At 41.4% G+C, this 57,671-nt stretch carries 55 protein-coding genes, 2 pseudogenes, 1 riboswitch and 1 other annotated feature (2 of these 59 cut by a window edge); of the genes and pseudogenes, 47 read left to right on the top strand and 10 right to left on the bottom strand.

Going from position 1 to position 57,671, the window contains the following annotated elements; all coding sequences use genetic code 11:
* The 11 genes from recQ to VEB00_03605 all read left to right on the top strand — a co-directional run.
* Positions 1-1,774 carry the 3' portion of a DNA helicase RecQ gene (recQ, locus tag VEB00_03655; protein HYF82109.1) on the top strand. The gene continues 392 nt to the left of window position 1, outside the view, so the window shows 1,774 of its 2,166 coding nt (coding positions 393-2,166); its start codon lies off the left edge, out of view; it ends in the stop codon at positions 1,772-1,774.
* A gap of 64 nt (positions 1,775-1,838) precedes the next feature.
* A complete protein-coding gene (locus VEB00_03650; GenBank protein ID HYF82108.1) occupies positions 1,839-2,210 on the top strand; it encodes a GGDEF domain-containing protein in 372 nt (123 codons plus the stop codon).
* A gap of 284 nt (positions 2,211-2,494) precedes the next feature.
* Positions 2,495-2,722: a DUF1858 domain-containing protein gene (locus VEB00_03645; protein HYF82107.1), complete on the top strand. Its 228-nt coding sequence runs from the start codon at positions 2,495-2,497 to the stop codon at positions 2,720-2,722.
* A gap of 13 nt (positions 2,723-2,735) precedes the next feature.
* Positions 2,736-3,962 carry a DUF438 domain-containing protein gene (locus VEB00_03640; protein HYF82106.1) on the top strand — a complete coding sequence of 409 codons (1,227 nt, stop codon included), beginning with the start codon at positions 2,736-2,738 and terminating at the stop codon, positions 3,960-3,962.
* A 271-nt stretch (positions 3,963-4,233) separates the two neighbouring features.
* The gene (locus VEB00_03635; GenBank protein HYF82105.1) at positions 4,234-6,303 is read left to right on the top strand and encodes a methyl-accepting chemotaxis protein; all 2,070 of its coding nucleotides are present in this window, start codon (positions 4,234-4,236) and stop codon (positions 6,301-6,303) included.
* A 312-nt stretch (positions 6,304-6,615) separates the two neighbouring features.
* Entirely contained in the window at positions 6,616-6,795 is a 180-nt protein-coding gene (locus VEB00_03630) for a hypothetical protein (protein HYF82104.1), read from the top strand.
* Between the two features lie 165 nt (positions 6,796-6,960).
* A complete protein-coding gene (locus VEB00_03625; GenBank protein HYF82103.1) occupies positions 6,961-7,146 on the top strand; it encodes an aspartyl-phosphate phosphatase Spo0E family protein in 186 nt (61 codons plus the stop codon).
* Between the two features lie 108 nt (positions 7,147-7,254).
* Complete coding sequence (locus VEB00_03620) at positions 7,255-8,121, top strand: amidase domain-containing protein (GenBank protein HYF82102.1); 867 nt, start codon at positions 7,255-7,257, stop codon at positions 8,119-8,121.
* A 136-nt stretch (positions 8,122-8,257) separates the two neighbouring features.
* Complete coding sequence (locus tag VEB00_03615; GenBank protein HYF82101.1) at positions 8,258-8,482, top strand: spore coat associated protein CotJA; 225 nt, start codon at positions 8,258-8,260, stop codon at positions 8,480-8,482.
* Positions 8,483-8,501: 19 nt separating this feature from the next.
* On the top strand, positions 8,502-8,774 hold the full coding sequence (locus VEB00_03610) for a spore coat protein CotJB (protein ID HYF82100.1): 273 nt from the start codon (positions 8,502-8,504) through the stop codon (positions 8,772-8,774).
* A gap of 3 nt (positions 8,775-8,777) precedes the next feature.
* Positions 8,778-9,353, top strand: coding sequence for a manganese catalase family protein (locus tag VEB00_03605; GenBank protein ID HYF82099.1), 576 nt, complete (start codon positions 8,778-8,780; stop codon positions 9,351-9,353).
* A 350-nt stretch (positions 9,354-9,703) separates the two neighbouring features.
* Here the strand turns inward: VEB00_03605 and VEB00_03600 are convergent, their stop codons facing one another.
* Complete coding sequence (locus VEB00_03600; GenBank protein HYF82098.1) at positions 9,704-10,054, bottom strand: hypothetical protein; 351 nt, start codon at positions 10,052-10,054, stop codon at positions 9,704-9,706.
* 983 nt (positions 10,055-11,037) lie between these two features.
* Here VEB00_03600 and VEB00_03595 point away from each other — a divergent pair.
* The 5 genes and pseudogenes from VEB00_03595 (at position 11,038) to VEB00_03575 (ending at position 13,419) form a co-directional block, all read left to right on the top strand.
* Positions 11,038-11,259 carry a hypothetical protein gene (locus tag VEB00_03595; protein ID HYF82097.1) on the top strand — a complete coding sequence of 74 codons (222 nt, stop codon included), beginning with the start codon at positions 11,038-11,040 and terminating at the stop codon, positions 11,257-11,259.
* A gap of 50 nt (positions 11,260-11,309) precedes the next feature.
* Positions 11,310-11,707, top strand: a pseudogene (locus VEB00_03590) (manganese catalase family protein).
* 585 nt (positions 11,708-12,292) lie between these two features.
* Positions 12,293-12,637, top strand: a complete 345-nt coding sequence (locus tag VEB00_03585; protein ID HYF82096.1) for a hypothetical protein — start codon at positions 12,293-12,295, stop codon at positions 12,635-12,637.
* 151 nt (positions 12,638-12,788) lie between these two features.
* Positions 12,789-12,941, top strand: a complete 153-nt coding sequence (locus VEB00_03580; protein ID HYF82095.1) for a hypothetical protein — start codon at positions 12,789-12,791, stop codon at positions 12,939-12,941.
* A gap of 43 nt (positions 12,942-12,984) precedes the next feature.
* Positions 12,985-13,419: a M15 family metallopeptidase gene (locus VEB00_03575; protein ID HYF82094.1), complete on the top strand. Its 435-nt coding sequence runs from the start codon at positions 12,985-12,987 to the stop codon at positions 13,417-13,419.
* Between the two features lie 33 nt (positions 13,420-13,452).
* Here VEB00_03575 and VEB00_03570 read toward each other — a convergent pair whose 3' ends face one another.
* Positions 13,453-13,752: a hypothetical protein gene (locus VEB00_03570; GenBank protein HYF82093.1), complete on the bottom strand. Its 300-nt coding sequence runs from the start codon at positions 13,750-13,752 to the stop codon at positions 13,453-13,455.
* A gap of 509 nt (positions 13,753-14,261) precedes the next feature.
* Here VEB00_03570 and VEB00_03565 point away from each other — a divergent pair.
* Positions 14,262-14,711, top strand: coding sequence for a response regulator (locus VEB00_03565; protein HYF82092.1), 450 nt, complete (start codon positions 14,262-14,264; stop codon positions 14,709-14,711).
* Between the two features lie 10 nt (positions 14,712-14,721).
* Here VEB00_03565 and VEB00_03560 read toward each other — a convergent pair whose 3' ends face one another.
* Positions 14,722-14,919, bottom strand: a complete 198-nt coding sequence (locus VEB00_03560; protein HYF82091.1) for a heavy metal-associated domain-containing protein — start codon at positions 14,917-14,919, stop codon at positions 14,722-14,724.
* A gap of 119 nt (positions 14,920-15,038) precedes the next feature.
* Positions 15,039-15,213, top strand: a riboswitch (cobalamin riboswitch).
* Between the two features lie 113 nt (positions 15,214-15,326).
* Between VEB00_03560 and cobT the strand changes: the two genes are divergently transcribed.
* The 8 genes from cobT (at position 15,327) to pckA (ending at position 23,775) form a co-directional block, all read left to right on the top strand.
* Entirely contained in the window at positions 15,327-16,400 is a 1,074-nt protein-coding gene (gene cobT, locus VEB00_03555) for a nicotinate-nucleotide--dimethylbenzimidazole phosphoribosyltransferase (protein HYF82090.1), read from the top strand.
* 1 nt (position 16,401) lies between these two features.
* Positions 16,402-16,962, top strand: a complete 561-nt coding sequence (gene cobU, locus VEB00_03550) for a bifunctional adenosylcobinamide kinase/adenosylcobinamide-phosphate guanylyltransferase (GenBank protein ID HYF82089.1) — start codon at positions 16,402-16,404, stop codon at positions 16,960-16,962.
* Positions 16,963-16,980: 18 nt separating this feature from the next.
* Positions 16,981-17,733, top strand: coding sequence for an adenosylcobinamide-GDP ribazoletransferase (cobS, locus tag VEB00_03545; GenBank protein HYF82088.1), 753 nt, complete (start codon positions 16,981-16,983; stop codon positions 17,731-17,733).
* Complete coding sequence (gene cobC, locus VEB00_03540) at positions 17,730-18,341, top strand: alpha-ribazole phosphatase (GenBank protein ID HYF82087.1); 612 nt, start codon at positions 17,730-17,732, stop codon at positions 18,339-18,341. Before cobS ends, cobC begins: the two co-directional genes overlap by 4 nt.
* Positions 18,342-18,484: 143 nt before the next feature.
* On the top strand, positions 18,485-20,008 hold the full coding sequence (locus VEB00_03535) for a cobyric acid synthase (GenBank protein ID HYF82086.1): 1,524 nt from the start codon (positions 18,485-18,487) through the stop codon (positions 20,006-20,008).
* Entirely contained in the window at positions 20,001-20,936 is a 936-nt protein-coding gene (gene cbiB, locus VEB00_03530) for an adenosylcobinamide-phosphate synthase CbiB (protein ID HYF82085.1), read from the top strand. The genes VEB00_03535 and cbiB overlap by 8 nt, the downstream gene beginning before the upstream one ends.
* Positions 20,937-20,946: 10 nt before the next feature.
* Entirely contained in the window at positions 20,947-22,008 is a 1,062-nt protein-coding gene (locus VEB00_03525; GenBank protein HYF82084.1) for a threonine-phosphate decarboxylase, read from the top strand.
* A gap of 210 nt (positions 22,009-22,218) precedes the next feature.
* Positions 22,219-23,775 carry a phosphoenolpyruvate carboxykinase (ATP) gene (gene pckA, locus VEB00_03520; protein ID HYF82083.1) on the top strand — a complete coding sequence of 519 codons (1,557 nt, stop codon included), beginning with the start codon at positions 22,219-22,221 and terminating at the stop codon, positions 23,773-23,775.
* Between the two features lie 37 nt (positions 23,776-23,812).
* Here pckA and VEB00_03515 read toward each other — a convergent pair whose 3' ends face one another.
* A complete protein-coding gene (locus VEB00_03515) occupies positions 23,813-24,976 on the bottom strand; it encodes an MFS transporter (protein ID HYF82082.1) in 1,164 nt (387 codons plus the stop codon).
* Between the two features lie 273 nt (positions 24,977-25,249).
* On the opposite strand from VEB00_03515, the gene mutT reads away from it, so the two are divergent.
* On the top strand, positions 25,250-25,648 hold the full coding sequence (gene mutT / locus VEB00_03510; GenBank protein ID HYF82081.1) for an 8-oxo-dGTP diphosphatase MutT: 399 nt from the start codon (positions 25,250-25,252) through the stop codon (positions 25,646-25,648).
* Between the two features lie 55 nt (positions 25,649-25,703).
* On the opposite strand, the gene VEB00_03505 is transcribed toward mutT, so the two are convergent.
* On the bottom strand, positions 25,704-26,813 hold the full coding sequence (locus VEB00_03505; protein HYF82080.1) for a M20/M25/M40 family metallo-hydrolase: 1,110 nt from the start codon (positions 26,811-26,813) through the stop codon (positions 25,704-25,706).
* 102 nt (positions 26,814-26,915) lie between these two features.
* Positions 26,916-28,178: a hypothetical protein gene (locus tag VEB00_03500; protein HYF82079.1), complete on the bottom strand. Its 1,263-nt coding sequence runs from the start codon at positions 28,176-28,178 to the stop codon at positions 26,916-26,918.
* Positions 28,179-28,442: 264 nt separating this feature from the next.
* Between VEB00_03500 and panB the strand changes: the two genes are divergently transcribed.
* Together panB and VEB00_03490 are read left to right on the top strand one after the other, a co-directional pair.
* The gene (gene panB / locus VEB00_03495) at positions 28,443-29,291 is read left to right on the top strand and encodes a 3-methyl-2-oxobutanoate hydroxymethyltransferase (protein ID HYF82078.1); all 849 of its coding nucleotides are present in this window, start codon (positions 28,443-28,445) and stop codon (positions 29,289-29,291) included.
* Positions 29,292-29,470: 179 nt separating this feature from the next.
* Positions 29,471-30,313: a bifunctional 5,10-methylenetetrahydrofolate dehydrogenase/5,10-methenyltetrahydrofolate cyclohydrolase gene (locus VEB00_03490; GenBank protein HYF82077.1), complete on the top strand. Its 843-nt coding sequence runs from the start codon at positions 29,471-29,473 to the stop codon at positions 30,311-30,313.
* Here VEB00_03490 and VEB00_03485 read toward each other — a convergent pair.
* Entirely contained in the window at positions 30,278-31,219 is a 942-nt protein-coding gene (locus tag VEB00_03485) for a carbohydrate kinase family protein (protein HYF82076.1), read from the bottom strand. The two genes, VEB00_03490 and VEB00_03485, sit on opposite strands and share 36 nt — an antisense overlap.
* A gap of 152 nt (positions 31,220-31,371) precedes the next feature.
* Between VEB00_03485 and mtnA the strand changes: the two genes are divergently transcribed.
* Positions 31,372-32,427: an S-methyl-5-thioribose-1-phosphate isomerase gene (gene mtnA / locus VEB00_03480; GenBank protein HYF82075.1), complete on the top strand. Its 1,056-nt coding sequence runs from the start codon at positions 31,372-31,374 to the stop codon at positions 32,425-32,427.
* Between the two features lie 148 nt (positions 32,428-32,575).
* Here the strand turns inward: mtnA and VEB00_03475 are convergent, their stop codons facing one another.
* Positions 32,576-33,505 carry a pseudouridine-5'-phosphate glycosidase gene (locus VEB00_03475; protein HYF82074.1) on the bottom strand — a complete coding sequence of 310 codons (930 nt, stop codon included), beginning with the start codon at positions 33,503-33,505 and terminating at the stop codon, positions 32,576-32,578.
* Positions 33,506-34,089: 584 nt separating this feature from the next.
* Positions 34,090-34,286: a binding site (T-box leader), on the top strand.
* Between the two features lie 56 nt (positions 34,287-34,342).
* On the opposite strand from VEB00_03475, the gene ilvC reads away from it, so the two are divergent.
* The 17 genes and pseudogenes from ilvC (at position 34,343) to VEB00_03390 (ending at position 55,080) form a co-directional block, all read left to right on the top strand.
* Positions 34,343-35,344 carry a ketol-acid reductoisomerase gene (gene ilvC, locus VEB00_03470; protein HYF82073.1) on the top strand — a complete coding sequence of 334 codons (1,002 nt, stop codon included), beginning with the start codon at positions 34,343-34,345 and terminating at the stop codon, positions 35,342-35,344.
* A 24-nt stretch (positions 35,345-35,368) separates the two neighbouring features.
* Positions 35,369-36,889: pseudogene (locus VEB00_03465) on the top strand (2-isopropylmalate synthase).
* 58 nt (positions 36,890-36,947) lie between these two features.
* A complete protein-coding gene (cimA, locus tag VEB00_03460; protein HYF82072.1) occupies positions 36,948-38,606 on the top strand; it encodes a citramalate synthase in 1,659 nt (552 codons plus the stop codon).
* A complete protein-coding gene (gene leuC, locus VEB00_03455; GenBank protein HYF82071.1) occupies positions 38,554-39,819 on the top strand; it encodes a 3-isopropylmalate dehydratase large subunit in 1,266 nt (421 codons plus the stop codon). The genes cimA and leuC overlap by 53 nt, the downstream gene beginning before the upstream one ends.
* A complete protein-coding gene (gene leuD / locus VEB00_03450; GenBank protein HYF82070.1) occupies positions 39,816-40,310 on the top strand; it encodes a 3-isopropylmalate dehydratase small subunit in 495 nt (164 codons plus the stop codon). The genes leuC and leuD overlap by 4 nt, the downstream gene beginning before the upstream one ends.
* Positions 40,307-41,377: a 3-isopropylmalate dehydrogenase gene (leuB, locus tag VEB00_03445; protein ID HYF82069.1), complete on the top strand. Its 1,071-nt coding sequence runs from the start codon at positions 40,307-40,309 to the stop codon at positions 41,375-41,377. The genes leuD and leuB overlap by 4 nt, the downstream gene beginning before the upstream one ends.
* 15 nt (positions 41,378-41,392) lie before the next feature.
* Complete coding sequence (ilvB, locus tag VEB00_03440) at positions 41,393-43,072, top strand: biosynthetic-type acetolactate synthase large subunit (protein HYF82068.1); 1,680 nt, start codon at positions 41,393-41,395, stop codon at positions 43,070-43,072.
* A 20-nt stretch (positions 43,073-43,092) separates the two neighbouring features.
* On the top strand, positions 43,093-44,007 hold the full coding sequence (locus VEB00_03435) for a branched-chain amino acid transaminase (GenBank protein HYF82067.1): 915 nt from the start codon (positions 43,093-43,095) through the stop codon (positions 44,005-44,007).
* Between the two features lie 139 nt (positions 44,008-44,146).
* The gene (locus VEB00_03430; GenBank protein ID HYF82066.1) at positions 44,147-45,748 is read left to right on the top strand and encodes a peptide chain release factor 3; all 1,602 of its coding nucleotides are present in this window, start codon (positions 44,147-44,149) and stop codon (positions 45,746-45,748) included.
* 413 nt (positions 45,749-46,161) lie between these two features.
* A complete protein-coding gene (locus tag VEB00_03425) occupies positions 46,162-48,873 on the top strand; it encodes a cation-translocating P-type ATPase (protein ID HYF82065.1) in 2,712 nt (903 codons plus the stop codon).
* Positions 48,874-48,992: 119 nt separating this feature from the next.
* Positions 48,993-49,733, top strand: coding sequence for a hypothetical protein (locus VEB00_03420; GenBank protein ID HYF82064.1), 741 nt, complete (start codon positions 48,993-48,995; stop codon positions 49,731-49,733).
* Positions 49,730-51,370: a putative manganese-dependent inorganic diphosphatase gene (locus tag VEB00_03415; protein HYF82063.1), complete on the top strand. Its 1,641-nt coding sequence runs from the start codon at positions 49,730-49,732 to the stop codon at positions 51,368-51,370. The genes VEB00_03420 and VEB00_03415 overlap by 4 nt, the downstream gene beginning before the upstream one ends.
* Before the next feature lie 145 nt (positions 51,371-51,515).
* On the top strand, positions 51,516-52,289 hold the full coding sequence (locus VEB00_03410) for a TSUP family transporter (GenBank protein HYF82062.1): 774 nt from the start codon (positions 51,516-51,518) through the stop codon (positions 52,287-52,289).
* A 101-nt stretch (positions 52,290-52,390) separates the two neighbouring features.
* Positions 52,391-52,663 (top strand): metalloregulator ArsR/SmtB family transcription factor, encoded by a 273-nt coding sequence (locus tag VEB00_03405; GenBank protein ID HYF82061.1) that lies wholly within the window; start codon positions 52,391-52,393, stop codon positions 52,661-52,663.
* An 18-nt stretch (positions 52,664-52,681) separates the two neighbouring features.
* Positions 52,682-54,361 carry an FAD-dependent oxidoreductase gene (locus VEB00_03400; GenBank protein ID HYF82060.1) on the top strand — a complete coding sequence of 560 codons (1,680 nt, stop codon included), beginning with the start codon at positions 52,682-52,684 and terminating at the stop codon, positions 54,359-54,361.
* A gap of 14 nt (positions 54,362-54,375) precedes the next feature.
* Positions 54,376-54,600: a sulfurtransferase TusA family protein gene (locus VEB00_03395; GenBank protein ID HYF82059.1), complete on the top strand. Its 225-nt coding sequence runs from the start codon at positions 54,376-54,378 to the stop codon at positions 54,598-54,600.
* Positions 54,601-54,609: 9 nt separating this feature from the next.
* Complete coding sequence (locus tag VEB00_03390; GenBank protein ID HYF82058.1) at positions 54,610-55,080, top strand: DsrE/DsrF/DrsH-like family protein; 471 nt, start codon at positions 54,610-54,612, stop codon at positions 55,078-55,080.
* Between the two features lie 188 nt (positions 55,081-55,268).
* On the opposite strand, the gene VEB00_03385 is transcribed toward VEB00_03390, so the two are convergent.
* Both VEB00_03385 and VEB00_03380 read right to left on the bottom strand, forming a co-directional pair.
* Positions 55,269-55,973 carry a lysophospholipid acyltransferase family protein gene (locus VEB00_03385; GenBank protein ID HYF82057.1) on the bottom strand — a complete coding sequence of 235 codons (705 nt, stop codon included), beginning with the start codon at positions 55,971-55,973 and terminating at the stop codon, positions 55,269-55,271.
* Between the two features lie 130 nt (positions 55,974-56,103).
* Positions 56,104-57,069, bottom strand: coding sequence for a hypothetical protein (locus VEB00_03380; GenBank protein HYF82056.1), 966 nt, complete (start codon positions 57,067-57,069; stop codon positions 56,104-56,106).
* Between the two features lie 287 nt (positions 57,070-57,356).
* On the opposite strand from VEB00_03380, the gene VEB00_03375 reads away from it, so the two are divergent.
* Positions 57,357-57,671, top strand: partial view of a P1 family peptidase gene (locus VEB00_03375; GenBank protein HYF82055.1) — the 5' end (the start) only. Its footprint extends 729 nt past the window's final position; 315 of the gene's 1,044 nt are visible here — the first part of the coding sequence; the start codon lies at positions 57,357-57,359; its stop codon lies beyond the right edge, outside the window.

The following is a 57,671-nucleotide window of genomic DNA, read 5'->3' as shown; positions in this document are numbered from 1 at the left end:
CATATCTCTTGTAGCTGTGGATGAAGCACACTGCGTCTCTGAGTGGGGGCATGACTTTAGACCAAGCTATACGAAGATAGCCGATATGATAGCAAAGCTGCCCAAACGCCCAACTGTAGCCGCGTTTACAGCTACTGCGACCCCACAAGTTAAAAATGATATTGAAAAACTATTAGTGCTTAAAAAGCCTTATGTTTTAGTAACGGGATTTGATAGAGAAAACCTGTATTTTGAGGTGGACAAGCCTAGTGATAAATTCGGATTCCTCATAGATTATGTTAAGAAAAACACCGGCAGTTCAGGTATTGTTTATTGCTCAACCAGGAAGACCGTCGAGAGTGTATGGGAAAAGCTTAATAAAAAGGGTATCAGGGCAACTCGATACCATGCAGGACTTAACGACAGTGAGAGAACAGCAAACCAAGAGGAATTCATTTATGACCGGGCACAGGTTATTGTAGCGACAAATGCCTTTGGAATGGGTATTGATAAGTCCAATATCCGATATGTTGTCCACTATAATATGCCAAAGACCATGGAAAACTATTATCAAGAGGCAGGCAGATCAGGCCGGGATGGAGAAAAAGCCGAGTGTATTCTGCTATATAGTGCAGCGGATACAGTTATGAATAAATTTCTTATTGAAAATAGTGGGGAGAATACAGATAAGGCCAGTGACTATAAAAAGTTGCAGGAAATGGTTGATTACTGCAACACAGATAGCTGCTTAAGGGGATACATATTAAACTATTTCGGGGAGCAGGATATACAGTCAGAATGCGATAACTGCGGAAATTGTGTATGCAATACTGAACAGACAAATATAACTCTGGAGGCACAGAAAATACTCTCTTGCATCAAAAGAACTGGCGAGAGGTTCGGAAGCGGTGTGGTTACTGATGTATTGAAAGGCTCGAATTCTGGAAAGTTAAAAACCATGGGTTTCGATAAGCTGACAACCTATGGTATTATGAAGGATTATTCAAAGGAGACAATCAAAGAAATTATCGCATATTTGATTTCGGAGGGCTTTATAGATATAAAAGGCGAGAAATACCCAGTGCTTGCCTTGAATGCAAAAGCTAACAGCCTGCTAACGGATAGCGACCAGCTGCATATAAAGCGCTTAATAGCAAAAGAGCAGCCCAAAGCACAAAAATCAGGGTTCAATATAGATAAAGAGTTATATGAAATATTGCGCCAGCTAAGAAAGGAAATAGCTGATAAGCAGGGTGTGCCGCCCTTTGTGGTATTCTCAGATGCAACCCTGAATGATATGTGTGCCAAGCTGCCGACAACCGGGGAAGCAATGCTTGATGTATCTGGTGTAGGAAAGTTCAAGCTTGAAAAGTATGGAGAACGGTTTATAAAATTAATAAATGAGTATATCGGTGAGAAAAATATTATAGTACCAGAGATTAAGCCGGCAGAAAGGGAAAAAGGCCGCTCTGCAAACGAACCGAAAAAGGACTCTCGGCTTGTTACTTATGAGATGTATACCAGCGGTAAATCACTAAGGGAAATTTGCGAGGAACGAGGATTATCACAGGTGACAATCGAAGGGCATCTGATTGATTGTTTAGAAAAGGGCTTGTCCCTTGAATATGAATGCTTCATTCCAAAGGATATGGAATCAGAAATTATGCAGGCAATCGAAACCTATGGTGCTGAAAAGCTAAAGCCGATAAAGGACGCTTTACCTCCTGTGGTTACTTACACAGCGATAAAGTTTGCCATATGGAAATATAAAAGCACCTCGGGTCAAGCTTTATAGAGACTCAAGGAAAACTTAGAAGCGGAACTCGTCGGAAACGGCGAGCTTTTTCTTTTTCAAAGATATCAATGATGTGCATGGCCATCCTGTTGGTGATCTTGCACTGCAAAAGGTTACAAAATGTTTGTCTGATGTCTGTCGACCTTATGATTATATAGGCCGCCAGGGGGGTGAAGAATTTACTGTCTGCTTGCCGAATACAGGGCTGGAACAGGGGAAAAGAATAGCAGAACATATGAGAAAAGCTGTCTTTGACCTGGATATAAATCTATTGTATCTCAAGGAACCAATAAAAATAACTGGGAGCTTTGGGGTGGCTTCGTGCATTCCACGAGAAGGGGAAAGCATTGACAAGCTTACAAGGCAGGCAGATAGTGCAATGTATAAAGCGAAAGAAGAAGGCAGAAATAAGGTTTATGCTGCTTGTGAAGATTAATGCAATAAAGAGCTCGTCGAAACGACGAGTTTTTTTTATTGAACAATGTTCTGAAAGTGATAAATTCTACCATTTAATATGATTTAAATCACATATATGAGAAATATAATATGCTAATATGAAATTACTGGAAAATACATCAATATCAATACTTAAGCATAGAGAGGGCAAATCTAATAAATCATGTTAAAAATGCAAAGAATAGCCATATTGGACAATTGAAAGGAGGCTATCTGGCGGCAGGGCATGGTTTGGAATCTGATTTAGGGTAAGGAGCTGTTGGTATGTCAAAGGAAATTGATTTAAAGAAGACAGTGTATGAGCTTTCACGAGAGAACCCGGAAATAGTGAACATCATGAAGGAATTAGGTTTTGAGAGCATAGCCAATGAGGGCATGCTGAATACCGCTGGACGTTTTATGACTATTCCAAAAGGAGCAGCAATGAAAAGCATAAGCTTGGAAAAAATAAAGCAGGTGTTTGAGAGTAAAGGATATACTGTAAAAGATTAAGGAGTGATATAGAATGAGTGAAATCATAAACAACCGAGAGTACAGGCAAAAGATATTGAAAGAGCTTATTATGGAGCTGCATGCAGGTAAAACTGTTGAAGATGTAAAATCAAGGTTTGAAGAGCTTATTAGGGGGGTATCCGCCTCAGAGATATCAGAAATGGAGCAGGCCTTGATTATGGACGGTATGCCTGTGGAAGAAATACAAAACCTTTGTGATGTTCATGCAGCGGTTTTTAAAGGTTCAATTGAGGATATTCATAAGGTGCAAAGACCGGAGGAAACACCGGGGCATCCGGTGCATACCTTCAAGCTGGAAAATAGGGAGCTGGAAAAGCTCATAAACGAAAGACTGAAGCCCACTTTAGAGGAGTTCAAAACAACAGACAGCAAGGAGAATATATTTAAAACCCTGGAGATTATCAATTTACTTCTGGATATAGATAAGCACTACAGCAGGAAAGAAAATCTTCTGTTCCCCTATATGGAGAAGTATGGTATTACAGCTCCTCCAAAGGTGATGTGGGGTGTGGATGATGAGATAAGAGCTGCTATAAAGGGAGTAAAAGCAATGCTTCAAAGCTATAATGGGGATAAGGAGCAGATTGCTAAGGACGCTGAAGAGGCAGCGAATAGAGTGATTGAAATGATATTTAAGGAAGAGAATATCCTTTTTCCAATGGTTATGGATACCTTGTCAGAGGATGAGTGGCTGGTGATTGAGGACGAAAGCGATGAAATAGGCTATTGCCTTGTAGGGCCACAGGGCAAATGGAAGCCTGCCAGGACTAACCTTGTAGAAAAACAGAACCAGACAGGACAAAGTGTGACTGATGGTAATTTGAAATTTGAAACAGGGCTGCTGACGGCAAAGGAAATTAACTTGATGTTCAACAACCTTCCACTGGACATTACTTTTGTAGATAAGGACGGTGCGGTCAAATACTTCTCCCAAGGCAAGGAAAGAATATTCCCCAGGACCAAGGCTATTATCGGAAGGCAGGTGCACAACTGCCACCCACCGGCAAGTGTTCATATAGTTGAAAAGCTGGTGGAGGACTTTAAAGCAGGTAGAAAAGATCATGAGGATTTTTGGATAAAGATGGGCACTCTTTTTGTATACATCAGATATTTTGCAATAAGGGATGAAAACGGAGTATACATGGGCACCATGGAAGTGACACAGAATATAAAGCCGATACAGGAATTAGCAGGAGAGAAAAGATTGGTGTCGGAATAAAAAGAAAAATCGTGACAAGGAGTCACGATTTTTCTTTGCTTTACGGCTATAATATCTTGCTGTTTAATCATACATATAAGTTAAATTGTCAATTAAATGTCGAATCTTGACATTTATAGCATAGACTGTATATAATAAAAATAATTGTATCTTTTAAAGCTATATAAGTTTTTTATTGTAAAACATTATAAAGGCAAACCCGATGAAAAGATGAAAGGATGTATTGAGAATGTTATCCTAGTCAATCAAAATTAGAGGGGGAATACAATTTATGAGGTTTAATTTTTTCAAAAAAAAGCAGCAGAAAAGCAAAATAGCTCATAATAGAGTACACATTTCAATAGTTAACAGTATAAAAACCAAAATGATCACTCTAATGGGTTTGCTGCTATTGTTTGTATGTATAGGATTTGCAGTAACATCATACTATTATTCTTCGAACGCCCTTACTAATCAGGTCAAGGAAACATTGCCCATAGTGGCAGAGCAGTCTGCAAAGGTTCTGGAAAGCAGGATAAATGGAAACCTTTCAGCACTGAAATCGGTTGCGTCCAGGTATGAAATAGTGGATATAAATGTCCAAATGGATGATAAACTTAAAATATTGTATGAAGAATCAGCAAAGGGCCTCCATAGGTGGATGGGTATTGTATCAAAGGATGGAGTACTCTACCCAACAAATGGCAGCTCTAGAAACGTAAGCGACAGTGATTATTTCAAGCGGTCAATGAACGGCGAAAATGTTGCAACTGAACCGTTTATCGATAAAGACATTAATGCTATACAGATTGTTTATTCGGTACCGATATTTTATATTGGCGAAGTTGTCGGAGTTCTTGTTGCTGCAAAAGATGGATTTGAGCTCTGCGATTTTACAAAGGATATAACCGTTGGAGAGTCCGGAAAGTCATTTATAATTGATGAGCATGGTACAACCATAGCTAATATCAACAAGCAATTGGTCTCTGACAAATACAACATCTTTGAACAGCTTAAGAAGGATACCACGCTCCAGTCTCTTGCCAACATAGAGGAAAAGATGATTAAGGGGGAAGCCTCCATCGGTGAATATGAAGATGGAGGGTTAGCTAAGTACATCGGATATGCACCTATAAAAAACACTAAATGGTCCATAGGGGTGGAAGCACCCAAGAGCGAGGTATTGAAGCAATTGAACGGCTTGCAGGTTTCAATAGCCACAATGTCAATTGTGTTTGTACTGCTCAGTCTTGTTTTTGCTTTCATAATATCCGGAACTATAGCAAAACCAGTAAAGTCGGCAGTTGAACATCTAAATATCGTTTCCTCTGGAGACTTTACGAGGGAATTACCCAAGAAGTTTATTAATAGAAAAGATGAGTTCGGAGTTCTGGCAAAATCCATTGATACGATGCAGAATTCTATTAAGGATGCCGTTAATAGCGTTAAAGCTGAGGCATCGAATGTTAACGAAGTTATAGACAAAGCCATTGGTAATATATCGAGCCTTGGGGAGCAGATTGAGGATGTGTCTGCCACTACCGAGGAAATGTCCGCAGGAATGGAAGAGATGGCTGCCTCTGCGGAGGAAATGAACGCTACCTCTGCTGAGATTGACAGGGCTGTTGAATCAATAGCGGCAAAAGCCCAGGGCGGTGTTGTGGCGGCAGGAGAAATAAGCAATAAAGCCAAAATACTCAGTGAAAGCTTTGCAACATCACAGCAAAGCGCAATGAAGGTTCTTCACGAGGTGAAGGATAAGCTGGAAAAAGCATTGGCAGATGCAAAAGCTGTAGAGCAGATAAATGTTCTAGCAGATGCAATATTACAGATTACAAACCAGACCAACTTGCTTGCCTTAAATGCTGCAATTGAAGCGGCTAGAGCAGGAGAGGCAGGGAGAGGCTTTGCGGTAGTTGCTGATGAGATAAGGAAGCTTGCGGAAACTTCCAACAAGACCGCAGTGCAAATACAGGAAATTACAAATACTGTAGTCCAGTCGGTGGACAATCTGTCAGATAGCTCCAACAATCTTCTGAACTTTATGGTTACAGATGTGAATAAGGATTATAATACTATGCTCGATGCCACAGGGGAATACAAGAAGGATGCTGAATTTATTTCATCCCTTGTTAATGATTTCAGTGCAACTGCGGGAGAATTGTCAGCGTCGATGGAGAGCATGGTCACCGCTATAAATGAAATAACAGCTTCCAACAGTGAAGCGGCAGAGGGAACACAGAGCATAGCACAGAAGACGATTGTTATAGTTGAACGCTCTAATGAAGTGCTGGCGCAGGGCAGTAATACCAAAGACAGCGCTAAAAACCTCATGGAGGCCATGTCAAAATTTAAGGTATAGCTAAATTGTTAAAGAGAGGCAGGAAGTTTCCTGCCTTTTTTTTATATGTGGGTTTTTGCAATAAGTAAGGATAATTTTCATTTTCTGTAATAAAATTAGCATATATTTTCATAGATTAATATTGCGAAAACAAATTAACATAATTGTACTATTCCACATCCAAATATAACGCACAAAAGGAAGCTTTGTGTGATTATATTGCCTTGATTCATTCTCGCAGAAACTCATTTATTACTTTGTGAATTATTTCTGCGATTTATATAGGAGGTGAAGTGCAGTAGGGTTGAAGCAATAAAACAAGGAGGAGCAGTATTGGAAAAGTATTCTGTAGATAAGAGTGATTTGAAGCACTGCATAATATCTAAAGTGGATGAATTGGTAGAATGTGTGCAAATGCTGGGCAAAGCAGAACTATTTCAGATTACTGTAAAATATATTAACGGAGAATTGATAACTAGCACCGATTTTATGGACTTTAAGACTTTAGGTTGATAAGCTGGAGGCATCATTTGATGCTTCCAGCTTTTATTTGGAGATGAAAAAATATATTAAATGATAACAAATACATATTTGTACAATGTAATTTTGATGGTATAATACTGATTGTTAGTTTTTAAAATAATACTACTATTTATACTAAATTGAAAGGTGCAAGAGATGAAGAAATTAATGGAGCAGAAGGAAAAGATAGAGGAATTGCGAATAATATTGAATGATCTCATTAAAAAGAAAGGAAATCTGCAAGATAGTGAAATAATTAGAATAAGCGGGCTCTTGGATGAGCATTTAGTTGAATATCACAGGTTGTTAAACGGGAAAAAGGAGTGTAAGGAGAACCTGTAAGCTTTTGGGTGACGGTATTTTGGGAGGCGTAAGAGATGCTCATGAGTTATTATTTTCCATCAATGGGAATATAATAATTTATGGGCATTTTGTTGTGGAGGGATTTCTATGTTTGAAGGCAGTGCAAATGTTGAGGATGCTGACAGGGGGATACACGACGAGGTATTCATACAAAGCATAGACAGGAAGGAAAGGATAAAAAGGTTTCTCACAGCAAAGCTGGGGATAGATGATGCCAGTTCAAGGAATGAAAGACTTGCTGCCGAGATGCTGGAACAGCTCTTGCGGGAAGAAAATCCACTGGTGGATGAAATCCTGGAGGATGTTGTTATTTTCCTCTGTGAGTTGGAAGAGGTCGACTTTGATAGACCGGACTTTGAAAGCAGGGGTGAAAGAGCGGCAAATAGCTTCTATGATAGGTCAAAAGCAAAGGACTATATTGATAAATACTGGAAAAGTTATAATCCCGCTTATCCATCCTTCCATCAAGGAGGCGGAGATTGTACAAACTTCGTTTCGCAAGTGCTGTATGCCGGAGGAATGCCTTGGGCAGATGACAGAAACCCGGCAAACCACAAGAAGAGTGTCAACTGGTATTGTAAGCCTGGTGCCACCAGTAAAGACAGTGAGAAGCGAATAACCTTCTCCTGGAAGGTAGCGGCGGTGTTCAAGGCCCATTGGATAAATAGGGCTGAAGTACATAGAATATACAGCTATACAGAAGCGATACAAAACATGAATAATATATCCAGGGAAGTATTTTTGGGTGATATCGTACAATTCTGCTATTCCAGCGGTGTACCTTATCACACTCTGGCTATAACCGGATATAACAGAGATCCTGAATATAATGTAAGAGATATTGTGCTGGCATCCCATGATATAGACTCAAACAACCGCTCTCTTTACAGGACTATGCTCAAGTATCCTTCAGATTATAAGCTGAGAGTATATAATATTAAAAAAGGGCGATAGGGCAATGAATATAATCTACCCTTCGGTGTGAACTGAGGGGTAGATTATATTTTTTGCATTAGCCCTATATGGCATGTAACACATTGGCAGGCAGATGAATAATATAGAAGGGAAAACGTATAAAGGAGGGTTAATAATGACCAAAAGCTATACCTATGACCATGAGTACAAACCTGAAATGCTTGTAGCTCCACACTATAAAATACCTGTAATGGGGCCTGAATTCAAATTAGCAGAAGCGTATGTGCCTTACCAGGTGCTTCAGAAGGTTTATGAGCCAATGAAAGGCTTGATGACGGGTACTATATTCCCAGAGTTGTACAGACCTTATATAAAGATGAAAAAAGACAGGGAAGATTGAGGAAAGGGAGGTATTGGAGATGGATATAAGCAGAGATAGACTTGAGATGCTTAAGGAAATAATGGCGGTTGATTTCTCTTTAGTAGAGCTTAACCTTTATCTGGACACACATCCGATGGATCAAAGAGCGCTCAGGCTCCACAATGAATATGTGATAAAACATAAGATGCTTAAGGAAAAGTATGAGAAGGACTATGCGCCGTTGACACATAGATTCACAAGTGATTGCCCATGGGAATGGATAGAGGAGCCCTGGCCCTGGGAGATTGACTATGAGATGGGAGGTAAGTAATGTATGTGGATTTATGAAAAGAAGCTTGAATTCCCAGCATGGGTTGAGGGCTGCGATCTAAAAATTGCAAAGCTGCTCTTTGCTCAGTATGGTGGTCCCGATAGTGAACTATCAGCTGGCATAAGATATCTGAGTCAGAGATATACAATGCCTATACCTGAAGCAAAGGCAGTGTTGACAGACATTGGAACAGAGGAAATGGCCCATTGGGAAATTATAGGCACTCTGATATATAAAATAATAGATAGGGCTACACCGGAAGAGCTGGAAAAGGCAGGGCTGGGGCCTCATTACATCCAGCATGGCCGTGACCTTTATCCTCATGATGCAGCAGGTGTGCCATGGACAGCAGCATATATACAGGCCATTGAAGATCCGATTACAAACCTCCATGAAGATCTTGCTGCAGAGCAGAAAGCAAGAACAACCTATGAGCATCTTATAAATTCCACAAAAGACAGAGGAGTAATAGAGACACTGAGCTTCTTAAGGGAGAGGGAAGTGGTTCACTTCCAGAGGTTCGGTGAAACTCTTAGAATGGTGCAGGAGCACATGGATCATATGAAGCATAAGAGATAGTTGAGGGGGCTTTTAGCCCCTTTTGTTTTACTTTAGTGGGCGTGCTTCGTATATAACCTAACAATCTTTGTACCTGGCACTTATCTCCTATAAAACCTGGGAGCATCAGGGAGAGTATACGGAGGTTCCTTTTGATGATTGCTTGCCAGCTCCAGGATGGATAGAGACTGTTGATGAGCTTATGAATTACGGCTTTTGGGAGCCAGAGGAATATAAATAGGATCTGTGAGGTAATCAACTATGCTGAAAAATATATGGATCTAAGGTTTTGTAGTGTAATTTAATAAAAGAAACCTACCTTTTATAGTAAGTTTCTTTTATAAGTTTCCTATTTCAGAATTTACTACTGATTAATGGTGACAGTCATTATTATAGATTAATTCAGTATCAGTATATTCATCATAAACCGCATTACAATTCCCGCAAAATATAACATGGTAGTTAGTTTTGGTGGCATGGGAACAACCCTCGCGCCTTAAGTGGGTATAACAATTAAAATAATAAGTTACAAAGTTTGACACATCAGTACTTACCATCTCTTCGCCTGGATAAGGATTTTCACAGCAGACGATAGAAGCTGGGGCTACGGAGCCTTCATCAGTTGTACTACTATCTGAAGCACTAACAAGCATCCCAAAGGAACTTGTTAGCATAACTAAAATGAGGAGAACTGCTATTTTTTTAGTATTATAGGTTTTCATTTGTTTATACCTCCTTAGTATTTGTTACAACAGGTATCTGAAATAGGAAACAGGGTAAACACAGTTATAAAGTAATAAGAAGGACTAAGTTTATAAGAAACAAAATTAATAAAAACTATGGATTAATTTATATTATATTACGAAAAATTACAAAATATGTAATATACGGATAAAACCACATTATTATTATATAAACAACATATGTAAAATATGGAATACATTTCATATAAAGGAACTGACTTTCCATATATAGCATAAATGAATTAGCTGAACAAACTGAGAAGGAGTAAATTTATGAGGATTGGAAATGAAGAAGTCCCTGAAAAAGAAGGATATGTAAAACCCCAAAAATAAATTCACAGTTCATGATTATTTGATAACAGAAATAAAAAGCGAGATAAGTATTATCTCGCAAAAAAATTAATCAATTATTTCTGTTGATTTTGGTTAGCCTGTTGCCATGCTTGCTGCCAGGCTGCAGCATTACCATTGTTGCTACCATTTCCATTGCCGCTATTAGATCCGGAGTTTGGCTGTCCTGACGTTGAACTGTAAGTCGGGTGAGGCGGGGTAGGTGGTTGTGCAGGTTTTATAGCGTCCTTACCCATAGTATTATACCTCCTGTAACGATTTAGGTTTTAGTAAATGTATATTTGGATTTGTCCTAATTTATTACAGGTTGTAAATGTAGATAATATCATCCAAAAGGATGCAAAAAAGGTCTATCCAACTATGAATAATCCTGCTTCTATAGAATACACTTTCAGGTGTGAAACCAAAATTGGCGGCATGAAAAAAACATTCACTTTGATATTCAATAATCAATTATGCAGATGGTATATGTTCATTCAATAAAAGAGTATAAATGTACTATCAATATGATAAAAGTGGCTTAAAACCAATCGTAGTAAGGATTTAAGCCACTTTTATGTTTTAGTTTATAATTTGTACAGTTTAGTCATATACATTACTGAGGTGGTTTTATGAGCGAGAATAATTTGGGAAATATTGATTATGATAAGCTTGGTAACAGCATAGCAAAAGCTTGGCATAATGAAAAGGAAGCAAGAGAAGCTGCTAAAGCCGAAAAAGAAGCTAAAGATAAAGAGAAAGAAGCTTTTAAGAAGAACTTGACCCAAATTCTATCTGGTGGGATTATCTTGATTCTGCTTTGGATATGCTTTCGGTATATAAATAGCTTTTAGAAAAGAACCAAACAGAATAAGAATCATTTATAGAATTTTATTACGTACATCTTACTGGAACCGAAGAAATGGCTCATTGGGAAATAATAGCAACTCTTATCTACAAGATAGTAGATAGGGCAACACCTGAGGAATTGAAGGCAGCTGGACTGGGAGCCCATTATGTCCAGTACGGTCATGACATTTATCCTCATGACGCTGCAGGAGTGCCGTGGACTGCAGCATATATACAGGCAATAGAGATCCTATAACAAACCTCCATGAAGACCTTGCAGCAGAGCAGAAGGTAAGAACAACCTATGAGCATCTAATAAATTCCACAAAAGACAGAGGCGTAATAGAGACACTGAGCTTCTTAAGGGAGAGGGAAGTGGTTCACTTCCAGAGGTTCGGTGAAACTCTAAGAATGGTTCAGGAGCACATGGATCATATGAAGCATAAAAGATAGTTGAAGGAGGGAGCGAAGCCCTCCTTTTTTTATAATATTAGTATGTAGAAAATTATTGTTTTCTATATTGTCATTTATTTACTTATGTACAACACGAGCTTTATAAAACTGTTTTCCAAGTGAGGTTACATAAATAGAACCACTTTTTATATCAGGAGTTTTTTTAATCGTATTTGTTATGAATTTACAAATATATTTTGTAGTTTGGTGATTAATTAACAGATCATAAATATTCGTATCAGTAACATATGTGTTTTATGAAATTTCTAACAAACCTAATCTGTTAAGATTATCAACATAGCGGCAAGATAAATCTTCATAAGAGCATTCCGCTTTCTCAGCCAATAAACTAAAATTTGTTTAATAGTATAAAAATGCCCGTTTGAATCTGTACCACATACAGATATAACGGGAAAAGTTTTTGTCAAATAGTTTCTAGTAAAATAATCTAGTATAAAAATTCGGGATATTTATAAAGATAGAAATGGGGCAATCTTATTATGTAGAATATTGGAAATATTAACACAACTAATGAAAATATTGTAGATATTTGGGAAAAACTCTGAAATGCGGAGGAATAATAGTATGGGTGCAAAAAATAAAGTTATTGCCGGTGATTACTTATATGGCAGTGTCGGTACTTTCTTTGGATCAATAAACATATCATCAGGTTTTAAAGATTACCCTATTAATAAAGATACTGTAGATGAATATGAGGTTGTTGATGAGGTAAAGAGAAAGAGTGCTGCAAGTGCAGTCGGTAGAGGCCTTGTAGGAGGGTTAGTTCTGGGTCCCGTAGGATTGTTAGCAGGATTATCAGCAAAGTCTAAAGGAATACATGTTGTTGCATTACAGTTTAAAGACGGCAAGAAAAGCCTTATAGAAATTGATGATAAAATTTATAAAGAATTAATAAAGAAGTTATTTTAGCTGAGAGTACTTTGTCAATATAAAATATACCTCACATGCGTTTTAAGCCATTTCTGAAACTAACAGATATTATTTCAACAATGATCAGTATATTCTGTATAAAGCATATAATGTGTTAAAATATAATTGATAACATCATGGAGCAGAAGAAATGGCCTATTGGGAAATAATAGGGACACTTATATATAAGATAGTGGATAGAGCAACTCCTGAAGAACTGAAGGCTGCAGGAATGGGACCGAACTATATACAACATGGCAGAGAACTGTATCCTAATTATAAATGGCTCATATATATAGAGTAGGAGATGTACAAGCTCCAATCTATTTAGAAGAGTGGTGAAAATAGTGGTCAATAGCAAAAAAATTGAGGACTTGCATCCGGTAGTACGAGAACTCTGCAGAAAACATATCGAGGCCTGCAGGAAGCGAGGGGTAGAAATGCTCGTAACGAATACCCTGAGAGATTTGGAATACCAACAGTATCTATATTCTCTAGGGCGTTCAAAGCCTGGGAGTATTGTTACAAACATGAAGCTTATTGGTCCCCATGGTTTTGGTCTTGCCTATGATGTCGTGCCAGTTGTAAAAGGCAGGGCTGTATGGGATGATAAGCACCTTTGGGATATCATTGGCGAAGAGGGGAAAAGGTTAAAGCTCACTTGGGGAGGAGATTGGAAGTCTATAGTAGACAAGCCTCACTTTGAGTATACGGGTGGACTGACAGCAGCACAACTCAGAGCGGGAAAACGCCCATCATGGTGGGAAACAAAAAAAGAATAAGAGGGTCTCCCTAATGGGAGTCCCCCTTTCTAATTAGCATCTGCAGTCATTTTTTGCTTCAAGCAGTTCGCTTAATATTGTTTCGCAATCAACGATTACCTCGCATATGCAGTGGATATCTACGAACTTGAATTTGTCATGGCAGCGGAATACTGCAAGGTTGCCTATTACAGATACTATTTCTACGTTTTCCTGAACACAATCGTCACAGGTGTTGAGTATGATAGTAGCCCTGTTATTTTCATCATCTACCAGTAGGCACAGTAAATCCCTAATGTTATCCGGAAAGTGTCTTATCCTGAAATCCTTATCTTTTCTGCAGTCTTTGCCCATTTAATTCACCTCCTAAAAATTTGAGGATTATAGATTTGCCATTTTATGCCTTCTCAAGAAGCCATAAATCTATTTACAGGAGATGAGTTAAGATTTTATATTCCCTCCTGTTTATACCTCTGATATCATAATATTAATTAGTACAAATAATGTGACAGCTAATATATAATGGACAAAAACTTTTTTGTACACTTATATTATCTTAAGCATTATCGCAAAACATTTATTATTCCTATTTAATCATTTTTGCGATTTTAATGTTCAAAATAATATTTTTTTAGGTATTGATAAATGCTATTATATAGTGCATAGACAAGGAGGGCTTATATGGATTACAGAAGATTGATATCGGATACTGTAAATAATATGGGGCATTCCGAGATAGATAGAATTTTTGACATGGCTGCCAGGATGGAAGATGTAGAATATGTAAGAAAAAGCTGATATAGTATAAGTATATATATATTCATGGCAGTACCGGTAGAATATGTTAACAGGAGGCTGGAGCTATGGGCAGAGTGCTGATAGTAAACGACAGCAGGTTTGAAAGTATGATTCTGAAGGATCTATTAAGCCAGTTGGGCTACAACGTAAGCATAACTGACGAGTATGATGCTGTAAAACAGGTTCAGAGCTTTTCTCCTAATGTCGTACTGGCAAATTACGTGATGAAGGATACCTTTGGAGATCGGCTTATAGAAAAGATTAAGTCACGTAACCCCGAGATTTTGTGCATATTGACCTCTAACAGCATTATCAACCGTGACAGCCTGAAAAGCAAAAAGGTTGACGCTATATTGAAGACACCTGCAAGCAAGGAAGATATGGAAGGTATGCTAAACAAATTATCTAGTGGCAGCAAAACTTCAGTGGACGGCGAAATTGAATTAAATGAGATTAAAGATACGATGGAGAAATGGAAAAATAGAATTTCAAAGAAAAAGCAGTTTACGACGTAAACTGCTTTTTTTAATGACGCACACTTTTGTATTTGCTTATTGCATTAGCAATCTTTTCGGTGTTAAGGTTATCCTCATACTCAACTGTTATTGTATCGGCTACATCGTCTACTCTCACTGCATGAATGCCATCCATGGATTGGAGTTCGCCTCTTAGACTTTTGATATCATTGCTGCTCTTGAGATTTTCCACATGAAATTTAGTCACATTCAAAAAAATCACCATCCTATATTAGCTAATTGCAGTTTTCTGATTATAGTATGTTTGATTAATTGCATATTATACATTGACTGGGTTTTTCTTTATATATATAATTAATATGGTAAACTGAATAATAATCATATGGTGCCCTTATGGGTTAAAAGGGAAAACGGTGTAAAACCGTTGCAGCCCCCGCTACTGTATGTGGGTATGAAATCCGACAGGCCATTGTTCTGCGAGAAGGCCGGAGAGTAAGAAGATCCACAAGCCAGGAAACCTGCCTATGATATATTTTCTACCTTCGGAGGGAGGGGAGGAGGATGTTTAATTTATTAGATATTTTCCCGCTCCCACGTGTTTAAGTTGGACAGCGGGTTTTTTAATTCGCAATTTTAATAATAAGGAGATTTGTTATGAAATTATTTGAAAAGACTAGAACAGGAATTAAGCCAGCATGTGAGGACAGTATGAGAGAAGCCGCTGAAAGGCTTGATAAGCTCGCAAAGCCTATTGGAAGCCTTGGCAAGCTGGAGGATTTGGCAGTGAAGATTTCCGGGATGACTGGAAAGCAGAACAACAGCTTTGAGAAGAAGGTTACAATAATAATGGCAGCTGACAATGGCGTAGTGGAAGAGGGGGTAAGCGCCTGCCCTCAAGCGGTGACTACAATACAGACAGTAAATTTCCTGAAAGGCGTTACCGGTGTATGTGTGCTGTCAAAACATGCCGGTGCCGATATCAGGGTAGTTGATATAGGAGTTGCAAGCGACTTGGTATATCCGGGACTGATTAGCAGAAAAATAAGAAAAGGCACCTCCAATATGGCAAAAGGCCCTGCTATGACCAGGGAGGAAGCAGTAAAAGCCATCGAGACAGGGATTGAAATGGTATCACAGCTTGTTGGTGAGGGCTACAGCCTTTTTGGAACCGGTGAAATGGGAATTGGAAATACCAGCACCAGCAGTGCAGTTGCAATGGCTTTCCTGGGCTGCAGCGCTGAAGATGCAGTAGGAAAAGGTGCAGGGCTGACAGAAGAGGGCTATAGCAGCAAAAAGTCTGTAATTGAGAGGGCAATCAGCGTAAACAAGCCAGACCCCAAAGACCCCGTTGATGTGCTATCCAAGGTCGGCGGCTTTGATATCGCGGGTATGACGGGATGTTTCCTTGGTGCGGCTTACCACAGAGTGCCTATTGTTATAGACGGGTTTATTTCTGCATCGGCTGCACTGGCAGCATTTAGAATTAACCCACTTGTAAAAGATTTTATGATACCTTCACACTGTTCTGAAGAACCAGGGTATAAGCTTGCAATGAGCGAGATAGGGCTCAAGCCTATGTTGGATCTTAACATGAGGCTTGGGGAAGGAAGCGGCTGTCCCCTTGCCTTCAATATCATTGAAGCGGCGGAAGTTGTAATATCTGAAATGGCAACCTTGGAAGACGCTATGATAGGAAGCGATTTTCTTGTTGACATAAGGGAGAAATAGTATGGGAAAAGCAATCCTCATAACAGGTGGCGCAAGGAGCGGCAAGAGCAGCTATGCGGAGAAGCTGGCCAGGGAGCAGGAAGGAAATGTCCTATACATAGCTACTTCAATACCCTTTGACGAAGAAATGAAAAACAGGGTGAAAAAGCACAGGGAGTCGAGGCCTTCTGAATGGGATACCTATGAAGGCTATAGGGGCCTTGGGCGAGTGATATCAGAAAAAAGCAGCCAATACAAGGGCATACTTCTCGATTGTGTGACAGTTATGGTTACAAACCTGCTGCTGGAACACTCGGGTATAGATTATGAAAATGCCAGCTATGAGGACTTTGAAGTGGTAGAGAGAGCTATAAATGAAGAAATTGAAGAGCTTTTAAAGGGCGTCAGCCAAGCAGATGCCACTGTAATAATGGTTACTAATGAGTTGGGAAGTGGAATTGTACCTGAGAATCTTTTGGGGAGAGTATTCAGGGATATTGCAGGAAGAGTGAATCAGCGCATTGCAGAGCATTGCGATGAAGTTTTTCTCACTGTTTGTGGACTTCCACTAAAGCTTAAATGATACGGAGGAGCCTAAAAAATGAGGATATTTATTCTTACTCTGCAGTTCTTGACCAGAATACCTATAAATGCAGATCTAAAGGCAACTGAGGAGGATTTTGCAAAGGGAGTTGTATATTTTCCCATTGTAGGACTAATTATTGGTGCCTTTAATCTGGCAATATTGGTTGGAGCTTCAAAGATACTTGGGGGAGTGTTCCCGATTATATGCTGCATTATAGCAGGGACTGCCATTACTGGAGGATTTCATGTGGATGGTCTTGCCGACACCTGTGACGGGATATTCTCATCACGTACCAGGGATAAAATGCTTGAAATCATGAGAGACAGCAGGATTGGTACTAATGGGACTATTGCAATAGTGTTTGATTACCTGTTGAAGCTGTCGCTGCTTGCTATGCTTACGGGTAAAGGGCTTTATTTCGCAGTACTGCTATCTCCCGCAGCGGCTAAAACCCTCATGGTACTGCTTATGAAGACTTCTGTCTATGCTCGTTCGGGTCCCGGCTTGGGCGGACTGTACCTTGATAAGCAGACTTCGGCAGCAACGGTGCTTTCAACCGCTATAGGCTTAGTCATAGTTTCGGTATTTTCAGGCATATGGGGTATCGCTGCCTTTGCAGGCTGTGCAGTAGTATGTTTCCTATACAGAAGCTTTATTTATACAAAGCTGCAGGGAATGACCGGGGACACCTTGGGCGCTGCCAATGAACTGCTGGAAATATCTTTTATTCTGATAATGGCTGTCATGGCAGGAAGGGGCATAATATGAAAGACCGTATAACTGAGCTATATCTAATAAGACATGGAGAGACAGAGCTGAACACAAAAGGTGTATATTATGGCTGGACCGACTGCGAGCTCAGCGAAAATGGAATCATGCAGGCAGAAGACCTGGCTGATATCCTCCAGAATGTGAGCTTTGATGCCGTCATATCAAGCAGCCTGATAAGGGCAGTTGTAACAGCGGCTGTTGTAAGTGGTTTTACACCGGATGAGGTTATAAAGGATGACAGGCTCAGAGAGCTGAATTTTGGAGATTGGGAAGGCATGCACCACAGTGAAGTCAAGGAAAAGTATAAGGAAGCATGGGAAAAATGGGGTATGGATTGGAGAAATGCAGCGCCGCCAAGAGGCGAGAGTTTCAGCGAAATATACAGTCGTGTAAAGTGCTGTATTGAGGATATATTGATGAAGCATAAAGGGGAGAGAATCCTTGTTGTATCCCATCAGGGCGCTATGAGAATAATACCCATGGTGCTTCTGGGACTCCCTGAGGAGGCATATTGGAGCTTTACAGCAGAGCAGGGAAGATACAGCCAATATGAAATTGATGAAAAAGGTCAATGCATAGTAAAAAGAGTAAACAGCGGCAGGTAACAAAAACGGCGATAAGCGGCGCAATACTGCGTTGTGCTGCGGTCGAAAAGTCCTCACGTACTCTAAGTACGCTCCGGGCATTTTGCCTTGCACGCCTTGTCTTGCTTGCTTCTAGCCATTTTCAAAATAGGAGAAGGAAAATTATGAGTAGAAATAATTTAAATTCCAAAAGCTTGATGATACAGGGAACGGCTTCTTCTGTAGGAAAAAGCCTGATGTGTACGGCAATTTGCAGGATACTTGCCCAGGATGGGTACAATGTGAACCCCTTCAAATCACAGAATATGTCTTTGAACTCATATATCACCATTGAGGGACATGAAATGGGAAGGGCTCAGGTAATGCAAGCTGAAGCCTGCGGTAAGCAGCCGGACTCCAAGATGAATCCAATACTGCTTAAGCCTACCTCAGATAGGAAATCCCAGGTGATTATTGAGGGCAAGGTCTACGCTGATATGGATGCAGTAGAATATTTTGACTTCAAGCCTCAGCTCAAAGGCCGCATTTCAGAGATTTATCACCAGCTTGAGGACAGCAGCGATATAGTAGTTATCGAAGGTGCCGGAAGCCCTGCAGAGATAAATCTCAATCATGAGGACTTTGTAAATATGGGTATGGCCCAGATAGCAAAGGCGCCAGTGCTGATTGTTGGGGATATAGACCGGGGTGGTGTTTTCGCTTCTCTGGCAGGTACAATGCTGCTTCTTTCTGAAGAGGAAAGGAAGCTTGTCAAGGGAGTAATAATAAACAAGTTCAGAGGTAGTGTTGAAATATTGAATCCCGGGCTAAAGATGCTTGAGGACATAATCAAGGTGCCTGTGCTTGGGGTGATTCCGTACTTCAGTATGAACATAGAGGATGAGGATGGTGTTTCTGAATGGTTAAGATCTGGTGCCAGGAAGGAAGGGGAGCTTGATATAGCAGTAATAAGACTGCCATACATGTCCAACCATACCGATTTCAATGCTCTAAGGCTGCATGAGGATGTATCCTTAAGATTTGTGGGAATAGATGAAGAGCTTGGGAAGCCGGATATAATAATAATTCCGGGTACCAAGAACACTATTCACGATATGGAAGCACTATTAAAAGCAGGAATGGGAAGGAAGATATTGAAGTGCCATGAAAACGGCAGCGTAATCTTCGGAATATGCGGTGGCTATCAGATGCTCGGGAAAGAAATACACGACAGCCTTATGGCGGAGTCGGAAAGTGAGCATTCCATGGGTCTTGGGTTATTGAATTCAATTACTGAATTCCGGCAGACCAAGTTTACAACTCTTGCGAAAGGCACGGACAACGTTTTCGGCACTGAGGTAAGAGGCTATGAGATTCATATGGGAGAAACGAGGGTGGAAGGTGCAGGTTTGCCCTTTATTGCTGTCAGCGAAAGAGGGGGCACAGGATTATCAGCACAGGACGGGTTGGTAAGCGAGGATAGAAGTGTATTTGGAACTTATATGCACGGCATATTTGACAGCTCAGAGTTTGCAAGAAGCTTTCTAAACATGGTAAGGGAGCGTAAGGGATTAGCTCCCCTGGCGAATACTGCCTCTGATTATTGGGAGTACAAGGAAAGCCAGTATGACAAGCTTGCAGACATAGTGAGGAATAACCTGGACATGAAAAAGCTGTATGAAATACTGGAGGCTGGAGTAGATGCTTAGTATTGGAGCGGCTTTCCTGGTGGATTTAGTGCTTGGAGATCCACCATCAATGCCCCATCCTGTCAGACTTATCGGCACTTATATCAGTTCTTTTGAAAAATATGTGAGAAGGCTTGCCAAATCAGAGCTTGGCACAAAGGCAGCGGGAGTATTCCTGCTGATAACTACTGCCGGACTTTCTTATCTGTTGCCCTGGTCTATTTTGAGGTTTGCCGGCAGGGTCAATCCATACCTGTATCATATAGTCAATGTATTGCTGATGTATACCTGTATCGCAGCCCGCTGCCTGTCGGATGAGGGAGGGAGAATATACAATGCTCTTCTGGAGGGCGATTTGGAAAAAAGCAGGAAGCTGCTCTCCATGATAGTGGGAAGGGATACATATAGTCTTAACGAAAGCGGAATTACAAGAGGAGCTGTTGAAACAGTGGCGGAGAACACTTCTGATGGAGTTATTGCTCCGCTGTTTTATATGTTCATAGGGGGAGCGCCTCTGGCTATGGCATATAAGGCAGTCAACACACTGGACTCAATGGTGGGTTATAAAAATGACAGATATCTGCATTTTGGCTGGGCATCTGCCCGTTTTGACGATATAGCCAACTACATACCCGCAAGGCTGACAGGTATACTGATGGTGCTTGCCTCAATGCTTCTGGGATTGGATTATAAAAGAAGCTTTCAGATACTTATTAGGGACAGCAGGAACCACAGCAGTCCCAACAGCGGGTTCCCAGAGTCTGCAGCGGCAGGAGCCCTTGGCGTACAGCTGGGAGGAACAAACCATTACTTTGGAAAGCCTGTGGAGAAGCCTACTATAGGTGAGCCGTCACGGTCTATGAACAAAAATGATATAAAAGCTGTTATAAGGCTGATGTACACAGCTGCAATACTTGCACTTATTTTGTTTTCCATATTATTCGGTTAGGGGGATATGAATGAATTTTCATGGCGGAGATGTATATAAGTTCAGTGGAAGGATTATAGATTTCAGCTCAAATATAAATCCCATGGGAGTACCGGACAGCTTCAAGAGGTTGCTTTCTGAAAGACTAGAGGATTTTACAAAGTATCCTGATTTGGAATACCAAGAGGTAAGGGAGCATGTAGCGGCTTATCTTCAAATAAAGAATATAGAATATATTATCCCGGGGAATGGTGCTGTGGAACTAATATATAAGCTGACAGCTTCCTCCGGTGCTGAAAGGGTAGTAAGCCTTAGCCCAACCTTCTCGGAATACAGGAGGGCGGCAAATGCTGCCGGACTTGAGTTTAATGAGATCTCGGCATTCAGCTCAGACTTTACTACTATAAACATGGAAATGCTGATTGGAAATATAAAACCCCATTCTCTGGTGATAATTTGCAATCCAAATAACCCCACCGGGACTCTTGTTGAGAAAGCTGCCATGAAGGAGCTTGCAGCAGCTCTCTTAAAGCTGGATTGCCGGTTGATTATTGATGAGGCCTTCATGGAATTCACCGACAGCTATCCCGGAAACAGTATGGTTGACACTGTGGAAGAATTCATGAACATAACAGTGATTCGAGCAGCTACCAAGTTTTTCGGAATGCCCGGAATAAGGCTTGGTTATGCAGTTACAGCAAACATAGAAGCAGCAAAGGGTGCAAAGGAGCTTATGGAGCCTTGGAATCTCAACTCTGCAGCTGTTATTGCGGCATGCAGCATATTTGAAGATCAAAGTTATATTGAAAAAGCAAGGACTTGGGTAAAAAGTGAAAGAGAGTATCTTTTCGAGGGGCTTTGCAATCTCAAAGAGTTAAGGGTATATCCCTCAAAGGCAAATTTTCACCTGGTTGAGCTTATAAACAGGAAAATGACTGCTTCACAGCTTAAGGCTGATATGGTGAAGGATGGGATATTGATAAGAACCGCAGAAGGCTTCAATGGACTTTCAGAGTTTCATTTCAGGCTGGCTGTCAAGGACAGGAGTTCCAATGAAACACTTCTTAAAATCTTTAGAGGATTTATGAAATAAGTTACAAATACGGTCGATTAATGTAACTTAATGTCGTCAATGTAACTCACAATTGTGAAATGTTTGTGAAAAGCATAGCACAATCCACCTGCATGATATATAATTATACTGTAAATTGCACATTTGATGTGGGAATCTATCTACCCTTGTATACATAATGCAAGAATATTGACACATTGAATGTGTGCTAATAAATATGGGGGTGGCATTGTGAGATTAGATAATGTAGGTGCCAAGGTGCACCACAATCTGACAGTAGGTAAGCTCGTTGAAGCAGCGGTAAAAAATGAAAGTGCTGTTCTTACTGATACTGGAGCGTTAAGCATCAATACAGGAAAGTATACAGGCAGGTCCCCTGGAGACAGGTTCATTGTTGATGAACCGAGCATACATGACAAAATAGATTGGGGTAAGGTCAATGTACCTATCAGCACTGAGAAATTTGAGAGCTTGTATAAAAAAGTGCTGGACTATATAAAACCGAAAGAGCTTTTTGTTTTTGATGGTTTTGTAGGAGCAGATAAGAATTACAGAATACCTATAAGAGTAATAAATGAATACGCATGTCAGAACCTTTTTGCCCAGCAGCTTTTCATAAAGCCAAAGGCAGGAGAACTGGAAGGCTTTGAACCTGAATATACAGTAATAGCCGCTCCTGGATGCCTTGCTGATGCAGCACTGGATGGCACAAATTCCGAGGCCTTCATTATATTGAATTTTGCAAAGAAAATTGTAATAATTGGCGGCTCCAAGTACTGTGGAGAGATAAAGAAATCCCTATTCACAGTTATGAACTTCATACTTCCTGCAAAGGGTGTAATGCCAATGCACTGCTCAGCCAACATTGGAAAAGATGGAGATGTTGCATTGTTCTTTGGATTATCTGGTACAGGGAAGACTACTTTATCTGCTGATAATGGAAGAAGACTGATTGGAGACGATGAGCACGGCTGGACAGCTGACGGTGTTTTCAACTTTGAAGGAGGCTGTTATGCAAAGTGTATAAAGCTTTCAAAGGAAAATGAACCTCAGATATGGGATGCCATTAGGTTTGGTACTGTAGTTGAAAATGTTGTCATAGACCCTGAGACTGGTGTTCCCAACTATGACAGCGAACAGTTTACTGAAAATACACGTGCAGGATATCCTGTAACCTATATAGATAATGCAGTTGAGGAAGGCGTGGGCGGTAATCCTTCTACGATAGTATTCCTTACAGCTGATGCTACAGGCGTGCTGCCTCCAATCTCAAGGCTTACAAAAGAGCAGGCAATGTATCACTTCATGTCGGGGTACACAAGCAAGCTGGCAGGAACAGAAAGAGGCATAGTAGAACCCACAGCCACTTTCTCCACCTGCTTCGGAGCGCCGTTTATGCCTATGAAGCCACAAGTTTATGCAGAATTGCTTGGTAAGAAGATTGATGAGAATAATGCAAGAGTATTCCTTGTAAACACTGGCTGGAGCGGTGGTTCCTACGGTGTTGGCAAGCGTATGAAGCTGTCCTACACCAGAGCTATGGTAAATGGTGCAATCAGCGGAAAATTGAACAATGTGAAATACGATATGGACCCGATATTCGGATTGAACGTTCCCACTGAATGCCCTGAAGTTCCAACAGAGGTACTGAAGCCTGTGAATGTATGGCAGGATAAGGCAGAATATGAAAAGACAGCAGGAAAGCTTGCCAAGGATTTCAATATAAACTTCCAGAAATTCAAGGGGGTTTCAGAGGATATAGTAAATGCAGGTCCGATAGTAAAATAAGAAAAAGTAGTTTATCCGGAAGGATAAACTACTTTTTTTAAGCCATTTTCTTATCAAAGGACTTCAGATAAATACCTACAAGAAAGGACAATAAGCAGAATACAGACAGCACCCTATAGAGGGAATATACTCCATGGCTCTCCAGCAGCATTCCGCCGCCCAGATTGCCTATGAAGCTTCCAAGCCCGAAACCAAGGGAGGAAAGTATGGTAATGCCGGAGGCTTTGATTTGCTCAGGTATTATTTTGTAGAGATACTGCATAGCTCCCATTAGATAAAGCGGGAAGGTCACACCCTGCAAAAGCTGTATTGCTATAACTGACAAATAGCTTTGCTCAATTGAGCAGAGGAAAAATCTCAGTACATATAATCCAACAGCCCAGAGATATATGTTCAGTTCTCCAAATCTTTTCTGAAGATGACTTCCAAAGAAGAAAGCGGGAATCTCGCTTATAGCAACAACGAACCACACAAATCCAAGGATTGCAACGCTTCCTCCTGTTTTTTTCACCAGAACTGATATGTAGCTGCTATTTGCCCCTAGTGCTATATTGACTAGAAGTACTGAGAACACAAATACCATGAATTTGAATTGCTTTATAGTATCCAGTACATCTCTGATGCTTGGACGTTTTATATTCGCTTTTCCTTCGGTTTTTATGCCAAAAACAAGATATGCGGTTATCGCGAACAATATAGAATATAAGATGAAGCTGACTCTCAAATCTGTCAGCTGGATTACCTTTCCCAAACCCACTGATATCAGCGCAAAGCCTATGGAGCCCACGAGACGCACCTGCCCGTAGCTGAAGGCACCAGTCTGCTCTATTACCTCATAGCTGTATGCATCACACATAGGAGAAGTGATGCTCTGAAATATAATCAGCATGACTATCGAAGCAATTATGTATATAAAGCTATGAGCTGCAAGAAAATTGAAAATTAGTATAGCTGAGAATACCGAGGAGATAAAAAGCGTCTTCTTTTTAGTAAGGCGCTTGTCGGTTATAAAGCCCCATATTGGCTGTGCGATAATGCCCACAAGGGAATTAAGTGCAAATACTATGCCTATCTGTGTATATGTAAGATTTCGGCTTTCCAGGTACAAGGGCAGAAAGGGGTAGTAGCATGCCATAGTACCATACAAGGCGAAATATAGAAGTTCAAATCTTAACCTAAGTGTACTGCTTTCGTTTTGCATGTATATCACCGTCCAATTGAATATTATATAGATTATACCAGAAAAAGCGTAAGTTTCAAATCGTGAGGGTAGGATGTTCGAGGTATACTCTATAATAATATTAATTAATCGGTGTTTGTAGTATAATATTTATTATATTGAACGCACAGAAGTATTCCTAATGGGTATAGTGCGAATTCAATAACAATTAAGGAAATCTTTTTGCGAAATTTGAAAAATAAAATTTAAAAGATATTTCGCATAAAGCTTTATTATCGGCAAAGGAGAGCTTATATGTTTATAGTAACTGCAGCAGCCATGGTAAGAAGCGGCAAGGTGTTGATCGCACAAAGGCAGGCGGGCTCGCACATGGAATATAAATGGGAGTTTCCCGGCGGCAAACTAGAGCCTGATGAAACCCCGGAAGAGTGCATTATAAGAGAGATAAAAGAAGAACTGGATATGGATATAGAAGTAACTGACATTTATAAAGTAGTAAAATTCAAATATGAAGAGAAGGATATTCTGCTCCTGTGCTATTTATGCAAGATACTGAAAGGCAAAGGAAAAACCCTTGAATGCAACGATTTCAGGTGGGTTGAAAGAAATGAGCTTTCTAGCTTTGATTTCGTTCCGGCAGATGTGGCGATTGTTGAAAAGCTTATGCGGGATGAAAAGCTTTTTGCGGAGTAGAAAGAAACAAAGAATAGGCTAGGCCAAAATGAAAAGAAGCGTTTCCGCTTCTTTATTATTTAACCTCTTGTATTATTGCCGCAACCAACTCTGCAGCCTTTTCCATATCTTTTATGGCTATGCTCTCTGAAGTGGTATGCACATTGGTCATTCCTATGGCAATGGTCACTGCCTGCAAGCCTTTACCATTCATTATATTTGTATCACTTCCGCCGCCTGTCGACTCAAGGCAGGCTTCAAGTCCCAACCTTTTTATCGCTGAACCTACAAGCTTTATAACGTCTGCATCCTTTGAAATGTTGATCTCGGGATAATTGAGATACTGTGTAGTCTCGTGTTCAGCTCCATACTCTTTGCAGGCATTATCTATACAATCCAGCATATGCTTTGCCTGAGCTTCAACCTTACTTCTTACAAGGCTTCTTGCTTCCATAGCAATTTCAATTTTATCGCAGACTATGTTAGTCGCGCCGCCGCCGCTTATCTTACCCACATTTGCAGTTGTCTCCTCATCAATACGGAGCAGCTTCATATTGTCGATAGCCCTTGCAGCAACTTGTATTGCACTAATGCCCTTCTCAGGGGCAACCCCTGCGTGAGCAGCTTTTCCTTTTATGGTTGTAAGAGTCTTTAATTGTGCAGGTGCTTGAACTATTACTTTACCCACATCTCCACCGCTGTCAAGTACAAAGGCAAGCTTCGATTTGAGCCAGCTGTAGTCCATATGCTTGGCGCCGAACATTCCGCCCTCTTCACAAATTGTGAATGCAACTTCTATATCACCGTGGAGGATGTTGTTTTCTTTTATGTATCTTACTGCTTCCAATATCGCTGCAATCCCAGCCTTGTCGTCGCCTCCGAGCACCGTGGTGCCATCGCTGTATATGACCCCTTCACGGATTATGGGCTTGATATTTTCGCCGGGAACTACTGTATCCATATGTGCGCATAAGAGTACTGGCTGTGAATCAAGGGTACCCTTAAGCCTGCCCAGGACATTTCCTGTATCTCCGCCTGCCTTCTCACCTGCTTTGTCGATGTATATCTCAAAACCCATTGTTTTTAGCTTTGCTGATAGTAAGGAAGCAAAATTTCCTTCTTTTAACGACAGGCTGCTTACTTTGACCATTTCAATAAACTCATTAACCAATCTATCAGTGTTCACACTAACCCCTCCTAAAAAATCATAATAATATTATACCACAATGTGTTAATAAGGAAATATTGTGCAAGAAAAAGTGGGGTGCTGTAAAACACCCCACTCTGTTTATCTCTTATGCAGTTTTCTTGCTCCTATGAAAGCCAGGCCGTTTTCTGTAAGTGCCCTTGCTGTATTGTTTACTGCATCATGTTTCCCAAGGTAGTTGCCAAGGAGATGAGGCATATCACCGGAGGATATGACTTCTTCCTTGTCTCTGAAGTAATCCAGTATATCCGACGGATGCGACTGTTTAAGCTCTGCTTCTGGGTCACCGCCCTCATGCTTTGCTGAAATGTTTGGTATTGTACGGGCAAGCTCCATTAGTTCATCACGCCTGTTGTACGGCTGGCGGACTATGCTCTTGTAAGTTTCGGTAATGTGATGTTCGATCCTCACGTTGTTTTCAAAGCCGAACTGCCTTCTCATCAAAGAACTTAGCGCTATTGTGTCATTATTTACGGAGTTGCTGAGATTGAAGCCTATGAGAGGAGTAGTGCCATCCTCACGTGCAAAGAGCCTTGCCATCATAAGAGTCCAAAGCACTGAGAAAGGATTGTCATTACCCATGAAAACAGATATTTTGAACTTTATATTGATTCCCAGCTTGTAGAGCATATAGCCAAGGAATACCGTTCCCGGGTTTATGTTAAGAACTTCGTTGACGCCGTAGTTGGTATAATAATATAAGAGTTCGTCAACCCACATCAATGCATGCTCATTAGGCTGACCTACACCGCCGAAATAACCGGTTATTGTGGCGGGACCTCCCAAGTGTACATTTGACCCGTCTGTACCTTTGGTATCAAGGGTCTCTACGTAGCTTGCGCCTACTATCTGCATTGCTGCAGCTATTGCCAGTATATCTCCGTTGTCTGATTCTTGCTCCTTCATCTTCCGTACGCGTATGTATCTTCCGGGCATTATTTCTTTCTTGTCTATTGCTTTCTTCGCTTCCTCGATAAGCCATGGGAAGTATTGCAGCGCACTTATTTCAAGGGTTACTGCCTTATCCTCACTGAAACTCATGGCACTAGCCTTGTCGCCCAGGATATCCCTTCTGTATTGCGATACCGGGATGAAAGCACCTTTGTCCCTCACGGATGCGAGCCATTCAAGGTCCTTAAGGTATGAGGAATCCTGATTCCTTAAGCGTTCAAGCAGGTTAGGCAGTTTCCTTGCCTGTCTTGCTTGTTCATTAATCTCATCAGGTGTACCGTACTTCTCTACTACGCTTAAGATTTCATTGATAAAGCTGTTGCTTGGGTCTGCAAAATAATGGTTGAGTTCTTCGATGAAAGCTGCGTCAATCTTTAAACGATCTCTTAACATAATATACCTCCTCATATAATTTTTTGGAGACATCAATAGTATTTTACAATACAGCTGGCATTTATTCAATATTAGGAAGACGTGCATAATATTTACATATATACGCATAAAATGGCACGTATGCTTAATACTTCTATTTATTAGATTGTTTGAAGGTAAAAAAATATTTTTGTAGAAATATATAATAGTGGTCTATGTATGGTAATAATAGGTATGTATTTTAAATATATCCATATAAAATATAAAAGAAAGGGTTGATCTTTTATGGCAAAGAAGAAAAGTGTATTGGACTTCTACAAGATGAAGAAGGAAGGGGAAGTTGCTGCATGGGTTACAGCCTATGATTTTCCTACAGCTTCCTTTGCTGAACAGGCAGGCATGGACATGATATTGGTTGGAGACTCCTTGGGTATGGTGGTACTTGGATATGAAGGCACGATACCTGTTACCATGGAAGACTGCATCTCCCACTGTCAGGCGGTAAAAAGAGGGGCACCCGCTACTTGGGTTATAGGTGATATGCCCTTCGGCTCTTATCAGGTATCTGATGAGCAGGCAGTGGTTAACGCAGTCAGATTCCTTAAGGAAGGTGGAGTAGACTGTATAAAGCTCGAAGGCGGAGTGAGAGTAAAGAGCAGGATAAGGGCAATAACTGATGCGGGAATAGTGGTGATGGGACATATCGGCTTGACTCCTCAAAGCTCGGGACAGTTTGGAGGATATAAAGCTCAAGGCAGAACACTGGACAGCGCAAGGAATTTGATAAAGGATGCTCTTGCTGTACAGGAAGCGGGGGCTTACGCAATACTTGTAGAGGCTGTTCCACCGGAAGTTACAGCATTTCTGACCAAGCTGCTTACTATTCCTGTTTACTCGATAGGTGCCGGCTTATGTGACGGACAGCTCATCATAAGCGGAGATATGCTTGGCAAATTCCAAGCGTTTACTCCTAAGTTTGTAAAGAAATATGCCAAGGTAGCAGAAGTCGAGACAAACGCTTTCAAAGAGTACATAAAGGACGTAAAGGAAAGGCAGTTCCCTGCTGAAGAGCATGTATATCATGTAATAGACAGCATGGAGGACTTTGAGAAGCTTTTCAAGGAGTTCAAATAAATATGGATTGACCCATTTTAGGCCGCTTTTAAGCGGCCTTTCTTATTCGTGGCAAGGGGAGAATCAATTTGATGTTTTAGGGGAATATTAAATTTTTGTCAATAGCTAATTGCATATTTCAAGAAGGAAATCTATGTTATAATTGATTTCAATATGTTGAACGAAGGAGTAGTGAATATATGGCTGTTTTAGATTGCAAGGAAACCGCCAAAAGCATTAAGGCGGAATTGGCACAGGCGGTGCAGGCCCTTATTGATAAAGGCTCAAACCCGAAGCTTGGGATAATCAGAGTAGGAAGCAGAACTGAGGATATTTCCTATGAGCGTGGTATAATGAGGAGCTGCGAAGGGTTAGGCATAGGCTGTGAAGTGATGGAACTTCCTGAGGACATAAGCAGTGAGAACTTCATGGAAAGGCTGGAGGCGGCGAACAAGGATGAGAGTATACATGGCATTCTCGTATTCAGACCTTTGCCTGCTCATATAGATGAGGATAAGGCCAGCAGTATTATAAATCCGGCAAAGGATATAGACTGTATGAGTCCTTACAATGCGGCCAAGGTATTTGAAGGAGACATCTCTGGTTTTGAACCCTGCACCCCGGCGGCAGTTATGGAAATCATAAAATACTTCGGAATAAACCTGCAAGGGGAAAATGTAGCTGTCATAGGCAGAAGTATGGTGGTAGGAAAGCCTCTGAGCATGATGCTGCTTAAGGAGAACGCCACGGTGACCATATGCCATTCAAGGACAAAGGACATAAAGAGTGTTGTATCACGTGCAGATATTGTAGTAGCTGCCCTTGGAAAAGCCAGAGCAATAGGGGCAGATTATATTAAGCCGGGTGCCATTGTGATAGACGTAGGCGTCAATGCTGCACCGGAAGGCGGAATCTGCGGTGATGTTGATTTTGACAAGGTTAAGGATATTGCAGGGAAGATAACACCTGTGCCAGGAGGAGTAGGAGCTGTAACCACTCTGGTGCTGTTAAAGCATGTGGTGGAGGCCGCACTGCGCAATTAATTTACTGATATTACTTTCAGACAGGTTGGGGCTAACAGTTTCTATTGAGCTTACAGTTATGGCTGCGGCTGCCAATCCGCACAGCAAGGCTTTGTCTATATCTCCATACTTCATAAGGCCATAGAAGAAGCCGGCTGTCAGAGAATCTCCGGCACTGGTTACGTCAGTCACAATCGTAGGCAGGCTTTGGTATAATTTATTTCCTTCAGAATTTGTGTAGCATAAGCCTTCTTTTCCCAAAGTAGTTATAACATTTTGAACACCAGATTTTATAAGCTGAGCAGCCAAAAGCTCAGCTTTATTGGTTTGTACGTCCATGCCAGTCAACGCGCTCAGCTCATCAAGACTAGGGGTGATGAAGTTTATTCCTTTCAGGCAATTCTTGAGCTTCAGTGCTTTTCTTACAGAGACAGGTTCAAGACATACAGGTATAAAGCAGGAATTTGCTGCTGATATTATGAATTCTATGGATGGGACAGGAAGGTTGGCATCACAAATAATAAAGGACGCTTTTTTCATTATTTCAAGTCTTGTCTTGAAATAATCAACATCAAGCTTCCCCAATATCTGCATGTCGGATAATGCTGCTGACATTTCACCCATATTGTCCAGTAAAGCAATATAGGTTCCTGTAAGGCTGTCATCTGCGTGAAGCACATAGTCGACATTGACGCCGCAGCCTGCGGTTTCCTGAAGTACTTTCGCACCTTGTGCGTCAGAGCCTACAGCGCTCAACAGCTTGACTGGCACATTCAGGAGCGCCAAGTTGTGAGCAATATTCCTACCCACTCCCCCTGGGCTGATTTCTATAGCTCCGGGACTGGAGCTGCCTATATCCATTCTATCAAAGGATTTGCCTTTGATATCCACATTTATTCCACCGGCAACCACTATATATCCGTCCAAATACATTCACCCCTATAATTAATTGCTTTAAAACTTATAGTCATATTTTAGCATATAACCAATGAAATTATAAGAATGCTAAAGTAATTGAAATTGAACAGCTAATTATCTATAATGAATTTGAATGCCGTATCAAATTGGAGGTATTACATATGAAAAAGGTTATGGAAGCTTTAAGGTCTGTTAAATGGGAGGATAATGCATTGGTTATACTGGATCAGACTAAGCTGCCCGGTGTAACTGAGTTTATAAAACTTGAAAAGGCAGAGGATGTGTGGGATGCTATATTCCACTTGAAGGTAAGGGGAGCACCTGCAATTGGAATTGCTGCAGCTTACGGGTTGTGTGTGGCAATGAGGGATAATGCAGCTAATAGCTCTGAGGAATTCTTGCTTGCATTAAAAAAGAATTCCGAATATCTGGCTACATCCAGACCTACAGCGGTGAACCTTTTTTGGGCGCTAAAAAGGATGGAGAGAATCGCTGGTGCTAATAAGGACAGGACTGTAGAGGAGCTGAAGGATATCCTTCTAAGGGAAGCCCATGAAATAAGGGATGAGGATGAAAGAATGTGCAGAGCTATTGGAGAGAATGCACTGACCCTATTCCATGATGGAATGACTGTGCTGACCCACTGCAATGCAGGAGGCTTGGCAACAGCAATGTTTGGAACCGCATTGGCACCTATTTATCTTGCTAAGGAAAAGGGTTGGAATATAAAGGTCTTTGCCGATGAGACAAGACCTCTGCTGCAAGGTGCAAGGCTTACTACCTGGGAGCTCCTTCAGGCTGGCGTGGATGTTACGCTTATTTGCGACAACATGGCGGCCGTGGTTATGTCGAAGGGCTTAATAGATGCAGTAATTGTAGGGTGTGACAGAGTTGCAGCCAACGGTGACACAGCCAATAAAATAGGTACATATGGACTGGCAGTGCTTGCAAAGGCGCATAATATACCCTTTTATATAGCAGGACCTACTTCAACCATTGATATGGATACTCCCAGCGGAAAAGAAATTCCCATAGAGGAGAGAAAAGCCGACGAGATTACCTGTGGTATGGGCAGGAGGACAGCTCCAGAGGGGGTTAAGACCTACAATCCGGCATTTGATGTAACTCCAAATGAGCTTATAACTGCCATAATAACTGAGAAAGGCGTTATAAGTCAGCCATACAGTGAAGGCTTGAAGAGATTGTTTGAAGAATAAGGTAAAGCCGCTTATATTGGAATTCCAATATAAGCGGCTTTTTTCTTGTCTTAGTAATAATGCTTCGTAGCCCAACCATATACACGTAGCACGTGGCACGTAGCACGTAGCACGAGGCAAAACCTCAGCGCCCAGCTCTATATGATTATTATTCATTATCCAGCTTGCTGTATTCAACTGCTATCTGAGCAGCGACCAAAGCATTGTTCTTAACCAGAGCCATATTTGCCTCAAGACTTTTTCCGGAAGTTATATCCTTGATCTTGTCAAGAAGGTAGGGCGTAACTTCTTTACCCTTTATACCATTCTTATCTGCTTCTAATAGAGCTATTTCTATTGCTTTGTCTATATCTTCCCGCTGTGCCTCATACTGCTCAGGAATTGGGTTGGCTATTATTACGCCGCCATCCAGCTTTAAATTCCACTTGGTCTTTAGCACTTTTGCACAATCCTGAGGGTTATTTACTCTCATTGGAACCTTAAAGCCACTTTTCCTGGTATAGAAGGCTGGGAAATCATCCGTACCATAGCCTATAACCGGAACACCCAGTGTCTCAAGCTGCTCAAGAGTGAGGCCTATATCAAGTATTGCTTTCACACCGGCACAAACCACAGCAACATTTGTATATGAAAGTTCGGTAAGGTCTGCTGATATGTCAAAGCTTTTATCTGCACCCCGATGAACTCCGCCCATTCCTCCTGTGGCAAAGACACGGATGCCTGCATACTGGGCAAAAATCATAGTTGCTGAAACTGTTGTGCCTCCTGAAAGACCCATGCCTACTACAAAAGGAATATCACGTCTGCTGGTCTTGATAATATTCTTCGAAGATGCCAGAAACTCCATTTCTTCACGAGTGAGTCCTACTTTTATACGTCCATTGATAATCCCCATGGTAGCCGGTATGGCACCATTGTCACGGATAATTTTTTCCAGAGCCAGGGCGGTATCAATATTCTCCGGATAGGGCATGCCGTGGGAAATTATGGTTGATTCAAGAGCAACAATAGGGTCGTAATATCGGAGTCCATCAAGTACTTCTTTGTTTATATCAAGATAGTCGATAAAGTGATTCATATGTCAAACCTCCAAACTTTAGTTAATGCACAGGTAGCTTCTAATGAAATGTTATTTGAATTTTCAATTATACTAGGACAAATATAACACATATTTCAAAATTTTCAAAGATGTTTAGAACTTATATACGTTTTGCAAATATTATCCCCGATAGTACAGCAGCAATGCAATATTAGAAATATTTAGAAAGTTTATAAAAAAATTAAAGCATTGGAAATGCAGCGTTAGCTGAGTATGGACAAATATGCCCTGAATAAAAAAAAGATAAAAAAGTAAAAAAAGGTGTTGACTTATATATCTATAGTTGATATTATCTTCTTTAAATACTTAAATGCAAGTGTGCGAAGAGAAAGGAAATTGTGATTATGCAAATTATGAATAAAAACAAAATATACAATACAAACACAATTTCATACATAATATCCAGAATTATTCTGTGGACAGTCCTAGGCCTAATAATATGCAGCCTGGTGCTATCCACTATTACAGGAATAATTCTAATTGTCGTGCAGCTGATTATAAGCATACTAATTATATCAGGCCTAATTATAAGCCTAATACAGATTATAAAAAACTTAATAACAATAAAAACGATGACAGGAAAAAGTAGACAGATTTTATTCATTCAGAGAGTGGAGGTTGGTGCGAATCCATAGGATGAATCTGTTGAGATCTCATCCTTGAGTTGCAGGCTGAAATTATAGTAAGCCCCGCCGGCTGAGCCGTTAAATAAAATGAGATAAAAAATGGGTGGTACCGCGAAAGACTTTTTGCCCCAGTAATGGGGAGGAAAGTCTTTTTTTATTTATAAAAATTAGAAATTTGGAGGAATGAAAAATGTCAAATGCAAAGATGTACTACGAAAAGGACTCTAATCTAGAGGTGTTTAAGGGGAAAAAGGTTGCTGTTATAGGCTACGGCAGCCAGGGTCATGCACATGCATTGAACCTCAAGGAAAGCGGGGTTGATGTATGTGTCGGACTGTATAAGGGGAGCAAGTCCTGGGAAAGTGCAGAGAAGGAAGGCCTGGAAGTACTTGAAGCAGCGGAGGCCGCTAAGAAGGCAGATTTTATAATGGTTCTGGTGCCTGATGAAAAGCAGGCTAAGCTCTATAAAGAAGCTTTGGAACCCAATCTGACAGAAGGAAAATCATTAATTTTTGCCCACGGGTTCAATATCCATTATGGACAGATAGCACCCCCGAAAAACGTTGATGTATTTATGATAGCACCTAAGGGACCAGGACACACCGTAAGAAGTCAGTTCAAGGAAGGAAAAGGCGTACCATGTCTAATAGCAGTACATCAGGACCATACAGGCAATGCAAAGTCTCATGCGCTGGCTTATGCAAAGGGTATCGGAGGTACAAGGGCAGGAGTGCTGGAGACGACCTTCAAGGAGGAAACCGAAACTGACCTCTTTGGTGAACAGGCGGTACTTTGCGGGGGTGTAACCGAACTTATGAAGGCAGGCTTTGAGACATTGGTAGAGGCAGGCTATCAGCCGGAAAGCGCATATTTCGAATGCTTGCATGAGATGAAGCTTATTGTTGACTTGATAAATCAAGGCGGTCTGAGCTACATGAGGTATTCGATAAGCGACACTGCTGAATATGGCGATTATGTAACCGGTAAAAGGATAATAACTGGAGAAACAAGGACGGAAATGAAAAATATTTTATCGGAAATCCAGGATGGTACTTTTGCAAAGAATTGGATATTGGAAAATCAGGCTAACAGGCCTTCTTACAATGCTATGAGGAAAAGGGAGCAGGAACACCAGATAGAGACAGTAGGAAAGGAACTAAGAAAGATGATGTCGTGGATTGAGAAGAAATGATCAAATAAAAAGGAGATTTTATATATGGTAAAGCAGATTCACATCTTTGACACTACATTGAGGGACGGAGAGCAGTCCCCGGGTATAAGCCTGAATGTCAATGAAAAGCTTAAAATAGCAATGCAGTTAAGCGAGCTGGGTGTTGATATCATTGAGGCAGGCTTTCCCATAGCATCCAATGGCGACTTTGAAGGAGTGATGGCCATAGCGAAGAATATCAAGAATTCCACTATTGCTGCACTGGCGAGAACTGCAAAGCAGGATATTGACAGAGTATGGGAAGCCCTTAAATATGCCGAGCGACCACGGATACACACGTTTATTGCAACTTCTGAAATACACATGAAGTATAAACTCAAAATGGAGCAGTCAGAGGTGCTCAGTAAAGCAGCTGAAATGGTTTCCTACGCCAGGAGCCTATGCCCTGAAGTGGAGTTTTCTCCGGAGGATGCGACAAGAACCAATCCTGAATTCCTGTATCGGGTAATAGAGGCTGTAATTAATGCAGGAGCAAGGGTGATAAACATCCCTGATACCGTAGGATATATGACTCCCAGTGAAATCGGTGGACTTATCCGTAATATAAGGAATAACGTAAGTAATATTGATAAAGCTGTGATAAGCGTACACTGCCACAATGATCTGGGAATGGCCGTTGCAAATTCTCTGTCAGCCATAGAAAATGGCGCGGGGCAGGTGGAGTGCACGGTGAACGGATTGGGCGAGCGGGCAGGAAACGCAGCACTGGAAGAAGTCGTGATGGCACTCAAAACCAGGAAGGATTACTACAGCACCTCAACAAGGATAATGACTGAAAAGATATACAGAACCAGTTCCCTGATAAGTTTTGCTACGGGGGTGGCTATGCAGCCCAATAAGGCAATTGTAGGAGCAAATGCATTTGCTCATGAATCAGGGATACACCAGCATGGGGTAATGGCAAACCGGGAGACCTACGAGATAATGACACCTGAGTCCATAGGCTTGAAACAGAGCCGGATGGTATTGGGAAAACACTCGGGAAGACATGCTTTTGAGGAAAAACTTAAGGAAATGGGGTATGGCAATTTGGAAAGAGAGGATATAAACAAAGCATTTCAAAGGTTTAAGGACTTGGCAGATAAGAAGAAACTCGTTATGGACAGGGATATTGAGGCACTGGTAACCCAGGTGTCTGACAAGGTTATAGAGACATATAAACTTGAATACTTCCAGATATCAAGCGGCAGCGGCATTACATCAACTTCAACGGTAAAAGTCAGTTTCAAAGAAAAAGTTTTCGAAGAGGCTGCCTGTGGCGACGGGCCTGTTGATGCAACCTTTAAAGCTATTGATAGGGCAATAGGGATGAATATAAAGCTTGAGGACTATTTTATAAAGGCTGCCACTGGCGGAAAGGATGCCCTTGGAGAGGTTACAGTGAAGATTTCAAAGGATAATATGAAATTTGTAGGATATGGAGTCAGCACAGATATTGTTGAAGCTAGTGCAAAAGCATATGTGAGCGCTGTAAACCGCATGGTATTCAAACTTGATGAATTAATCAAAAGAGGGGTAAAGGACATAGCAATGGCAGAGAGGTATAACTTTTTCGGAGAAGGAGATGGTGAGAATTGGGGATTTGAATTGCTATAAGAAAATCTATACCTATGATTCTACTCTAAGGGATGGAGCACAGGGTGAGGGTATATCCTTCACTGTGAGTGACAAGCTGAATTTGACCAGGAAGCTTGATGAGCTCGGAATCAACTTCATAGAAGCAGGCAACCCGGGGTCAAACCCAAAAGACATGGAGTACTTTGAAAAAGTCAAAAGGATGAAGCTCAAGAATTCGAGATTAGTTGCCTTTGGCAGTACCAGAAGAGCAAACATAGAGGTTTGTGAGGATAATAATGTAATGGCGCTGCTAAAAGCAGAAACATCTATCGTAGCAATATTCGGAAAAAGCTGGGACTTCCAAGTTGAAAATATTATAAAGACGGATCTTGATGAGAACCTGAAGATGATAAGAGATACCATAGGATTTATGAAAGAAAAGGGAAAAGAGGTGGTTTTCGATGCTGAACACTTCTTTGACGGTTACCAATCCAATCCCGAATATGCGCTCTGCACACTGATGGCAGCCCAAGCTGCAGGTGCCGACTGGTTGGTATTGTGTGATACCAACGGAGGCTGCTTTCCGAGTGAAATAAGCACTATTGTTAAAAGAGTATCGGAAACCTTAAAAGTTCCTATAGGAATCCACACTCATAACGACTGCGGAATGGCTGTAGCAAACAGTATAATGGCAGTACAAAGTGGAGCAGTACAGGTGCAGGGTACTATTAACGGGTATGGTGAGCGTTGCGGCAACGCAAACTTATGCACCATAATCCCAAACCTCCAATTAAAAAGAAAATACCAACTGATTGATGATTATAATATGGGAGGGCTTACTAGATTGTCCCGTTTTGTGAGCGAAGCTGCAAACAAAGGTCACAATGAGTATGAGCCGTATGTGGGAAACAATGCCTTTGCCCATAAGGGCGGCATGCATATAGATGCTGTTTTGAAGAATCCAATCTCATACGAACATGTTTCACCGGAGCTGGTAGGAAACGAGAGAAGGCTTCTGATGTCCGAGGTATCAGGGAGAAGCACTATAATTAAAAAAATTCAGAAGTATGCTCCAGAGCTTTCCAAGGAATCCCCGGAGGTGAAAGAAATAATTGAAAGGTTAAAAAGGTTGGAGAATGAGGGATATCAATTCGAGGGTGCCGAAAGCTCTTTTGAGCTCATGATAAAGAGAGCTCTGGGTAAGGAAAACGAGTTTTTCAAGGTTATGGACTTTAAGGTCTGGTGTGACAATAAGACGAATTCATTAAACAGCGCGGGAGCAGTAATTAAGGTGGAGGTAAACGGGGCTGAAGAGATAACGACGGCAGAAGGCGACGGGCCGGTAAACGCCATTGACAAGGCACTGAGAAGAGCATTGGAGCTTTTCTATCCGCAGCTGAAAGGGATTAGGCTTTCGGACTACAAGGTTCGTGTGCTTGATACCACGCAAGCTACAGCCGCAAAAGTGAGAGTCCATATCGAATCTACAGATGGAGAAATCATTTGGGGAACAGTAGGAGTTTCTTCAAATATTATAGAAGCAAGCTGTTTTGCATTGGTTGATTCAATAGAATATTTCCTTGGGGAATATGTAAAAAAGGAGGCGCAGATTTATGGGAATGACTATGACTCAAAAGATACTGGCAGCACATGCAGGGTTGGATAAAGTGCACCCGGGGCAGATGATACAGGTAAGGCTTGATTTAGTACTAGGAAATGATGTTACTACGCCTGTTGCAATCGATGAGTTTGCAAGGATAGGTATAAACAAGGTCTTTGATAAAGGGAAGGTTGCAATAGTACCTGACCATTTCGCTCCGAACAAGGACATCAAATCTGCAGAGCAATGCAAGATAATCAGAGAGTTTGCAAAGAAAATGGATATAGAGAATTATTTTGAAATAGGGCAGATGGGAATAGAGCATGCATTGATTCCGGAAAAGGGGTTGGCAGTGCCGGGGGATGTGATAATAGGAGCAGACTCCCATACCTGTACTTATGGGGCTCTTGGAGCATTTTCCACAGGTGTGGGCAGTACCGATATGGCTGTGGGAATGGCATCAGGAGAAGCATGGTTCAAGGTGCCGGAAGCGATTAAGTTTGTGTTGAAAGGCAAACTGGGAAAGTGGGTTTGCGGAAAGGATGTAATACTCCATATTATAGGGATGATTGGAGTCGACGGAGCATTGTACCAGTCAATGGAGTACAGCGGTGACGGACTTTCCAGCCTATCGATGGATGACCGTTTTACCATATCAAACATGGCTATAGAAGCTGGTGCAAAAAATGGAATTTTTCAGGTGGATGGCAAGACACTGGAATATGTGTCAGAGCATTCAAAAAGGCTTCCTATAATATATAAGGCTGACGCAGATGCAGAATACAGCAGAGTAATAGAATTTGACCTGGCAGCAATCAAGCCGACAGTTGCATTTCCACATCTTCCTGAAAATACGAAGACAATAGATGAAGTAGGAGAAATAAGGATTGACCAGGTTGTAATAGGTTCCTGCACCAATGGCAGGATTGAGGATCTTAGAATGGCTGCAAGAGTATTTAAGGGCAACAAGGTGAACCCAGGTGTCAGAACTATTGTTTTTCCAGCGACACAGAAGATATACCTTCAGGCAATGAAGGAGGGGCTCCTGGAGACATTTATTGAAGCGGGGGCGGCTGTTAGTACCCCGACTTGCGGACCTTGCCTGGGGGGGCATATGGGTGTACTGGCAAAGGGGGAAAGAGCTGTAGCAACTACCAATAGGAACTTTGTCGGCAGGATGGGGCATCCTGAAAGCGAAGTATACCTTGCAAGTCCTGCAGTAGCAGCAGCTTCTGCCATTACTGGCAAGATTTCTTCCCCGGAGGAGGTAATTAAATGATAAACGGCAGAGTTTTCAAATATGGAGATAATGTGGATACTGATGTCATAATTCCGGCAAGGTATTTAAACATCAGTGACAGGGCCGAGCTTGCCTCCCACTGTATGGAAGACATAGATGCGGAATTCATAAAGAAGGTAAATCCCGGAGACGTCATAGCAGCCGGTAGAAATTTTGGCAGTGGTTCTTCTAGAGAACATGCGCCTATGGTTATAAAGCTTTCAGGAATTGCGTGCATTATTGCTGAGACATTTGCACGAATTTTCTATAGGAATGCAGTAAATATTGGACTTCCAATACTGGAGTGCCCTCAAGCCGCAAGGGATATAGAAAATGGAGATAAAATAGAAGTAGACCTTAAAAGCGGAAGGATAACAAACGTTACAAAAGGACACACCTACCAGGCCGAATCCTTTCCTGATTTCATGCAGGATATCATTAAAGCGGAAGGGTTGGTCAACTATGTGAAAGGAAAGGTAGGAAGACTATGAAGATAGCTGTGATAAAGGGGGATGGAATAGGCCCTGAGGTAATAAACCAAGCAATAAAGGTGCTTGATGCAGTATCTGGGAGATTCAAGTGCAGCTTTGAATACCAAGAGGTTTTAATGGGAGGACGGGCAATTGATGAAACAGGAGTTCCGCTGCCCACTGAGACAATTGATATATGTAAAAAAAGCGATGCGGTGCTTTTGGGTGCTGTAGGGGGCCCGAAATGGGACAGCTTGGCCGGTAACCTAAGACCTGAAGCGGGACTTTTGGGCATAAGAAAAGCTTTGGACGTATTTGCGAATCTAAGACCTGCAATGCTTTTTCAACAGCTTAGATCTGCTTCCGCGCTGAAAGATGAGGTATTGGCAGAGGGTCTCGATATAATGGTTGTTCGTGAGCTTACCGGCGGAGCGTATTTCGGAGAGAAGAAAAGGGTGAGGATAGAGAATGGCATTAAGGCATGGGATATGATGGTGTATACATCCTATGAAATTGAAAGGATTACAAGAAAAGCTTTTGAGGTAGCAAGGAAGAGAAAAAACAAGGTTACAATTGTAGATAAGGCAAATGTCCTTGAAAGCTCAAGGCTTTGGCGTGAGGTAACAGGTGAGGTTTCAAAGGATTATGCCGATGTGGAAGTGGTTTATATGTATGTAGACAATGCTGCAATGCAGCTTGTCAGGAATCCGGGACAGTTTGATGTGATACTAACAGAGAATCTTTTCGGAGATATTTTAAGTGATGAAGCTTCGATGCTTACCGGTTCTCTTGGGATGATACCTTCAGCTAGTATAGGAGTTTCCAGAGTCGGTATATTTGAACCCATACATGGTTCAGCGCCTGATATTGCGGGAAAGGACGTGGCAAATCCTCTGGCTGCCATATTAAGCTGTGGAATGATGTTGAAATATGGGTTCAATATGGAGAATGAAGCTAATGCAGTCGTTGAGGCTGTGAACAATGTATTGGACAATGGTTACAGAACGATTGATATAATGCAGCCTGGAATGACTGCAGTTGGGACAGAGAAGATGGGAAGTCTGGTTGCAGAAAGAGTGCAGACCTAATATGGAGGTGATGGAATGAAGTTGAAAGTTGCAGAGGTGCTGTTGGAATGTTTGCGTGAACAGGAAGTGGATACTATATTCGGATTTCCTGGAGGAACGGTAATTAACATATATGATGCGCTATACTATAGAAATGATATAACTCATATATTGACTGCCCATGAACAGGGGGCGACTCATGCAGCAGACGGCTATTCAAGAGCAACCGGAAAGGTTGGAGTTGTGCTGGTAACTTCGGGCCCCGGAGCCTCCAATACTGTAACGGGAATAGCAACTGCATACAGGGATTCAGTGCCTATGGTAGTGATCACCGGACAGGTGGCAAGATCACTTCTTGGGAAGGCTTCCTTTCAGGAACTGGATATTACCAGTATCACAAAGCCTATAACCAAAAAGAACTATATAGTAAAAGATCCTGAGATGCTGCCTGAAATTGTTAGAGAAGCCTTTGAAATTGCAAGGTCAGGCCGCCCAGGGCCGGTGCTCATTGATATACCTAAGGATGTCCAGATGACTGAAATTGAATATCAGCCTATGAAGATAGATACGAGCTACAAGACGGTCAGTCTGTCAGAAATGTCCAAGGAAATGAATTTATACTTGGATAAAGCAGTTGAACTGATAAACAGCAGTAAAAGACCTGTTATATATGCCGGAGGCGGTGTTAAGATTTCAGACTCCTGCGGCGAACTGCTGGAGTTTGCAGAGAAGTTAAAATCCCCTGTATGCAGCTCACTAATGGGCACAGGAGTATTTCCGGGAACGCATCCTAATTATATGGGCTTGGTGGGCATGCATGGATCACGATGCTCAAATCTTGCCATAAGCAACTGCGACCTTCTCATTGCGGTCGGTGCACGCTTTAGTGACAGGACAATCTGCAAAGCTGACGGATTTGCACCTTATGCGCATATAATACACATAGATATTGATCCTGAGGAATTTGGAAAGAATATTGATATAAGAATTCCACTCTGTGGTGACGTTAAGAAGTTTTTGGAGCTTTTAATAATAAGGGTAGATGAAAAGAAGGCAGGTGCTTGGAATAAACAGATACAAAGCTGGAAAGAAACATATGCTGCGAGCTACAAAAGCAATGGCTCACTAAATCCCCAGTATTTGATGAACAAGCTTTATGAGCTTACAGGGGAGGATACCATAATAACCACTGAAGTAGGCCAAAATCAGATGTGGACGGCTCAGTACTATCCTTTTACAAATCCAAGGACATTTATATCTTCCGGAGGGCTCGGTACTATGGGCTATGGACTCAGCGCAGCCATAGGTGCAGCGGTGGGGCGGCCTGACCATAGAGTTATTAATATAGCAGGGGATGGGAGCTTTAAGATGAATCTTGCAGAGCTTTCCACCATTTCAAAATATAAGCTTCCTATAATACAGGTGCTTTTAAATAACAACTCCCTTGGAATGGTACGTCAGTGGCAAAAGATATTTTTTAATGAAAGGTATTCACATACAAGTCTTGGAGATGAAGTAAACTTTATGAAGCTTGCGGATGCTTTTGGAATAAAATCCATGAGGATTACAGAAGATGTAGAAGTTGAAAAGGCTTTTAAAGAGGCTTTGGAGTTAAATGAGCCGGTATTAATTGAGTGCATGATGCATCCAAATGACTTGGTGCTTCCGATGGTCCCTGCAGGGGAGCCTATAAGCGAGTGCATAGGCGATATATAATTAGTGAAGGAGATAGAGATATGAATGAATCTTACGTTTTCTACAATGGAAAAATAGTTGATGAAAGAGAAGTCAGCATAAGTATTAGGAGCAAGCTGGTGAACTATGGGCTTGGCTGTTTTGAAGGAATAAGGGCATATTGGGATGAGGAAAGCCAGCAGCTGTATGGCTTCAGATTGAAGGAGCATTATGAAAGACTGCTGCAGTCATGCAAAGCTTTATACATCAATATTCCCTATACGGTATCTGAGCTTTGTGATTATACGGTGGAGCTTCTGAAAAAAAACAACTTTAAGACTACTGTGTATATAAGGCCGCTTGCGTATAAAGGCGGCGAAGGTTTGAACCCTACCTTGCTGGATGAAGACAATAGATTGCTGATTTATTGTGAGCCCATGGGAAATTTTTCGGGTAAAACAGAAGCACGCGTATCGGTTACATCCTGGCAAAGAATAAGAGATAATATGCTGCCGCCAAGAACTAAAGCTACTGCAGCATATCTGAATTCGGCATTGGCTTCTCTTGAAGTTTTGAGGAACGGTTATGATGAAGCAATTTTCCTTACTGACAGCGGAAATGTTTGCGAGGGCCCTGGAGAGAACATATTTATGATGAAAAAAGGAAAGCTTATAACTCCACCTCCTTCAGACAACATACTTGAAGGAATAACGAGGGAAACCATTATGACTCTTGCCAGGGAAGAACTTGGTATGGAGGTGGTGGAGAGAAGCATTTCAAGGACTGAGCTTTATTCTGCACAGGAGGCTTTTTTCAGTGGGACAGCAATGGAGGTACTATCAATAGTTGAAGTGGATAGGAGAATAATAGGTACAGGAAAGCAAGGGGAGGTTTGCAAAAAGCTGAAGGAACTATTCTTTGAAATTACTGCGGGTAGAAATCCAAAATATATGGATTACTGCACCCCTATTTACTAATATGGTATAGGTATAATGACATGCTTATCAATACAATTTTGTGTTGCTAAGCATGCTTTTTATTATTAAATTGACATACAGTCTTTTTTTCGTGTAGAATTTAGTATGTTCATATAATATATTATTAAGGAGTAATTAGATGTCAGTTGTAGAGCAGGAAGTTTTAAAGGAAATAAAAAGGCGAAGAACCTTTGCCATAATATCGCACCCTGATGCAGGGAAGACCACACTAACTGAAAAGCTCCTGTTATACGGGGGCGCTATTCGACTTGCAGGTTCTGTAAAAGCCAGGAAAGCACAGAAGCATGCAGTGTCTGACTGGATGGAAATTGAGAAGCAGAGGGGTATTTCAGTTACCTCCAGTGTAATGCAGTTTGAGTACAATGATTACTGCATCAACATACTTGATACGCCTGGACATCAAGACTTCAGCGAAGACACATATAGGACTCTTATGGCGGCAGATAGTGCAGTTATGATAATTGACTCTGCAAAGGGTGTTGAGGAACAGACCAAGAAACTGTTCCATGTTTGCAAAATGAGGGGTATACCCATTTTTACCTTTATTAATAAGATGGACAGAGCAGGTAAAGATCCCTTTGAACTGGTTGAGGAAATTGAAAAGGTGCTTGGAATTCAGTCCTACCCTATGAATTGGCCTATAAGGGTAGGCGGGAGCTTCTTGGGCATCTATAATAGAAAGCTGTCTCAAATAGAACTTTTTGACAGCGGAGACCATGGACAAAGCGCAGTAGCATCCTCTAAGAGGAATGTTGATGATCCGATATTCCTGGACCTTCTGGGAGAAGAGGCTCATAAAAAGCTGGTAGACGATATAATGCTCCTGGATATGGCAGGGGATGAGTTCAGCAAGAGGAAAGTTCTGAAGGGCGAACTGACACCTGTGTTTTTTGGCAGTGCCATGACTAATTTCGGTGTGCAGGTATTTTTGGAGGAGTTTCTAGGATTGACAACACCACCCCTTTCTAGAAATGCGGATATTGGTGAAATAGATGCGGATAGTGACAAGTTTTCAGGATTCATATTCAAAATACAGGCCAACATGAATCCTACACACAGGGATAGGATAGCATTCCTGAGAATCTGCTCCGGCAAATTCACAAAAGGTATGGAAGTAAACCATGTGCAGGCCGGTAAGGTGATAAAGCTGTCGCAGCCGCAGCAGTTCCTGGCTCAGGACAGGGAAATAGTCGAAGAGGCTTATGCAGGAGATATAATTGGGGTATTTGATCCGGGAATATTCAAAATAGGGGATACCTTATGCGAGGGAAGTACCTTTAAGTTTGAAGGTATACCGGTATTTTCACCGGAGCATTTTGCAAGGGTATATACCAAGAATTCCTTGAAGCGAAAACAGTTTATGAAGGGGATAGATCAGATTTCTGAGGAAGGTGCCATTCAGATATTCCAGCAGAAGGATTCCATAGCTCAGGAGTTTATAATAGGCGTTGTGGGGGTACTCCAGCTGGAGGTACTGGAATACAGATTGAAGCATGAATATGGCGTGGATATAAGTATTGACCACCTGCCTTATAAATATATCAGATGGGTAAAGAGTGCTGGTTTCAATCCAAGGACCTTCAGAATTACTACTGATACACTTATAGCAACAGATCAGTATGATAATCCTGTGCTGCTGTTCCAAAATGAGTGGTCAATAAGAACAGTTATGGAAAGAAACAGCGGTGTGGAACTAGTGGAATTTAATATAACAGAATAATAATTGTTCAAAATGTTAAAATCCACTTCCTTGATGTTCTGCCCTGCTGCTGGGAATTGGAATCTAATACAGGGCAGATGATGATATCCTGAGTAAGTAATAGAACCGTTTATTAGTAGATAAGCGATATTGACAATTATATTCGACAAGAATATACTTTATATAATAAATTATATCTCTCATAACAGATTTATTAATCTATTAGAGGGGAGTAGCTGCTCTAATGAGTCAATGAAGTCAACAACACAGCCTAACGGCTTGGTTTCATTGGGACTTTCTAGCAAAGCCAAGCAAGACCTTTGATGCGATGGTTACCATTGTATTGAGGGTCTTTTTATTATATTATTTTGTATAATAAATGTAATAATTTACCGATTTCAATGTAACATTATATATATTAAGGAGGGGATCGTTTGAATCTGGATTGGTACAACAAAGGTATACAGTCTGTGTCAGAGGAGCTTTCTGTGGAGGTCAAGAAAGGCTTGAGCAAGGATGAGGTCGCCAAAAGACTTGATAAGTACGGGCATAATGAGCTTAAGGAGAAGGAAAAGGAACCCCTGTGGGTTAAAATTGTCAAGCAGCTTAAAGATTTCCTTGTAATAATACTTATTATCGCTAGTATAGTGTCAGGCCTGGTAGGAGAAGTATCAGACGCTATAGTAATTATAGCTATAGTCATAGTAAATGCAGTCCTGGGTGTTGTACAGGAGGGCAAAGCGGAAAAAGCAATGGATGCGCTAAAGAAAATGTCCGCTCCGAATGCCAGGGTCTGCAGGGATGGTCATATAGAGATAATCCAAGCTAAGAATCTGGTGCCCGGAGATGTAGTGCTGATTGAGGCGGGAGACAGCATACCTGCGGACTTGCGGCTTTTTGAAAGTGCGAACCTTAAGGTGGAGGAAGCTTCCCTTACGGGTGAATCTGTGCCTTCAGACAAAGATGCACGCAAGGCCTTTGATACGGAGATGCCATTAGGAGACAGACTGAACATGGCTTACATGAGCACTATAGTGACCTACGGAAGAGGAAAGGGTATCGTTGTCGGTACTGGAATAAATACTGAAATTGGCAGAATCGCTGAAGCAATCCAAGCTTTTGAGGATGAAACGACTCCTTTGCAGCTGAAGCTTAATGAATTGGGAAAATGGTTGGGAACTGCCTGCCTGATAATATGTGCAATGGTATTTGCAATAGGATTCATCAAAGGAGGCGACCTCCTGGAAATGTTCCTGGTATCCATAAGCCTTGCTGTTGCAGCAATACCGGAAGGACTTCCGGCTGTTGTTACTATTGTGTTGGCACTGGGAATGAAAAGAATGGTGCAGAGAAATGCCATTGTAAGAAAGCTGCTTGCAGTTGAAACCCTCGGCTGCGTAACAGTAATATGCTCAGACAAAACCGGCACTCTCACTCAGAATGAGATGACAGTTGTAAGAACTTTTACCGGTGGAAAAGTTTACAAGGTCTCAGGACAGGGATATAACCCAACGGGAGAGTATACAATTGGAGATTCAAAGGCAGATATTGAGAAGGAGCCTGGACTTAAGCTCCTGCTTTCGGCAGGGGTGTTGTGCAATGACTCCACACTTGAAAAGAAGAATGTGGAGGAAAACCTCTGGGGAATAATCGGTGATCCTACTGAGGGCGCCCTTGTTGTAGCGGGTGCAAAGTCAGGATATGAAAAGGTTAAGATGAACGAGGATTTCGATAGGGTTGAAGAGATTCCTTTTGATTCCGAGAGAAAAATGATGACTACCTTCCACAAGAATTTTATTGCTGATAAGATAGTATCCTTTACAAAGGGTGCTCCCGACATAATATTGAACAAGTGCACAAAGATATACCAGAACGGCAGTATTGTGACCCTTACTGAAGCTCTGAGACAGGAAATAGCCAAGGTAAACAGTGAGTTTGCCGGAGAAGCGCTCCGAGTACTGGCTTTTACATATAGGGAATATGATAAGCTTCCACAAGCAATAAACTCTGAAAGTATAGAAAACGACCTGATATTTGTTGGCCTTATGGGAATGATAGACCCGGCCAGGGGAGAAGCCTTTGAGGCAATAAAGACCTGCAAGGCAGCGGGAATAAAGCCGGTTATGATTACTGGAGACCACAGGGATACTGCTGTGGCAATTGCCAGGGACCTGGGGCTTATGGTTGAGAATTCCGGCGTACTTACAGGCTCAGAATTGGATAAGCTGTCCGATGAGGAGCTTTATGGCAGAGTTGAGACTACCAGCGTCTATGCAAGGGTTTCACCTGATCATAAGGTAAGGATTGTAGAGATGCTCAAAAGAAAAGGTCATATAGCTGCAATGACCGGTGACGGAGTCAACGATGCAATGGCTTTAAAGAAAGCAGATATTGGTGTGTCAATGGGTATAACCGGTACTGACGTCGCAAAGGGTACGGCAGATATAATACTAGTGGATGATAATTTTGCATCAATAGTGTCAGCAGTCGAGGAAGGCAGAATAATCTACAGCAATATAAGAAAGTTCGTATTTTTCCTGCTCTCCTGCAATATAGCAGAGATACTCATTATATTCATCAGTATACTGATGAATATGCCAATACCTCTGATACCAATACAGCTCTTATGGCTTAACCTTGTTTCAGACAGCTTCCCGGCTCTTGCCCTCGGTACAGAAAAAGGAGAGCCTGATATAATGAGCAGAAAGCCTAGAGCCGCAAAGGAACCCATTTTGAACAAGAGCCTGGCATCATTAATAGCAGTGCTTAGTATAGCACAGACAGCAGCTGTTCTTATAGCGTTTCGGTGGGCTTTAAGTAATTACAATCAGGATTTAGGAATGGCAAGAACCGTAGCGTTTACCACACTTGTAATAGTTGAGCTGGTAATGGCCTATGCATGCAGGTCTGAGCGATACCCGCTGATTAAACTCGGGATATTCACCAATAGGTCGCTGGTATGGGCTACCTTGACATCTCTTGTGCTTATGTTGGTGGTTCTGTATATTCCGTTCCTGCAGCCCATTTTTAAGACCTATCCTCTGGGTATGAAGGATTGGATAATAATATTGCTGCTAAGCCTTATACCGATAGTGACAGGTGAAATATACAAAATGGTTGCCAACAAAATGACTAAGTCTGCATAAAAATTTACATAGAGGCAAAACATCCAATGCAAATTGGATGTTTTTCTTTATTAAATAGCAAGAATATATTAATATATAGATATATTGCTATTTAATAAAGAAATGAGAGATGTGATACCATGTTTCCAATAACACACATTTGGTTCAGCAGAAGAGTATTGGGTTATGTGAACAATCTTACTGTTCTGGGATCTGTTTTTCCGGATACTGTGATAAAGTGCAGTCTTACATATGACCAAACCCATAATGCAGGGTGGGGACTGTATGAGCGTTTCAGAGATCACTCAGAAGAGTACCTTGATTTCGCAAGGGCTGCGGTTACTCATACCGTAAACCCCAAGGGTCTTGATTTCTATGGAGATGAGGAGTATGGCAGCGGATATAAGGGCTACTGCTTCCAAAAAGCAGTGGAAATAGAGAAGGAAGTTATTTCTGCCTGCAATATCCCTGATAAGTTCGGACTCTGGAAAGCACATAATTTCATAGAAATGGGCATTGAGATGAATATTGCAGACTCGGAAAATGAACTGGTGAGTATATTACATAAGGGTTTGACCGATAACTATTTGATAAATGAACTCTCAACCAGGATAGACAAATACTTTGGCTTAAAAGAAAGATCTGCTGCTGATTGCTTCAGCAAGTTTACCGAATTTATGGAGCTTCAGGAATTAAGCAGTCTTGCCCTTGCAAACAGATATAATGCTCAAATGCAGGTTAAACATGGTATAAAGATTGATATATCAAGATGCAGCGATATAATAGAAAAAAGCAGGACTATCGTACGGGAGGACTTTGAAAGCTTTATTGACTACTGTACAGAAAAGGTAGAGACCATGCTTAAGGAGGAACATGCGTGAATAAAGAGATATCAGTAATAGGACACAAGAATCCCGACACCGATTCAATATGTTCATCCATAGCCTATGCCACCCTTAAAAACTTAATGACTTCCAGCAATGCATACTTTTCCAAGAGGATAGGGGAGATAAACAGCGAAACGCTTTTTGTCCTGAACTATTTCAAGGTTGAGGAGCCGAAACTGATAAATGATGTAAGGACACAGGTGAAGGATATAAATATTAGGGGAGTAAAGCTTGTAGAACCGGAAATATCCCTGAAAAAAGCGTGGGAAATAATGAAAAACTGGGGTATAACAACTTTGCCAATTTCCCATAACAACAGTACGTTGGATGGTATTATTGCGGTTGATGATATAGCGCATTCCTTCATGGATATATATGACAATGATATTTTATCCCAAGCCAGGACGCCATATAGAAATATAATCGAAGTGCTGGAGGGTGAAATATTGGTCGGGGACATAAATGACTCGATATATAACGGGCATGTGCTCATTGGTGCGATGAATCCGGATGTAATGGAAGGCTATATACACCCCAAGGATATTGTAATTGTAGGAAATAGATATGAGACTCAGCTCTGTGCTATTGAGATGGGGGCACAGTGCATTGTGGTCACGGGGGGCATACCTGTGGCAAGCTCTATAAAGAAGCTTGCCGAGTCCAATAATTGTGCAATAGTGATTTCACCCCATGACACTTATGCAGTTGCGAGGCTGATAAACCAAAGCATACCTATAAGGCAGTTCATGAAATCGGAAGAACTAGTGACATTTAATATAAATGATTATGTGGATGATATAAGAGAAATCATGGTAAAGAAGAGATTTAGAAATTTCCCTGTGGTAGATGATGAGAACAATATGGTTGGAATGCTTTCTAGAGCATCACTTATTAATTCACAGCGCAAGCAGGTTATTCTCGTGGATCACAATGAGCGTTCCCAAGCCGTGGAGGGCCTTGAAGAAGCTGAAATACTTGAGATAATCGACCACCACAGAATTGGGGATATAGAGACCATTGGACCGGTATATTTCAGAAACCAGCCCTTGGGCTGTACTGCGACAATAATTCGCAATATATACAGGGAGAACAATATAGAAATAAGCAGGCAGATAGCAGGAATACTTTGCGCTGCAATATTGTCAGATACTCTTGCCTTTAAATCCCCTACCTGCACAGATATGGACAAAGCGGCAGCGGAAAGCCTTGCTTCAATAGCAGGACTGGACATGGAGGAGTTCGCAATTGCAATGTTTAGAGCAGGCTCCAACCTTGTTGAGAAAAGCGCCGAAGAGCTTTTTTATCAAGATTTCAAGCAGTTTAAGATGGGAGAATTTGAGATAGGAGTCGGGCAGGTGAATTCCATGGACAGCAATGAGCTGCTGGAGGTTAAGGACAGGATACTGGAATTCATGAACAAGGTCTACAAGGATAAGGACTTGGATATGGTGTTATTCATGCTTACGGACATTACCAATGAAAGGACAGAGCTGTTATTTACGGGTAACAATACTGAGCTTATATCAAAGGCCTTTGAAGGAAAGCACGGTAAGAATTCCATAATGCTTCCGGGAGTCGTATCCAGGAAGATGCAGGTTATACCGCCTCTTTTCAGCGGCGCAAGCCAGTAGGGGCTGCCTGGGGTATTCCTTTCGGGTATAGTTACGCGTTACGCGTTTCGAGTTGCGCGTACTTGGGATAAGTCTACGAAGACTTTTCTGAAGGCACGTGGCACGAAGCACGAGCCAAGACTTATAAGAAACACAGGAGATATATATGAATTTTGAAATAAATCTAGCCAACGTTATATTTATATGCATTGCAGGCTTTGCAGCAGCTACAGTAGATGCTATTGCCGGAGGGGGAGGTCTTATAAGCCTTCCAGCTATACTTGCAGCTGGAGTGCCGCCTCATTTTGCTCTAGGCACCAACAAATTTGCAAGCTCCTTTGGAGCCTTCACAAGCGCATTTACTTTTACACGCTTAAAAAAGGTATTTGTTCCACTTATGAAATATACAGTGCCATGTACTCTGGTGGGCTCGGTGATGGGAGTGCTCACTGCACTGAAAATTGACCAGAAGTTTCTTCAGATAATAATATTAGTACTTATTTTTGCGACTGCAATATACACAATTGTTAAGAAGGACTTTGGAAGTGAGTATAAATTTATTGAACTCACAAGGAAAAACATCATACAGGGTTGCATATTTGCGTTTGGCCTTGGGTTTTATGATGGCTTCTTTGGACCTGGGACAGGCTCTTTCCTGATATTCCTTTTTATAAGTGTTTACGGCTTTGATTTCACAATAGCTGCCGGTAACAGCAAAGTGTTGAATTCTGTGAGCAACATCACATCACTTGTGATGTTTGCGTTAAATGGAAAGATACTCTACATGGTAGGAATACCAATGGCTCTTTCAATGATAGTGGGAGCTAGGTTAGGAAGTAAAATAGCTATAAAGAACGGTGCAAAGGTAATTAAGCCAATATTTGTGGCAATAGCACTGGTACTCACGCTGAAGCTGTTATATAGTTCGTTATTCGCATAAAAAACGCTGGGTGACCAGCGTTTTTTCTTTTACCTCCTTGACAACTATATCACAATATCTTAATATTAGAATATATTAATATAAGGAGTGAGACATGTTCAATGGAAGATACAAAAAAATATGAGGGTACGGCAGAAATATTAAAGGCTATTGCCCATCCCGTGAGGCTTTGCATTATAAAGGGACTTCTCAATAAAGAGTGCAACGTATCGCACATGCAGGAATGCCTGGAGCTTCCGCAGTCAACAGTATCGCAGCATCTGAGCATATTGAGGGCAAAGGGCATTATAAAAGGTGAGAGAAACGGGCTGGAGGTAACGTACAGCGTAGTAAATGAAGATGTGAAGAAGATCATTAACGCATTATTTGATTAATTTTTTTGGAGGTCATTTATGGAAAAACAAAAACTGGTTGTTATAGGTGCAGTTGCAGCAGGGACAAAGGCTGCTTCAAAAGCTCAAAGGGATAATCCGGACTATGATGTGAAGGTTTTTACCAAGGAAAGATATATATCATATGCCGGTTGCGGTCTGCCTTATTACATAGGCGGGATTATCAAGGAAAAGCAGGAGCTTCTGGTAAGGACAGTGGAGGACTTCAAAAAGGAGCAGGATATTGACATATTCATAGAGCATGAAGTAAAGAAGATAAATGCTTCTGAAAAGAAAGTAATAGTCGAGGATTTGAGAAGCGGAAAGATAAGCGAATTTCCTTATGATAAGCTGATTATAGCTACAGGGGCCTCACCAATTGTCCCACCACTTGAAAACGTTAACCTAAGGAATATATTTACACTTAGAAGCGTAGCAGATGCATTTGCGATAAGGGAGCTGCTGGATTCCGGTGCAGCAAAAAAGGCAGTAGTGGTAGGTGGAGGCTTTATAGGGCTGGAGGCGGCTGAAAATCTTAAGCATAGGGGACTGGACGTCACTATAGTGGAGCTTGTGCCGCATATACTTCCACCCTTTGATGAGGAAATTGCACTATATGCCCAAAACCATATGGTAAGCAAGGGAGTTAAAATATTGACCGGTCAAAAGGTCACCGGCTTTGAAGGTGCTGATGGAAGGGTGACTATTGTAAAAACCTCAGCAGCGGATATTGAAGCTGACCTTGTAATACTATCTATCGGAGTGAGACCCAATACAGGTATTGCTGCCGAAGCAGGCATTGAAATGGGTGTGACCAAGGCTATCAAAGTGAATGAGTATATGGAAACAAATATAAAGGACATATATGCGGCAGGAGACTGTGCTGAGAATATGAACCTGATTACCAGGAAGCCCGCATGGTATCCTATGGGATCTACAGCAAACAAAACAGGAAGAATCGCCGGACACAATGCTGTGCTGGAAAATCAGGAGAATGTACTGAAGGAAAGCCTGGAGGGAGTACTTGGAACTACAATAGTAAGGCTTTTTGAGGTGAATGCGGCAAAGACTGGACTTTCTGAAAGAGATGCTATAAAGGAAGGCTACGAGATTGAAACCATATTGGTTCCTGCAAATGACAGAGCGCATTATTTCCCGGGGTATAAACAGATAATTACAAAGCTTATTGTAGAAAAGAGGACCCATAAGGTGCTTGGGGCACAGGTAGTAGGAGAAGGCGCGGCTGACAAACCTATAGATATAATTGCAACTGCAATAACTCTTGGAGCAAGGGTTGAGGATCTGGCTAAGTTGGACCTTGCCTATGCACCGCCTTTTTCAATGGCAATGAGTTCAACAATTCTCGCGGCTAATGTCATGTTAAACAAGCTGGAAGGCAAAATAGAAGTAGTGAAGGCTGAAGAACTGTCGGGCAAGCTGGAAGATGGAAGCATCAACGTCATTGATGTGAGAGAAGAGGCGGAATTTTTCATATCCGCAATACCAGGTACAAAAAATATACCTATGAATGAGCTTGAAGCGAGAGCGGATGAGCTGGATAAAAGCAAAGAGACAATAATACTGGTATGCAAGGTTGGCAAGAGAGCTTTCCTGGCATATCTCAAGCTTAAAAAACTGGGTTTTACAAATATGAAGGTATTGGAAGGCGGAACCTGTGCTTATCCATACAAGTTGGAATAGGGGGGAAAGATAAAATGGCAGATAAGTATATTAACGCAAGGGGACTTCAATGTCCTGGACCTGTAGTGGAGCTTTTCAAGGTAGCTAAGGCATCTGACAGTGGGGATATGATAACTATAGAGGTAACAGACAACGGTTTCAAGAAAGACATCGAAGCCTGGTGCAGAAAGACCGGCAATGAATTGGTAAGCCTGGTCGAAGAAGATGGAACAACCAAAGCAGTAATTAGGAAAGGATAAGGTGTTGTTATGAGCAGTAAGACGATGATAATGTTCAGCGGAGATTTGGACAAAGCCATGGCAGGCCTTATTATAGCTAATGGGGCTGCCGCTATGGGGGACGAGGTTACAATGTTTTTTACCTTTTGGGGTCTTAATATACTGAGAAGGGCGCAGAAAATCAATGTAAGAAAATCCTTTATGGAATCAATGTTCGGATGGATGATGCCCAGGGGGGCTGAAAAGCTTAGTCTCTCTAAAATGAATATGGGCGGGATGGGCACAGCTATGATGAAGGACATTATGAAAAAGAAGAGAGTCAGCAGCCTGCCTGATCTCATAAGAAGCGCACAGGATATGGGCGTGAAGTTCATCGCTTGTACAATGTCAATGGATGTGATGGGTATTAAGCCGGAAGAGATAATAGATGGAGTGGAATACGCAGGAGTGGCTACATATCTAGGAGAAGCAGACGGGGCAAACGTAAATTTATTTATTTAAAAATGAAGGGGCGACCAATGGTCGCCCCTTCGTATGTCGAAGGTCAGGAACGAAAACCACTGAAGACACTGAATTTCACTGAAGCCACGGCGGGTTGACATATTACCTTCCGTGTGATTCCGTGGGTTCCCGTGTGTTCAGTGGTATCCGTACCTAATGGCTTAAAAGCCCGACCCAGATTCTTAAACCTAGCTGTATATCCCTTGGTACTTCGGCTCAAGCATTTCTGCTATCTTTCTCATTGCGAAGTCAGCGCACATTTTTTCCCAGTCCGTGTCAGCCGGGCATTCTTCCTTTGGAGGTAGTGTAAAAGGTTCGCCGATCCTTACGTTTACCTTTGACTTATGAAGCTTCTCGCCTCCCATGTCATTATCATTAATAGGAAGAACTATTTCCGTGCCTTCAAGAGCTATGGGCACTACAGGTACATTTGCCAGCTTTACCAATAGAATGAACCCCTTTTTGACATTTATAAGTGAGCCTGTCCTACTGCGTGTGCCTTCGGGGAATATGACTATCGAGCCGCCTGTTTTCAGGTAATTAATGGCGGATTTGATTGCACTTTTGTCAGGACTTCCGGGAGTTATTGGTATGTGGTTTATAGTCTTAAGGAAAAATGATGTAAAAGGATTATCTTCAAGCTTAACTCCCGCCATAAAAGCTGCAGAGTTGTTCTTCAGCAGGCTGTTCAGCACAACACCATCTACATTGCTTAGATGATTTGAGATAAATATTGTAGGTTTGTTTTCCCTTTCAATCAAAGTTTTCTTCCCATGGATCTCCAGATCCACATATTTAGACAGCACATAATTGGCAGCAGCCCTGCCCAAAAGACGTATAAAGCTCTCCGGCATCAAATTTATCAGAGGAAGTATACTTTTGAGTGCTTTCATAAATTACCTCGCATACAAAATTTTATATATATAACGTATAAATGACTCTTTGAATTATATCACATTATGCATCAAATTATAAGAACCCCAAGATTCCAATGGGGTTCTTATAATTTGATGCTATACCCTGCTATTTGCCGGATTTCTCAGCTTTTTTTTCGATCTCATCAACAAGCTTCAATAGAACTTCTGATTTAGCTTCAACAATCATTCCATTTTTTACGATCACAGCATTTTTCAGATCTGCAAATGCGAACTCAAATTTGCTGACGATTTCTGCATTGTCACTTTTCAGCTTTGGCCTTGCAGCCATCCAAATGTTCTCAAAGTACTGGAGTACATCATTCGCACCAGTAAAGTCCTTTTTTTCGCTTAACAGCTGGATTTTTTTTACTGCAAACCGAAGTCTGTCAAGATCGGGAGGAACCTTGGACTCGTATAGCATGTAGAAATCAGGAAGATATTTATACAGTTGGTTAACTTCCAATAAGCTCAGGTATACATCCTGGGTATCCACTGTTTTTGTGAGATTATTTAGTGCGGATTCAAAATCATTAATTGCAGTTTGCATTGCAAAATCAGAAATGGCCTTCGCTTCATAGCTGTTCCAAGCACTATGCAACCCCAATACATCTTTCTTGATTTTTTCGAATTTCTTGTATTTTTCCTGTTCCAGTTTTAGCTTTATCTGTTCGGGGGGGAGCTTTGTAGCTTGTGCCTGTTGCTGCTGTCCTTGCCCGCCGCCGCCTCCGCCACTGCCTCCGCTACTGCTGCCGCCGCCACTGCTGCCGCCACCACCTTGGCCACCCGACTGTCCACCCTCCTTCTGCTTACCTCCTCCGGAGGCTTGCTTTTCGATTTTTTCCTGCTGAATGAACATTGGTTTTTTACTCTCTTCATGTATTGTTTCAAGAGCTTTTTCCACTTTTTCAATGCTGCCCTTCAACTTATCCAATTCTCCGGGAGGCTTTTCTTCTTCAGCCTTCGTCTGCGCAACTTCAGGTTTCTTTTGCGGGGAGCATGCTGTAAAGTTCAATAGAGATAATATAATAAGCGCTGGAACAAAAAATCTATATAAATGCTTTAAAATATTCAAAAAAATCACCTCTTTAGCTTTATTATTTCCTTAATTGTCTTTAATATTATTTAAGAAACGGCTTTGTCTCGCATATGGAACCTAAACATCTTTCCAATTTTGGAATACAACTGCAATGCATATTTGAAACAAATAAAAAATAAGCTAAATTGAACAATGTTATGGCAAATAGGACAAATTTTGAAAACACCGTCTGAAGGTTGGAATACAGAAGCACTGTTAGGTAATGACCCAATTTGATATAATTATTGTAATAAATGGGAAACTGGCAAAAAGGAAGGTAGCGTATGAAGAAGAACAGTATAAGAGAATACGGCATCAGCATTGGTCAGCTGGCACCGGGGAAAAACAATACCATCACTGATGTGGATGGAGTACTGGTGGGGCATTCCACAATAATTGAAGAGGGTATAAGGACAGGAGTCACTGCAATACTGCCTCACAGTGGAAACCTGTTCAAGGAGAAGGTAGTTGCCGCATGTCACGTGATAAACGGTTTTGGAAAAACTGCTGGAACACTTCAGATTGAGGAGCTCGGTAATATCGAGACCCCTATTGTGCTAACAAATACACTTAGCGTCGGAACGGCTTATGAAGCACTT

The organism is Clostridia bacterium (assembly GCA_035628995.1).
Taxonomy (GTDB): Bacteria; Bacillota; Clostridia; order Lutisporales; family Lutisporaceae; genus BRH-c25.
The sequence above is the reverse complement of the archived record's forward strand: the minus strand, read 5'-3'. Positions and strand labels throughout refer to the sequence as shown.

Bases quoted from the DNA above. Each gene is read 5' to 3' on its own strand.
- VEB00_03615 (HYF82101.1), top strand. From the start codon at position 8,258: ATGACCAAAAGCTATACCTATGACCATGAGTACAAACCTGAAATGCTT.
- VEB00_03570 (HYF82093.1), bottom strand. From the start codon at position 13,752: ATGGGCAAAGACTGCAGAAAAGATAAGGATTTCAGGATAAGACACTTT.
- VEB00_03420 (HYF82064.1), top strand. From the start codon at position 48,993: ATGTTTCCAATAACACACATTTGGTTCAGCAGAAGAGTATTGGGTTAT.
- VEB00_03625 (HYF82103.1), top strand. From the start codon at position 6,961: ATGAAGAAATTAATGGAGCAGAAGGAAAAGATAGAGGAATTGCGAATA.
- VEB00_03565 (HYF82092.1), top strand. From the start codon at position 14,262: ATGGGCAGAGTGCTGATAGTAAACGACAGCAGGTTTGAAAGTATGATT.
- VEB00_03585 (HYF82096.1), top strand. From the start codon at position 12,293: ATGGGTGCAAAAAATAAAGTTATTGCCGGTGATTACTTATATGGCAGT.
- leuD (HYF82070.1), top strand. From the start codon at position 39,816: ATGATAAACGGCAGAGTTTTCAAATATGGAGATAATGTGGATACTGAT.
- leuC (HYF82071.1), top strand. From the start codon at position 38,554: ATGGGAATGACTATGACTCAAAAGATACTGGCAGCACATGCAGGGTTG.
- VEB00_03395 (HYF82059.1), top strand. From the start codon at position 54,376: ATGGCAGATAAGTATATTAACGCAAGGGGACTTCAATGTCCTGGACCT.
- panB (HYF82078.1), top strand. From the start codon at position 28,443: ATGGCAAAGAAGAAAAGTGTATTGGACTTCTACAAGATGAAGAAGGAA.
- VEB00_03500 (HYF82079.1), bottom strand. From the start codon at position 28,178: ATGTTAAGAGATCGTTTAAAGATTGACGCAGCTTTCATCGAAGAACTC.
- VEB00_03595 (HYF82097.1), top strand. From the start codon at position 11,038: ATGAGCGAGAATAATTTGGGAAATATTGATTATGATAAGCTTGGTAAC.
- VEB00_03385 (HYF82057.1), bottom strand. From the start codon at position 55,973: ATGAAAGCACTCAAAAGTATACTTCCTCTGATAAATTTGATGCCGGAG.
- VEB00_03405 (HYF82061.1), top strand. From the start codon at position 52,391: ATGGAAGATACAAAAAAATATGAGGGTACGGCAGAAATATTAAAGGCT.
- VEB00_03635 (HYF82105.1), top strand. From the start codon at position 4,234: ATGAGGTTTAATTTTTTCAAAAAAAAGCAGCAGAAAAGCAAAATAGCT.
- VEB00_03645 (HYF82107.1), top strand. From the start codon at position 2,495: ATGTCAAAGGAAATTGATTTAAAGAAGACAGTGTATGAGCTTTCACGA.
- ilvC (HYF82073.1), top strand. From the start codon at position 34,343: ATGTCAAATGCAAAGATGTACTACGAAAAGGACTCTAATCTAGAGGTG.
- cobT (HYF82090.1), top strand. From the start codon at position 15,327: ATGAAATTATTTGAAAAGACTAGAACAGGAATTAAGCCAGCATGTGAG.
- VEB00_03390 (HYF82058.1), top strand. From the start codon at position 54,610: ATGAGCAGTAAGACGATGATAATGTTCAGCGGAGATTTGGACAAAGCC.
- cimA (HYF82072.1), top strand. From the start codon at position 36,948: ATGGTGAGAATTGGGGATTTGAATTGCTATAAGAAAATCTATACCTAT.
- VEB00_03515 (HYF82082.1), bottom strand. From the start codon at position 24,976: ATGCAAAACGAAAGCAGTACACTTAGGTTAAGATTTGAACTTCTATAT.
- VEB00_03535 (HYF82086.1), top strand. From the start codon at position 18,485: ATGAGTAGAAATAATTTAAATTCCAAAAGCTTGATGATACAGGGAACG.
- VEB00_03400 (HYF82060.1), top strand. From the start codon at position 52,682: ATGGAAAAACAAAAACTGGTTGTTATAGGTGCAGTTGCAGCAGGGACA.
- VEB00_03580 (HYF82095.1), top strand. From the start codon at position 12,789: ATGGCCTATTGGGAAATAATAGGGACACTTATATATAAGATAGTGGAT.
- VEB00_03435 (HYF82067.1), top strand. From the start codon at position 43,093: ATGAATGAATCTTACGTTTTCTACAATGGAAAAATAGTTGATGAAAGA.
- VEB00_03490 (HYF82077.1), top strand. From the start codon at position 29,471: ATGGCTGTTTTAGATTGCAAGGAAACCGCCAAAAGCATTAAGGCGGAA.
- VEB00_03410 (HYF82062.1), top strand. From the start codon at position 51,516: ATGAATTTTGAAATAAATCTAGCCAACGTTATATTTATATGCATTGCA.
- cbiB (HYF82085.1), top strand. From the start codon at position 20,001: ATGCTTAGTATTGGAGCGGCTTTCCTGGTGGATTTAGTGCTTGGAGAT.
- leuB (HYF82069.1), top strand. From the start codon at position 40,307: ATGAAGATAGCTGTGATAAAGGGGGATGGAATAGGCCCTGAGGTAATA.
- VEB00_03610 (HYF82100.1), top strand. From the start codon at position 8,502: ATGGATATAAGCAGAGATAGACTTGAGATGCTTAAGGAAATAATGGCG.
- cobC (HYF82087.1), top strand. From the start codon at position 17,730: ATGAAAGACCGTATAACTGAGCTATATCTAATAAGACATGGAGAGACA.
- VEB00_03605 (HYF82099.1), top strand. From the start codon at position 8,778: ATGTGGATTTATGAAAAGAAGCTTGAATTCCCAGCATGGGTTGAGGGC.
- VEB00_03620 (HYF82102.1), top strand. From the start codon at position 7,255: ATGTTTGAAGGCAGTGCAAATGTTGAGGATGCTGACAGGGGGATACAC.
- VEB00_03600 (HYF82098.1), bottom strand. From the start codon at position 10,054: ATGAAAACCTATAATACTAAAAAAATAGCAGTTCTCCTCATTTTAGTT.
- VEB00_03430 (HYF82066.1), top strand. From the start codon at position 44,147: ATGTCAGTTGTAGAGCAGGAAGTTTTAAAGGAAATAAAAAGGCGAAGA.
- VEB00_03475 (HYF82074.1), bottom strand. From the start codon at position 33,505: ATGAATCACTTTATCGACTATCTTGATATAAACAAAGAAGTACTTGAT.
- VEB00_03640 (HYF82106.1), top strand. From the start codon at position 2,736: ATGAGTGAAATCATAAACAACCGAGAGTACAGGCAAAAGATATTGAAA.
- mutT (HYF82081.1), top strand. From the start codon at position 25,250: ATGTTTATAGTAACTGCAGCAGCCATGGTAAGAAGCGGCAAGGTGTTG.
- cobS (HYF82088.1), top strand. From the start codon at position 16,981: ATGAGGATATTTATTCTTACTCTGCAGTTCTTGACCAGAATACCTATA.
- mtnA (HYF82075.1), top strand. From the start codon at position 31,372: ATGAAAAAGGTTATGGAAGCTTTAAGGTCTGTTAAATGGGAGGATAAT.
- cobU (HYF82089.1), top strand. From the start codon at position 16,402: ATGGGAAAAGCAATCCTCATAACAGGTGGCGCAAGGAGCGGCAAGAGC.
- VEB00_03525 (HYF82084.1), top strand. From the start codon at position 20,947: ATGAATTTTCATGGCGGAGATGTATATAAGTTCAGTGGAAGGATTATA.
- ilvB (HYF82068.1), top strand. From the start codon at position 41,393: ATGAAGTTGAAAGTTGCAGAGGTGCTGTTGGAATGTTTGCGTGAACAG.